Source organism: Microbacterium neimengense (assembly GCF_054782995.1).
In genome coordinates, this window is the sequence record NZ_BAAGRK010000003.1 from 109327 (window position 1) to 166997 (window position 57671).

Annotated in this window: 51 protein-coding genes, 2 tRNA genes and 1 other RNA gene (2 of these 54 only partly in view); 23 read left to right on the top strand and 31 right to left on the bottom strand. The window is 69.9% G+C overall.

The features are described from left to right. The 10 genes from ACYVJS_RS03150 to ACYVJS_RS03195 all read left to right on the top strand — a co-directional run. Positions 1–69: the end of a zinc ribbon domain-containing protein gene (locus ACYVJS_RS03150; RefSeq protein ID WP_460737697.1), read on the top strand. Its footprint begins 573 nt before the window's first position; 69 of the gene's 642 nt are visible here — the last part of the coding sequence; its start codon lies beyond the left edge, outside the window; it ends in the stop codon at positions 67–69. A 125-nt stretch (positions 70–194) separates the two neighbouring features. Beyond that, positions 195–389: a hypothetical protein gene (locus tag ACYVJS_RS03155; RefSeq protein ID WP_460737699.1), complete on the top strand. Its 195-nt coding sequence runs from the start codon at positions 195–197 to the stop codon at positions 387–389. Beyond that, positions 389–613, top strand: coding sequence for a hypothetical protein (locus ACYVJS_RS03160; RefSeq protein ID WP_460737701.1), 225 nt, complete (start codon positions 389–391; stop codon positions 611–613). Before ACYVJS_RS03155 ends, ACYVJS_RS03160 begins: the two co-directional genes overlap by 1 nt. 14 nt (positions 614–627) lie before the next feature. Next, positions 628–1071: a BLUF domain-containing protein gene (locus tag ACYVJS_RS03165; protein ID WP_460737703.1), complete on the top strand. Its 444-nt coding sequence runs from the start codon at positions 628–630 to the stop codon at positions 1069–1071. 118 nt (positions 1072–1189) lie between these two features. Further along, positions 1190–2209, top strand: a complete 1020-nt coding sequence (locus ACYVJS_RS03170; RefSeq protein WP_460739853.1) for an iron-containing redox enzyme family protein — start codon at positions 1190–1192, stop codon at positions 2207–2209. Continuing rightward, positions 2206–2406 (top strand): CDGSH iron-sulfur domain-containing protein, encoded by a 201-nt coding sequence (locus tag ACYVJS_RS03175; RefSeq protein ID WP_243231480.1) that lies wholly within the window; start codon positions 2206–2208, stop codon positions 2404–2406. Before ACYVJS_RS03170 ends, ACYVJS_RS03175 begins: the two co-directional genes overlap by 4 nt. 26 nt (positions 2407–2432) lie before the next feature. Continuing rightward, entirely contained in the window at positions 2433–2714 is a 282-nt protein-coding gene (locus ACYVJS_RS03180) for a hypothetical protein (RefSeq protein WP_460737705.1), read from the top strand. 126 nt (positions 2715–2840) lie between these two features. Beyond that, positions 2841–4685 carry a Na+/H+ antiporter NhaA gene (nhaA, locus tag ACYVJS_RS03185; RefSeq protein WP_460737707.1) on the top strand — a complete coding sequence of 615 codons (1845 nt, stop codon included), beginning with the start codon at positions 2841–2843 and terminating at the stop codon, positions 4683–4685. Between the two features lie 69 nt (positions 4686–4754). Further along, positions 4755–6089, top strand: coding sequence for a HupE/UreJ family protein (locus ACYVJS_RS03190; RefSeq protein WP_460737709.1), 1335 nt, complete (start codon positions 4755–4757; stop codon positions 6087–6089). Then, positions 6086–6430 (top strand): hypothetical protein, encoded by a 345-nt coding sequence (locus ACYVJS_RS03195; RefSeq protein ID WP_460737711.1) that lies wholly within the window; start codon positions 6086–6088, stop codon positions 6428–6430. Before ACYVJS_RS03190 ends, ACYVJS_RS03195 begins: the two co-directional genes overlap by 4 nt. Positions 6431–6512: 82 nt before the next feature. Here ACYVJS_RS03195 and ACYVJS_RS03200 read toward each other — a convergent pair whose 3' ends face one another. Next, positions 6513–7601 carry a WxL protein peptidoglycan domain-containing protein gene (locus tag ACYVJS_RS03200; RefSeq protein ID WP_460737713.1) on the bottom strand — a complete coding sequence of 363 codons (1089 nt, stop codon included), beginning with the start codon at positions 7599–7601 and terminating at the stop codon, positions 6513–6515. An 85-nt stretch (positions 7602–7686) separates the two neighbouring features. Further along, a complete protein-coding gene (locus tag ACYVJS_RS03205) occupies positions 7687–9657 on the bottom strand; it encodes a purple acid phosphatase family protein (protein WP_460737715.1) in 1971 nt (656 codons plus the stop codon). Positions 9658–9866: 209 nt separating this feature from the next. On the opposite strand from ACYVJS_RS03205, the gene ACYVJS_RS03210 reads away from it, so the two are divergent. Further along, positions 9867–10616, top strand: a complete 750-nt coding sequence (locus ACYVJS_RS03210; protein WP_460737717.1) for a hypothetical protein — start codon at positions 9867–9869, stop codon at positions 10614–10616. Positions 10617–10629: 13 nt separating this feature from the next. Here ACYVJS_RS03210 and ACYVJS_RS03215 read toward each other — a convergent pair whose 3' ends face one another. The 13 genes from ACYVJS_RS03215 to ACYVJS_RS03275 form a co-directional block, all read right to left on the bottom strand. Then, positions 10630–11205 (bottom strand): isochorismatase family protein, encoded by a 576-nt coding sequence (locus tag ACYVJS_RS03215; protein ID WP_460737719.1) that lies wholly within the window; start codon positions 11203–11205, stop codon positions 10630–10632. Beyond that, positions 11202–13442, bottom strand: a complete 2241-nt coding sequence (locus tag ACYVJS_RS03220; RefSeq protein WP_460737721.1) for an MMPL family transporter — start codon at positions 13440–13442, stop codon at positions 11202–11204. Before ACYVJS_RS03220 ends, ACYVJS_RS03215 begins: the two co-directional genes overlap by 4 nt. Before the next feature lie 61 nt (positions 13443–13503). Beyond that, positions 13504–13899 (bottom strand): hypothetical protein, encoded by a 396-nt coding sequence (locus ACYVJS_RS03225; protein WP_460737723.1) that lies wholly within the window; start codon positions 13897–13899, stop codon positions 13504–13506. A 204-nt stretch (positions 13900–14103) separates the two neighbouring features. Further along, positions 14104–14176, bottom strand: a tRNA-Thr gene (locus ACYVJS_RS03230). A 74-nt stretch (positions 14177–14250) separates the two neighbouring features. Continuing rightward, on the bottom strand, positions 14251–15795 hold the full coding sequence (locus tag ACYVJS_RS03235) for an alpha/beta hydrolase (RefSeq protein WP_460737725.1): 1545 nt from the start codon (positions 15793–15795) through the stop codon (positions 14251–14253). Further along, the gene (locus ACYVJS_RS03240; protein ID WP_243231491.1) at positions 15792–16946 is read right to left on the bottom strand and encodes a DNA polymerase III subunit delta'; all 1155 of its coding nucleotides are present in this window, start codon (positions 16944–16946) and stop codon (positions 15792–15794) included. The genes ACYVJS_RS03235 and ACYVJS_RS03240 overlap by 4 nt, the downstream gene beginning before the upstream one ends. Before the next feature lie 9 nt (positions 16947–16955). Further along, entirely contained in the window at positions 16956–17627 is a 672-nt protein-coding gene (gene tmk, locus ACYVJS_RS03245; protein ID WP_460737727.1) for a dTMP kinase, read from the bottom strand. Then, positions 17624–20353: a type I DNA topoisomerase gene (topA, locus tag ACYVJS_RS03250; protein ID WP_460737729.1), complete on the bottom strand. Its 2730-nt coding sequence runs from the start codon at positions 20351–20353 to the stop codon at positions 17624–17626. The genes tmk and topA overlap by 4 nt, the downstream gene beginning before the upstream one ends. Before the next feature lie 63 nt (positions 20354–20416). After that, positions 20417–20833 carry a helicase gene (locus ACYVJS_RS03255; RefSeq protein WP_460737731.1) on the bottom strand — a complete coding sequence of 139 codons (417 nt, stop codon included), beginning with the start codon at positions 20831–20833 and terminating at the stop codon, positions 20417–20419. Further along, positions 20752–21084 carry a TadE family type IV pilus minor pilin gene (locus ACYVJS_RS03260; RefSeq protein WP_460737733.1) on the bottom strand — a complete coding sequence of 111 codons (333 nt, stop codon included), beginning with the start codon at positions 21082–21084 and terminating at the stop codon, positions 20752–20754. Before ACYVJS_RS03260 ends, ACYVJS_RS03255 begins: the two co-directional genes overlap by 82 nt. Beyond that, entirely contained in the window at positions 21081–21299 is a 219-nt protein-coding gene (locus ACYVJS_RS03265; RefSeq protein WP_460737735.1) for a DUF4244 domain-containing protein, read from the bottom strand. Before ACYVJS_RS03265 ends, ACYVJS_RS03260 begins: the two co-directional genes overlap by 4 nt. A 42-nt stretch (positions 21300–21341) precedes the next feature. Continuing rightward, entirely contained in the window at positions 21342–22223 is an 882-nt protein-coding gene (locus ACYVJS_RS03270; RefSeq protein WP_460737737.1) for a type II secretion system F family protein, read from the bottom strand. Beyond that, positions 22214–23254, bottom strand: a complete 1041-nt coding sequence (locus tag ACYVJS_RS03275) for a TadA family conjugal transfer-associated ATPase (RefSeq protein ID WP_460737739.1) — start codon at positions 23252–23254, stop codon at positions 22214–22216. Before ACYVJS_RS03275 ends, ACYVJS_RS03270 begins: the two co-directional genes overlap by 10 nt. A 413-nt stretch (positions 23255–23667) precedes the next feature. Here ACYVJS_RS03275 and acs point away from each other — a divergent pair, with 413 nt between their 5' ends. Beyond that, a complete protein-coding gene (gene acs / locus ACYVJS_RS03280; protein ID WP_460737742.1) occupies positions 23668–25641 on the top strand; it encodes an acetate--CoA ligase in 1974 nt (657 codons plus the stop codon). A gap of 61 nt (positions 25642–25702) precedes the next feature. On the opposite strand, the gene ACYVJS_RS03285 is transcribed toward acs, so the two are convergent. The 4 genes from ACYVJS_RS03285 to ACYVJS_RS03300 all read right to left on the bottom strand — a co-directional run bounded on the left by ACYVJS_RS03285 (position 25703) and on the right by ACYVJS_RS03300 (position 28117). Beyond that, positions 25703–26116, bottom strand: a complete 414-nt coding sequence (locus ACYVJS_RS03285; RefSeq protein WP_460737744.1) for a hypothetical protein — start codon at positions 26114–26116, stop codon at positions 25703–25705. After that, positions 26113–27180, bottom strand: coding sequence for a hypothetical protein (locus ACYVJS_RS03290; protein WP_460737746.1), 1068 nt, complete (start codon positions 27178–27180; stop codon positions 26113–26115). Before ACYVJS_RS03290 ends, ACYVJS_RS03285 begins: the two co-directional genes overlap by 4 nt. Before the next feature lie 245 nt (positions 27181–27425). Beyond that, entirely contained in the window at positions 27426–27896 is a 471-nt protein-coding gene (locus ACYVJS_RS03295) for a RidA family protein (protein ID WP_243231519.1), read from the bottom strand. Further along, positions 27893–28117, bottom strand: coding sequence for a DUF4177 domain-containing protein (locus ACYVJS_RS03300; protein WP_460737748.1), 225 nt, complete (start codon positions 28115–28117; stop codon positions 27893–27895). Before ACYVJS_RS03300 ends, ACYVJS_RS03295 begins: the two co-directional genes overlap by 4 nt. A 107-nt stretch (positions 28118–28224) precedes the next feature. On the opposite strand from ACYVJS_RS03300, the gene ACYVJS_RS03305 reads away from it, so the two are divergent. From ACYVJS_RS03305 to ACYVJS_RS03330, 6 genes are all read left to right on the top strand, one after another. Next, complete coding sequence (locus ACYVJS_RS03305) at positions 28225–30747, top strand: transglycosylase domain-containing protein (RefSeq protein WP_460737750.1); 2523 nt, start codon at positions 28225–28227, stop codon at positions 30745–30747. Then, entirely contained in the window at positions 30744–31679 is a 936-nt protein-coding gene (locus ACYVJS_RS03310; protein WP_460737752.1) for a metallophosphoesterase, read from the top strand. Before ACYVJS_RS03305 ends, ACYVJS_RS03310 begins: the two co-directional genes overlap by 4 nt. Before the next feature lie 102 nt (positions 31680–31781). Further along, entirely contained in the window at positions 31782–34250 is a 2469-nt protein-coding gene (locus ACYVJS_RS03315; protein ID WP_460737754.1) for a hypothetical protein, read from the top strand. Positions 34251–34304: 54 nt separating this feature from the next. After that, positions 34305–34378 (top strand) — tRNA-Pro (locus ACYVJS_RS03320). A gap of 300 nt (positions 34379–34678) precedes the next feature. Then, positions 34679–35446: an HAD-IIB family hydrolase gene (locus ACYVJS_RS03325; protein ID WP_460737757.1), complete on the top strand. Its 768-nt coding sequence runs from the start codon at positions 34679–34681 to the stop codon at positions 35444–35446. Positions 35447–35485: 39 nt separating this feature from the next. After that, the gene (locus ACYVJS_RS03330) at positions 35486–36331 is read left to right on the top strand and encodes a DUF1295 domain-containing protein (protein WP_460737759.1); all 846 of its coding nucleotides are present in this window, start codon (positions 35486–35488) and stop codon (positions 36329–36331) included. On the opposite strand, the gene ACYVJS_RS03335 is transcribed toward ACYVJS_RS03330, so the two are convergent. The 3 genes from ACYVJS_RS03335 to ACYVJS_RS03345 all read right to left on the bottom strand — a co-directional run bounded on the left by ACYVJS_RS03335 (position 36324) and on the right by ACYVJS_RS03345 (position 39605). Further along, a complete protein-coding gene (locus ACYVJS_RS03335; protein WP_460737761.1) occupies positions 36324–36938 on the bottom strand; it encodes a thymidine kinase in 615 nt (204 codons plus the stop codon). The two genes, ACYVJS_RS03330 and ACYVJS_RS03335, sit on opposite strands and share 8 nt — an antisense overlap. 49 nt (positions 36939–36987) lie before the next feature. Beyond that, on the bottom strand, positions 36988–38445 hold the full coding sequence (mqo, locus tag ACYVJS_RS03340) for a malate dehydrogenase (quinone) (protein WP_460737762.1): 1458 nt from the start codon (positions 38443–38445) through the stop codon (positions 36988–36990). Positions 38446–38534: 89 nt separating this feature from the next. Further along, the gene (locus ACYVJS_RS03345) at positions 38535–39605 is read right to left on the bottom strand and encodes an aspartate-semialdehyde dehydrogenase (RefSeq protein ID WP_460737764.1); all 1071 of its coding nucleotides are present in this window, start codon (positions 39603–39605) and stop codon (positions 38535–38537) included. Positions 39606–39761: 156 nt separating this feature from the next. Between ACYVJS_RS03345 and ACYVJS_RS03350 the strand changes: the two genes are divergently transcribed. Together ACYVJS_RS03350 and ACYVJS_RS03355 are read left to right on the top strand one after the other, a co-directional pair. Further along, positions 39762–40988: an ATP-binding protein gene (locus tag ACYVJS_RS03350; protein WP_460737766.1), complete on the top strand. Its 1227-nt coding sequence runs from the start codon at positions 39762–39764 to the stop codon at positions 40986–40988. Beyond that, a complete protein-coding gene (locus ACYVJS_RS03355; RefSeq protein WP_460737768.1) occupies positions 40985–42274 on the top strand; it encodes a tetratricopeptide repeat protein in 1290 nt (429 codons plus the stop codon). The genes ACYVJS_RS03350 and ACYVJS_RS03355 overlap by 4 nt, the downstream gene beginning before the upstream one ends. 6 nt (positions 42275–42280) lie before the next feature. Here the strand turns inward: ACYVJS_RS03355 and ACYVJS_RS03360 are convergent, their stop codons facing one another. Next, positions 42281–43567, bottom strand: coding sequence for an aspartate kinase (locus ACYVJS_RS03360; RefSeq protein ID WP_460737770.1), 1287 nt, complete (start codon positions 43565–43567; stop codon positions 42281–42283). A 239-nt stretch (positions 43568–43806) separates the two neighbouring features. Here ACYVJS_RS03360 and ACYVJS_RS03365 point away from each other — a divergent pair, with 239 nt between their 5' ends. Beyond that, on the top strand, positions 43807–45162 hold the full coding sequence (locus tag ACYVJS_RS03365; RefSeq protein WP_460737772.1) for a threonine/serine exporter family protein: 1356 nt from the start codon (positions 43807–43809) through the stop codon (positions 45160–45162). Between the two features lie 10 nt (positions 45163–45172). On the opposite strand, the gene recR is transcribed toward ACYVJS_RS03365, so the two are convergent. The 8 genes from recR to ffs all read right to left on the bottom strand — a co-directional run bounded on the left by recR (position 45173) and on the right by ffs (position 56403). Beyond that, positions 45173–45766: a recombination mediator RecR gene (recR, locus tag ACYVJS_RS03370; protein WP_460737774.1), complete on the bottom strand. Its 594-nt coding sequence runs from the start codon at positions 45764–45766 to the stop codon at positions 45173–45175. Further along, on the bottom strand, positions 45766–47877 hold the full coding sequence (locus tag ACYVJS_RS03375) for a DNA polymerase III subunit gamma and tau (RefSeq protein ID WP_460737776.1): 2112 nt from the start codon (positions 47875–47877) through the stop codon (positions 45766–45768). The genes recR and ACYVJS_RS03375 overlap by 1 nt, the downstream gene beginning before the upstream one ends. Positions 47878–47940: 63 nt before the next feature. Then, positions 47941–50466 (bottom strand): glycoside hydrolase family 65 protein, encoded by a 2526-nt coding sequence (locus ACYVJS_RS03380; protein ID WP_460737778.1) that lies wholly within the window; start codon positions 50464–50466, stop codon positions 47941–47943. A gap of 76 nt (positions 50467–50542) precedes the next feature. Continuing rightward, on the bottom strand, positions 50543–51268 hold the full coding sequence (locus ACYVJS_RS03385) for an HAD family hydrolase (protein ID WP_460737780.1): 726 nt from the start codon (positions 51266–51268) through the stop codon (positions 50543–50545). Between the two features lie 75 nt (positions 51269–51343). Then, a complete protein-coding gene (locus ACYVJS_RS03390; protein ID WP_460737782.1) occupies positions 51344–52564 on the bottom strand; it encodes an acetate kinase in 1221 nt (406 codons plus the stop codon). Between the two features lie 2 nt (positions 52565–52566). After that, the gene (gene pta / locus ACYVJS_RS03395; RefSeq protein WP_460737784.1) at positions 52567–54705 is read right to left on the bottom strand and encodes a phosphate acetyltransferase; all 2139 of its coding nucleotides are present in this window, start codon (positions 54703–54705) and stop codon (positions 52567–52569) included. Between the two features lie 197 nt (positions 54706–54902). Further along, positions 54903–56270 (bottom strand): CoA transferase, encoded by a 1368-nt coding sequence (locus tag ACYVJS_RS03400; RefSeq protein WP_460737786.1) that lies wholly within the window; start codon positions 56268–56270, stop codon positions 54903–54905. A 36-nt stretch (positions 56271–56306) separates the two neighbouring features. Next, positions 56307–56403, bottom strand: an RNA gene (gene ffs / locus ACYVJS_RS03405) — signal recognition particle sRNA small type. A 110-nt stretch (positions 56404–56513) separates the two neighbouring features. On the opposite strand from ffs, the gene ACYVJS_RS03410 reads away from it, so the two are divergent. Both ACYVJS_RS03410 and ACYVJS_RS03415 read left to right on the top strand, forming a co-directional pair. Beyond that, entirely contained in the window at positions 56514–57521 is a 1008-nt protein-coding gene (locus ACYVJS_RS03410; RefSeq protein ID WP_460737788.1) for an AAA family ATPase, read from the top strand. A gap of 4 nt (positions 57522–57525) precedes the next feature. Continuing rightward, a protein-coding gene (locus ACYVJS_RS03415; RefSeq protein WP_460737789.1) for a DUF58 domain-containing protein crosses the window boundary here: on the top strand, positions 57526–57671 show its beginning. Its footprint extends 1087 nt past the window's final position; the window shows 146 of its 1233 coding nt (coding positions 1–146); it begins with the start codon at positions 57526–57528; its stop codon lies off the right edge, out of view.

Here is a 57671-nt window from a genome sequence, read left to right on the forward strand (position 1 = left end):
GGATGCCGGGCGGAGAACCCCGGCACATCCCGCTTCTGCGCAGAATGCGGAACGAGCCTCACCGCCTGACGGCGCAGAGGGCCATCGCGCCCTCCCGCGCAACCCCCGTCGATCGCCCGTCTGCATCACGTACGGTCGTCTCATGACGGCGCGTACCCCGGCGGCCGCCGCCTCGATCCGAGGGCGGCGCGAGCATGCCTGAACGCGTGAACGCGGAGGTGCAGCGGTTGCTCGAGCTCGACAGCGCCATCGTGGTGCACTACACCGATGCCATCACCCCGGATAGCTTCTCGCTCAGCTATCGCTCGATGTACCTGCACAGCTCGCATCGAGACGCCGTCGAGGCGATCTGGGCGGCTCGACGCCAGGGCGGCGCGGCCGCATCATGATGACGGACCCGAACGCGACGGGCGTCGTCTGGGCGCGCGTGGAAGACGGCTTCCATGTCGGCAGCAGGTGGGGCGAGTTCCTGGGCTACATCGAGCGACAGAGCGATGGCGCCTTCGCGGCCTTCGATATGCATTCGCGTCCCGCGGGGCGCTTCACCGTGATCACCCACGCAATGAACGCCCTCACCGCGCAGCCGCCGCGCCCGCATCCTGTCCGGCGTTGAAGGAGTCCACCACCGTGACCGACCCATTGATCTCCGTCGTCTACACCAGTCACGCGCGCGCCCCCTTCACCGATCCCGACCTGGAACAGCTGCTCGCCACCAGCCGGGCGTCGAACGATCGCCGCGGGATCACCGGCATGCTCTTGTACCGGGCGGGACATTTCATCCAGATCCTCGAGGGCCCCGATAAGGCGGTGCGCGACCTGATGCGGGTCATCCAGGCCGACCCTCGGCATGCCGACCTGCGGATCGTGCGGGATGAGGAGATCGGCGAACGGCGGTTCTCGGAGTGGAGCATGGGATACGAGCCCATCTCGCCGCCCTCGCATCCGGCTCCGGACGGCTTCCGCGACACGTTCGACGACCTCGGCGACCGGGACGACCCGGACAATGTGCTGCGTGCGATCGGCGAGCTCACCCTGTGGTTCCGGGTGCGCAGCCGGCATCAGAGGGACTGACCGCGCCGCACGCTCCGATGTGTCAAGCCCCCTTCGCCCCGGCGCGGGAACGGGTGAGATGCAGACGTTCCCCCGAACGATCGGAGCACTCGTGTCACTGACCGCCATCCCCCGGGCGATGCTGCCCGGTCTGCCTTTCGCCGCTCGCGGCCCGCTGAGCGAGGCCGTCGCGCTGCGCCTGTCGGCCGCTGCGGCAGGCGACGATCTGTCCATGCTGGCCGAGCGTGCCCTGGCGATGACGCCGGACATCGTCCGGGACGACGACATACAGCTCACGCTGTTCTGCCTCTACGCGAACGCCTACGGCTCACTCGACGGCCTCGACGCCGCACTGGAGTGGGATGCGGAGCTGCTCACCGTGCGGCAGCTGCTCGAATCCGCATTCGAAGCCGCCCTACGTCGGGAGATCGCCGTGCCCGCCGTCCCGGCTCCCCACGCCGCCGATGTCGCACGGGCGCTCTTCACGCTGACCTCCGATGACAGCGGCCCGAGCTTGTCCCGCTACCTCGCTCGCAAGGCGACCGAGGAGCAGGCGCGGGAGTTCCTCATCCAGCGCACGGTCTACACGCTGCGCGAAGCCGACCCTCACTCGTGGGCGATCCCTCGACTGCGCGGCCGTGCGAAAGCTGCGCTCGTCGAGATCCAATCCGACGAGTACGGTGGGGGCCGGCCCGATCGTGTGCACGCCGAGATCTTCGCGCGCACCGTCCGCGCCGCCGGCCTCGACGATCGCTACGGCGCGTACGTCGACGACGTCCCCGCTGTGACCCTGGCCTCGCACAACACGATGTCGATGTTCGGGTTGAACCGTCGCCTGCTCGGCGCCATCGTGGGCCACCTGGCCGCCTTCGAGATGACGTCCTCCATCCCCAATCGTCTGTACGGCGACGGTCTGCGCCGGCTCGGCTACGGGGATGACGTGACCGACTACTTCGACGAGCACGTCGAGGCCGACGCTGTGCACGAGCAGATCGCCGGCCGGGACCTCGCCGGCGCCCTCGCGGAGGACCGACCCGACCTGCTCGCCGACATCATGTTCGGCGCTGCCGCATGTCTGGCCGTCGACGGCTGGGTCGCGCAGCACATGTACGACGCCTTCACGAGCGGCGTCTCCTCACTGCGTGGCGGTGCCGCATGAGCGACGAGCCCGTGACGATCACCGCCTATCCCGACGGACCGCTGCTCGTGCGCGGCGAAGCGCGGATCGTGGACGCGGCCGGCAACCCGGTCGAGCGCCGCCGGCGCACCGTCGCCCTGTGTCGCTGCGGACTGTCGAGCATCAAACCGTTCTGCGACGGCACGCACAAGGCGGCGGGCTTCCACACGGACGAGTGACCCGCCCGTGCGAAAGGATGGGGAGTATGGACACCGCATCCGACGACGAGGTCGCCGCCGACTACCTGAGCGCCGCGCTCGTGCCGCGCCCCTCCAACTGGGTGCGCGCGGGGGTCGATGCGCTCCTTGGTTCGGGCGTGCTGAACATGTACGACGTCGAGGTCCGCCGACTCGACACCCAGGCGCTCGTGCTCCGCATACCCACCGACGCCAACATGGCGTCGCATCTGTTCGGCAAGATCGAGCTGGAGATGGAGACGCTCACGGTTTCGGCATTCCTGGAGTCCTGGCGCCCGATGCAGCGCTGATCGGGAGCGATCCGGCACGGTGGGTTCACTGGGGCCCCTCTCGCTCGGCCCGGCAGCTCCCGGATGCGGCAGACTTCCTCCTGGGCGTTCGCCCGTGATCCCGCATCCGCGCCCGGGAGGACCCCGATGACCAGCATCGAGCTGCAACGCAGCGGCCCCACCAAGAAGAAGCGTCGTCCGATCGCCCCGGACCGACTGTCGGCCGCCCTGATGCTGATCGCCACGGCGCTCGCCATCATCTGGGCGAACAGCCCGTGGGGCGCCGGCTACGAGCACTTCTGGGAGACGCCGATCACGATCGCCGTGGGCGACGTGCAGATCGATTCGACCCTCCACGCGCTCGTCAACGACGGTCTGATGACGCTGTTCTTCTTCCTCGTCGGGCTCGAGGTCAAACGTGAGCTCACCATCGGCGAGCTCACCGACCGGGCTCGTGCCACCCTGCCGATCGCGGCCGCAGTCGCGGGTCTCGTGGTACCCGCGGCGATCTTCATCCTGTTCACCCTCGGCACCGACGAGACGCACGCGTGGGGCGTCGTGATCTCCACCGACACGGCGTTCCTGCTGGGAGCGCTCGCCATCATCGGCCCGAAGTTCCCCGCCCGCCTGCGGGCGTTCCTCCTGACCCTCGCCGTCGTCGACGACATCGGGGCGCTGCTGGTCATCGGCATCTTCTACTCCGACAGCCTCAACCTCGCGGCCCTCGTGGTGGCCGTCGTGCTCATGGGACTGATCGCCCTGGTGCGCTTCCTGCCCTACGGTCGCGGTTTCTCCTACGCGGCTCTGGGCATCGCCCTCTGGATCGTCGTGCTGCTGTCGGGCGTCCACGCGACCCTCGCCGGCGTCGCGATCGCCCTGCTCATCCCGGTCTTCCCGCCGCGGCGCAGCGATGTCGAACGCACGGCGGAGCTCACCCGCGCCTTCCGTGAGTCCCCCAACACCGTCTACGCGGCCGCGGTGCAGCGCAGCGTCCGCGACTCGCTCTCGATCAACGAACGCGTGGATGCGGGATGGCGCCCCTACATCTCCTTCGGCATCCTGCCCCTGTTCGCCCTGGCCAACGCGGGCGTCCACCTCGACCCGGCGACGCTGAAGGAAGCCTTCACCTCGCCGTTGACCTGGGGCATCATCGTCGCGCTCGTCGCCGGCAAGTTCATCGGCATCACGGGGGCGACCTGGCTGTTGCGCGCCGCTGGCAAGGGCGTGCTCGCCCCCGGTCTCGGGATGACGCGGATCGCCGGCGGCGGGGCCCTCTCGGGCATCGGATTCACGATCGCGCTGTTCCTCGTGCCCATCGCGATCGACGACCCCCACACGCAGGACCTCGCCCGTGTCGGCGTGCTCACCGCATCCGTCCTCGCGTTCCTCGCCGGATGGGCGATCATCTCGATCGGCGACCGCGTGCATCCGCCCGTCGCCGTCGGCAAATACTTGAACCGCCCTGTCGACCCCGCGCGCGATCACATCAAGGGACCGAAGGACGCGCCGCTGACGATCGTCGAGTACGGCGACTTCGAGTGCCCGTTCTGCGGCCGCGCGACCGGCTCGATCGACGAGGTCTTCGCCGCGCTGGGCGATCAGGTGCGCTGGGTGTGGCGGCACCTGCCGCTCGACGCGCCGCATCCGCACGCGCAGCAGGCGGCGCAGGCCTCGGAGGCTGCCGCGGCGCAGGGCCACTTCTACGAGATGACGCGGAAGATGTTCGCGCATCAGGACCAGCTCGAGCTCGCGGACCTGATCCGCTACGCCGACGAGCTGGGTCTGGACACCGACCGTTTCGCCGACGATCTGCGCTCCCCCGCCGTCCTGCGCCACATCCAGGACGACCGTTTGGACGCAGAGCTCATGGATCTGCACTCGACGCCCACGTTCTTCATCGGCGGGATCCGCCACGTCGGCCCGTGGGACTCTGCCTCCCTCATCCGGGCGCTGGAGGCCTCCCGCGGTCGGGTCGTCGACCCGCACCCGTAAGCCCACCCCGGCTCCGAGCGGTTGCCGCGCGTTCGACAGCCGTTTGCCCGCCGCGCATAGGGTGCGGCTGTGTACACCACCGTCGTCCGCCGTGCGCAGGAGAACCGTCTCGCAACCATCGCGCTCGCGGCTCTCCTGCTGGTTCTCGTCCTCGTCCTCCTGCCCACGCAGCGCGCGGCAGCGCACCCCACGGGGTCGACGGGCGTGTTCCTCACGGTCCGACAGGATGCAGTCGATGTGAAGATGCAGATCCAGAAGGCGGGGTTCGTGGCGGCGACGGGCTATGACATCGCCACCGAACAGTCGGAGCTCGACGCGATCTCCGACAACCTCATGTCCTTTCTGCTGAACCGCGTGCACATCTCGGACGAGCAGGGGGCGCTGACCGCCTCCGTGCTCGAGAAGCCGGTCTTCGCGACGGTCAACGACGAGGATGCGATCGAGACCACGCTCCGCTTCGCCGCGGACCGCCCGCTGCAGGGTGCGCTGGAGATCACCGACGACTTCATCATCGACGTCGTCCCCTCGCACCAGGTCTACGTGGCCCTCGTCAGCGACTGGGACGACGGTCAGATCGCCGAGGGCGACCCGCAGGTCATCGGCGTCCTGGGCGGCGGCGTCACGCACCTCACGTGGGAGCGCAGCGACACGAACCCGCTGCACGGCCTGGTCGCGGTGATCCGGCTGGGTATGCTCCACATCGCCGAGGGAACCGACCACCTGCTGTTCCTCACGACGCTGTTGATCGTCGCGCCCTCGCTCGCCACCCGGGCCCGTCGCGGCTGGCGCTGGCAGCAGCCGATCCCCGTGAAGAAGACGGTGGGCAGAGCCGCCCTCACGATCACCGCGTTCACCGTCGGACACCTGATCACCCTCGCTCTCGTCTCGCTCGGGCTCATCTCCTTCCCCGAGAAGCCGGTGGAGATCCTCGTCGCCGTCTCCATCGCCGTCGCCGCCGCGCACGCGCTGAAGCCTCTGCTCCCGCGTGGGGAGCTGCTCATCGCGGGAGTGTTCGGGCTCGTGCACGGCACGGCGTTCGCCACGACGATCCTCGAACTCAACCTCGGATTCGGCGAGACGCTCGTCGCCATCATCGGCTTCAACGTCGGGGTGGAGCTCGCGCAGCTCATCGCCGCCGTGCTCGTGCTCCCCCTGCTCATCTGGCTCTCCCACGCGCGCGCGTTCGCCGGCTTCCGCACCGCCGTCGCGATCGCCGCGATCGTCGCCGCCGTCGCATGGATCGGCGGGATCCTGACCGACCAGGACTCGGTGCTGCAGCCGGTGTTCACCGAGATCGCGAGTTCCCCCGTCGTGTCGTACCTCCTGCTGGTGGCCCTCGTCGCGGCGCTCTGGTACTTCACGCGCACCACCGCATCCTCGCGACGGATCGAGGCAGGACGATGACCTCGCCGCGGCAGTGCCGACGGGCGGCGAGGCTGGGCCGAGGCTTCGTCGCGCTGGCCGTCTCGACGCTTCTCGTGGCAACGGGCGCATGGGCCGCGCACGCCGCCGACGACGACCCGGATGCGGCGGGCGATCACAGCGGGGCGATGGTGATCACCGTCGAGATCCCCGAGCATGCCGGGGCCGCGTCCCCGTCGCCCACCCGTACGCCGCCGCAGCAGCCCATCGGTGCGCTGCCCGCGACCGGCGATGACCTGCAGGAGCTTCTCCCGTGGCTCCTCGGCGGGTTGGCCGTCACCGGCGTGGGCACAGCCCTGGTCGCTCGTCGCCGCCGCGCCTGAGCGCTGCCGCACGACGAAACGCCCCCTGATCACGACGAAACGCCCCCGAATCCGCTCCGGGGGCGTTTCGTCGTCGCGGCGCTCAGTCGGCAGATGCCGCCCCGGCATCGGCCCTGGCGCGCTCTTCGGCGAGAGCGCGGGCGACCGCATCCTCCACGCGCGCATCGGCGCGCTGCTGCGCTGTGGCGCTGCGCTGACGGCGCGAGCGCAGCAGCAGGAACACCGCGGCGGCCACGAGCAGGACGATCACGAGAAGCGTCCACGGGATGGCGGCGCCGATCGTCTGCCCCGTCACCGTCTCGAGCGGAGTCGTCGAACCGGACGCGTCGGTGACGACGGGCACCACGTTCACTCCGGCGATGAGCGCGAATACGGGAGGAACGCCCGGAACGGAGACGGTCTGGGTCCACGACTCGCCCGGGAGGAGCGGAGGCACATCCTGTGCGGCGGCGGCATCCATTCCGAGAAGGTCGAAGATGCCGCTGACACGCGCCGTCGGTTGCGCGGCGATCGCGGCGTTTCCGGTGTTGTGCAGGGTGTAGGTCACGGTGGCGTCACCGCCGACGAAGGGGTTGAGCCCGCCGTTCCAGGCGACGGACATGTTCTCGACCGCCAGGGAGGGCGCCAGCTCGCCGCCCACCCGCAGGTTGACGCGGATCCCCAGTCTGCGATCGACGGTGACGCCGTTCTGCGCATCGGGCGCGCTGAGCGAGGTGACCACGCCGCCGGCGTAGTCACCCGGCGTGGCGTTCTCGGGGACGGAGAGAGTGAACGGGACGGTGACGGTCTCGCCGGCCGCCACGGTCACGATCGCCTGCTGCGGCACGATCCACGCACCGATCGCCTGGGATGACTCCCCCGCGACGAGCAGCGACAGCTGGCCCTCGTCGGACGTCGAGCCGTCGGCGGCGTAGACCTTGAGATCCAGCGCCTCGTCACCGTGGTTCGCGATCGTGACGGCGTCCGAGACGGACCCGCCCGGATCGACCGTGTAGCTGTAGTTCGTGCGCTCCGAGCCCAGATTGTTGGAGGCGGTGCGAACGGTCCAGGTGACCTCGTCCCCATCGGCGGCCTGGGCGGGCACGGCGAAGGTGAGGACGGCGAGCACGGCGAGCATCGCTGAGCTCAGCGCGATGAGGCGAGGACGCGGGCGGATCGAGCGTGGGTTCACGGAGGGCTTTCGGGTCGGAGGGGAAACGGGGATGTCCGTGGGAGAGGGAACGATCCCTCTCCCACGGACGAATGCGCCGCAGATGTCAGCCGGCGAGCGCGGTGAGGGTCAGGGTCGCGCGATAGCTGCCCTTGGCCGTCTCGGTCGGGAGCTTGAGGTCGAGCGCCGCACCGAGCAGCGCCGATCCCTTCGTGTGCCCCTGTGCTGCCGAGCCGAGCACGCGGGTGACCGCGAGGCCGTCGCCGCTGTCGTAGCCCGAGGAGACGGCCGCGCCGGCGGTCGCTCCGGCACCGTCGGTGACCACCTTCGGCGTCCAGCCCAGATAACGACCGGAGAACGTCTTGTCGCCGTCCGTGAAGTCGCCGAGCACCGAGGTGAGCGACCACGGCGCCAGCGAGGAACGCGTGTCGGTGACGCTGATCGGGTTGATCTCGCCCGTCGCCTCGAAGTAGTCGCCCTTCTCCTCGGCGGTGCCGAGGTCGACGAGTCCGTTCTGTCCATCGATCGTCCAGCCGAACTCGCCGGGAGCCTGGTTGGGCACGTCGACCTGGATGTCCTGACCGTTGCCGTGGAACGGGTGGATGGTGACCGAGTCGATCAGCGAGCCGACGCCGTCGACCGCCGTGCTCGAGCCCGGCGTGCCGCACCAGCTGACCTTGCCCTGCTCCACCGCGGCGTTGGGCGCGTCGCAGGTGCCCGAGCGGATGCCCTCGACGACGAGCTGGTCGGCGCGCACCTGCACCTTGACGTAGCTGCGCACGTGCTCCTGGTTCTGCACGGAGTTGTACCAGTAGTCGCTCGGCTTCAGCGGGTCCGGGCCATTGCCCGCTCCGGTGGTGCCGCTGTTGTCGGGCGCGGTGATGTCGTAGTACTTCGAACCCGATGCCGAGTTCGCCGTCATGTAGATGACGCCGCCCTCGCCGACGAACACGTCGTTCTGCCCGGGCTGCTCGGCCGGGTTGGCCTTCTCGCCGTTCTTGATCTCGTAGCTGCGGGTGTAGACGTGGTCGTGGCCCTGGAGGACGAGGTCGACGCCGAGCTTCGAGAAGGTGGTCGGGAAGTCCACGCGGCGCACCTTGTTGTCGGCGTCCTTCGCGTGATCGGCGGCGGAGTAGATCGAGTGGTGGTACACGAGCACGGTGTACTTCGCGTCGGCGCCGTGCTGGTTCACCACATCCGTCACGTACTGCACGTGGGCCGCGTCGCCGCCGCCGTTCGCCGAGTTGTAGCTGTTGCTGTTCAGGTCGATGAACAGCACGTCCTTGTAGATGTACCAGTAGTCGCCGCCGGACGTGGTCGCCTTGTTGGCCGGGTCCTTGTAGTACGCCGAGGAGTAGTCGGTGTTGGGCGTGTAGAAGTGCTGCTCGTACGCCTTTCCACCGACGTCGTGGTTGCCGATCGTCGCGGCCCAGGGGTACTGGCGCAGCTGGTCGGGAGCGAGGAATGCGTCCCACTGCGGCTCGGTGTTGGCCGTCTCGACCTGATCGCCGCCGGAGACCAGCAGTTCCGCGTTCGGGTTGGCGGTCAGCGCGACGTTCATGGTGTCGGCCCAGCCGGCGCCGTCCTTCGCGACGTTGCCGGAGGATCCGATCTGGGGGTCGCCGAAGAACAGGAAGTCGAAGTCGCCCTCGAAGGACTGCGTCTTGAACGAGTAGGTCGGCGACCAGTTGCCGTCGGATCCCACGCGGTACGAGTACTGCGTGTTCTCCTGCAGCCCCGACAGGACGGCGTGGCGGTTGTAGCCCGTGGTCGAGACGTTGGCCGCTCCGGTGGCGGCGAAGGTCGTCACGGAGGCGACGAACTGGCCGTTCACGACGGCGGAGGTGGGCGCCAACTGCACGACCTGCGACGTGTCGGCCGAGGTGTACCAGGACACCGTGCGCTGCGTCTCGTTGGAGGCGACGCCCAGCACGATGCCGGTGTAGCCCGCCGGGTCGTCGGCGTGCGCCGCAGGGGCGACGAGGGCGCCGCTGAGCATCAGCGCGGCGCCGACCGCCGCCGCCGAGGCCCACAGGGCCGCGCGACCCGTGGGTCGCGAGGGTGCTGCAAGGAGCATGAGTCTTCCGTTTCTGGAGAGGAAGTGGATGTGGGTCAACCAGGCAGGCGCGCGGATCCCGGCGCCTGGAAGCAGGCTGGCCCGCCGAGCTTTCCTGAGAGTGAACGATCGATGGCGTACGAATCGGCTGTCGGGCGAACAGATGAGGATCACCGCGTGTCCCGCCGGTGCGCTCAGACGGTGAACGACGGCGGCAGATCTGAGGAACAATGCGCGAACCGGGGCGCGAGGGCGCAGCGACGGCCGCGGCAACCGGCATCCTGGTGTCGTCCCTCCTCCCTCAGCAAGGACTCTCCGTGCCGCATCGCCCCGCATCCCTCGTCCTCGGCGCGACGGGCCTCGCGCTCGCGCTCGTTCTGACCGGATGTGCGAGCGCCGACTGGAATGTGCCGCGCGACGCGATCGGCGTCGTGGGATCGCCCGCCCCGGGTTTCGCTCCCGACGTCGAGCCGACGCCGGAGGCCACGGTCGATCCGCGTAGCGGGTCATGGGACGACGTGCATCCCGCACCGGGCTACCGCGTCGTGCTCCTCACCTCCGGCGATGACGCCACGACCCAGACGCTGCGCGACGCCGTGACGGCGTGGGCGGCCGACGAGGACGTCGACCTGCGAACCGTGGATGCGGGCGGCGACGCGATCACAGGCATCGTCCACGCGATGGATGTGAACCCCGAGCTCATCGTCGCGGCGGGCGAGGGCCTCATCGACGCGATGGCGATGGTGACCCCGAACCACCTCGACGTCCCCTTCCTCGTCCTCGGAGCGGAACTCGCCGAGCCCACCGAGAACGTCACCGCCGTCGACTGGACCGGTGCGGGATTCCGCGGCGAAGGCCTGGGATCGGCCACGCACTTCGACGAGGCGTCCTTCACCCCCGAGCGCTGCGACGACGCCATCCGCGCAGGGGTCGCCGCCGTGCTGACCGGGATGACCGGCGTCGTGCTCTGGATCTCCTGATCTCCGCGCGCGCTCAGCGCGACGCGGTGACCTCTGCGCCGGCGTGGGCGATCTCGGCCAGGGCCTTCTCGCTCGACTCGGCGTGCACGCCTGCGACGAGGTCGGTGAACACGCGCACATGCCGGCCCGCGGCGATGGCATCCAGAGCCGAGGCGCGCACGCAGTAGTCGGTCGCGAGACCGACCACGTCGATGTCGAGGATGCCGTGCTCCTCGAGCAGCTCGGTCGCCGTGCGGCCGTCGTCGGTGCGCCCCTCGAAGAGCGAGTAGGCGGGCTCTCCCTGTCCCTTCTTGAGGTGATGGGTCACTGCGGACGCGTCGAAGACCTCGTCGTATTCGGCACCGAAGGTGCCCGCTACACAGTGCGGCGGCCACGTGTCGATGAAGTCGGGTTCTGCGGCGAAGTGCCCGCCGTTGTCGCCCTCGGCATCGTGCCAGTCCCGAGACGCGACGATGAGGTCGTAGTCACCCGCGTGCTCCGCGAGGTAGGCGGAGATCCGCTCGGCGACCGCGTCGCCCCCCGCGACACCGAGCGCACCGCGCTCGGTGAAGTCGTTCTGGACGTCGACGATGAACAGCGCCTTGGTCATGATCCGAGCGTACGCCGGTACTCGGCACGCGTCATCGGTGCCGCATCCTGCGTTTCCGGTCCGGCGCGCCACAGCTTGGAGGGCCACCACACCGCGCGTCCGATGTCGGAGGCGAGCGCGGGCACCAGCAGCGAGCGGACGACGAAGGTGTCCAGCAGCACGCCGAACGCCACGATGAAGGCCAGCTGAGCGAGGAACAGGATCGGAATGACACCGAGGGCCGCGAAGGTCGCCGCGAGCACGAGGCCGGCCGAGGTGATCACCCCTCCGGTCGACACGAGGCCGCGCACGATTCCCGCGCGGGTGCCGTGGCGCAGCGACTCCTCGCGGACCCGCGACATGAGGAAGATGTTGTAGTCGATGCCGAGCGCGACGAGGAACACGAAGCCGTACAGCGGCACCGCGGGGTCCGCCCCGGGGAAGTCGAACACATGGTTGAACACGAGCGCGCTCACTCCCATCGCCGTCCCGAACGAGATCACCGTGCTGGCGATCAGCAGGACGGGCGCCAGCACGGACCGCAGCAGAAGCATGAGGATCACGAAGACGACGGCGAGGATCACGGGGATGATGACCGTGCGGTCACGGATCGAGGTGGCGTTCGTGTCGACGTCGATGGCGGTCTGCCCGCCGACGAGCGCCGCCCCCTCTCCGAGGTCGCGATCGAGGGCGTCGCGCAGCGCCACGACCGCGTCGTCGGCCGCGGCGGAGTCCGCCGCATCCGCGAGAGTCGCGATCAGTAGGACGTCCCCGCCGACGGTGGTGGCCGCGGGCGCGGGGGTTCCGGGGGGACCGACCGCCGTGAGCTCGAGCGCGCCGGCCGAGACGGCTACCGACGCCTGACCTGTCGGCGAGTCCGCGGCGGCGATCGCCACGCTGTCGATGCCCTGGGCATCCGACGTCGCGGTCACGGCGGCGGCCGCATCCGTTTCGGAGACCACGACGTAGACCGGACTGCCGGAGCCTGCCGGGAAGTGCTCCGCGAGCACATCCTGGCCGTCACGCGCCTGCGAGTACCCGAGCACGAGGTCGCTGGAGGGCACGCCGTCGGCCTTGAGCTGCGTGATGCCTGCGGCGCCCACGAGGAGCACGACGGTGCTGATGATCCACACCGGACGGGCGCGCCGCGTGACGAATCGCGCCACCCGCGGCCAGAGGCCCGACACGGGAGCGTTCGGGTCGTCCGACGGCACCGCGGCCGGACGCTTCGGAATGAAGGGCCAGAAGGCGGCGCGGCCCACGAGCGCGAGCAGCGCGGGCAGGAAGGTGAGCGCGGAGAGCATCGCGAAAGCGATGCCGATGGCCGCGATCGGGCCGAGAGCCCGGTTGCTGGCGAGGTCCGACAGCAGCAGGCAGAGGAGTCCCGCGATGACGGTTCCGCCGGAGGCGAGGATGGGCTCGAACGCGCCGCGCCAGGCCTGTACGGTCGCCGGCCATCTCTTCTGCCCCTCGGCCACCGCCTCGCGATATCTCGCGACGAAGAGGAGCGCGTAGTCGGTGGCGGCGCCGATGACGAGGATGAACAGGATCCCCTGCACCTGGCCGTTCAGCACGAAGATTCCGGCCTTGGCGAGCCACCACACGGTCAGCAGGGCGACGCACAACGCGAACACGCTCGTGAGCAGCACGAGCACCGGCAGCAGCGGCGAGCGGTAGACGATGACGAGGATCACGAACACGGCGATGAGGGCGACGCCCAGCAACAGCCCGTCGATGCCGAGGAAGCCCTCGACGAGGTCCGCGGTGAATCCTGCGGGGCCGGTCACCCATCCTTCGACGCCCGACGGTGCATCGGTGGCGACGACGTCGCGGATCGCTTCGACGGTCTCGGGCACCTCGCCCGACGCGTCGATCGGTACGAAGATCTGCGCGGCGAGGCCATCGTCGGACACGATCGGCGGCGAGATGCCGTCGAGAATCCCCGGCGTCTGCGCGATGTCGTCTGCGACCGTCTGCAGCTCGGCGAGCTGGGCATCGGTGAGCCTCTGGTCTGCAGAGAAGACCACGACGGCAGGGAGGCTGTCGCCGGCGAGGAAGTCGGGAAGCCGCTCGTTGACCTGCGTGGAGGCCGCGCTCTGCGGCAGGAACGTCGACTGATCGTTGGTGGATACCTCATCGACCTTGCCGAAGTACGGACCACCGATCGAACCCACGACGAGCCACACGAGCACGAGCAGTGAAGGGATACCCACCCGGAGCCAGCGCGAGGGTCGGATCGGAGTCGAGGATGCGGCCATGTCGCTAGCTTATCTAGCTATATGCCTTCGGCGCCAGTCCGTCTTCTCGCGCCGCAGCGGCTCACGCCAGGAACATGGTCACCAGCGACAGGGCGAGCGCGAGGGTGCCGACGGCGAGGAAACCCACGGTGAACCACCCGGTCAGCCGTACGAGCGGAGACCGCGCGACGAACCGCATCCGATCGTCCGAGCCGGGGCGGTAGTAGATGTCCGCTTCGTCTGCGCCGGCGAGGTGCGCTTCGTCGGCGTCGCTGAGAACCGCACGCCCAACCCCGCCCTCAGCCGTGAACCAGTGCGCGACACGTCCGCTCTCGCCCGGCTCGATGACGGCGTGCGCGGGCGTCCAGGTGCCGTCGACCAGCAGCAGGATCAGCCAGACGACTCCGACGGCCACCGCGCCGAGGAAGCCGACCCAGGTGAACGTCTCCAGCAGCACATCGACGGTGTGACCCACCATCCGATCATCCCATCCCCCTGCCCCTCGCCCGCGAGACTGCATCTCCCGCACGAGATCACTGTCTTTACCCGTGATCTCGTGCCAGGAATGCAGTCTCGCGGGCCGGAGGGGCCGGATGCCGGGGCGGGGACGGGGCGGGGGCGGATGCGGGGAGCCGGGGTAAACAGAAGAGGGGCCCCTTCCGGGACCCCTCTTCTCGTGCTGAGCCGCCTAAGGGAATCGAACCCTTGACCTATTCATTACGAGTGAATCGCTCTGCCGTCTGAGCTAAGGCGGCGCGCGTCGCTTCCGCGATGCACAAGCAACGATCTTACATGCTCGAACGGGCCGCCGCGAACGCTCGACAGGCGCTCACTCGCAGCGCAGGCCGTCCTGCGGCACCGCGCCGTCGACGAAGTACGCCTCGACCGCGTCGTCGACGCAGGTGTTGCCCTTGTTGTAGCCGGTGTGCCCCTCGCCGACCCGGGTGATCAGCACGCCGGAGGCGAGCTGATCGGCCAGCGCGACCGACCAGTCGTAGGGGGTCGCGGGGTCGTTCGTCGTGCCGATGACCACGATGGGCGCGGCCCCCTGTGCGGTCAGCGCCTTGCGCTCACCGCTCGGCGGGAACGGCCACGAGGCGCACGAGTCGACGTCGCTCGACCAGTACGGCGCCACGGTCGGCGCGCGCTCCGCGAGCAGGGCCTTCGACGCCGCCTCCTGCTCCGGTGTGGCATCGTCCGGGTAGTCCATGCAGTTGTAGGCGATGAACGCCTCGGTGGAGTTGTCGCTGTAGGCGCCACCGCTGCGGTTGTAGTAGAAGTCGGCGAGCTGGAACGCGACCGACGGGTCGCCCTGCAGCGCGTCGGAGAGCGCCGTGGTCAGGTACGACCAGCTGTCCTGAGAGTAGAGCGCAGCGATGATCGCGGTCATCATCGAGTCGGCGCCCATCCGGCGGCCGTCGGCGTTGGGGAGCGGATTGCGATCGGCGCTCGCGAGCAAGGTGCTCAGATCCGCCATGCCGTCGTCGACCGTCCCGGTGAAGGGGCAGTTCGAGCCCTGGAGGCATGAGGCCATGTACGCGCGCAGCGCCGACTCGAACCCGATGCCCTGCGTCGTCGACACATCCAGCTGAGACGTCTGGGGATCGATCGCTCCGTCGAGGACGAGGCGGCCCACACGCTCCGGGAACAGCTGCGCATACGTCGCTCCGAGGAAGGTGCCGTAGGAGTAGCCGAGGTAGTTGAGCTTCTCGTCGCCCAGCACGCCGCGCAGCAGATCCATGTCACGTGCGGACTGCTCCGTGGTGATGAACTGCAGGATGCCGTCGCTGTTCGCCTCGCAGGCCTGGGCGAAGGTTGCGTTACGTGCCTCGAGCTGGCTGTTCCACTCCGCGGACCCGCGGGTGCCCGTCGGGATGTCGAACAGGTACCGGTCCATGTCGGGGGCGTCGAAGCAGCGCACCGCACTCGACTCGCCGACACCGCGCGGGTCGAAGCCGATGACGTCGTAGGCGCTCTGGAGGGCGTCGCCCACGGCGAACGAGAGCGAGTCGCGGATGAGCGCGACACCGCTGGCGCCGGGGCCGCCGGGGTTGGTCAGCAGCGAGCCGAGGGGCTCTCCGTCGGTAGCGAGGTGACGCACGACAGCGAGGTCGATCTCGCCGGCCGACGGGTCGTTCCAGTCCAGCGGCGCCGTGACCGTGGTGCAGTCGAGTCCGGTGCCGCAGGAGTTCCACGAGAGTTCCTGCCCGTAGAACGGCAGCAGTTCCTCGGAGATACCGGTCGTGTCGGGCTCTGCGCTGCGGGTCGGCGAGGGAGCGACGTCGACCTTGAATGCGCAGCCGGCGAGGGCGGCGAGGGTGACGACGACACCTGTCACGGCGATCAGGCGACGGATGCGGGGGGCGGCGCTCACGATGAGCTCCTTCCGGTGGCGACGGCGACGAGCAGACTCTCGAGCGCCAGCGCGGGGGCCGCGTTGCGCTCGAGGTTCCGGCGGGTCAGGGCGATCTCGTCGAGGACGAGGAGAGTGCGGTCCGGCTCCCACGCCGCCGCGAGGGCGTGCAGGTCGTCGGACAGCTCGGTGTTGATGAGGCCGTCGGTGCGGCCGAACTGCACCATCACCACGTCGCGGAACAACGACTGCAGATCGGTGAGGACGCGGTCGATGCCGTCGCGGAGGCTGCGCGTCGCGCGCCGCTTCTGCTCGTCGGCCAGCGCGTTGAGCTGCGATCGGACGGCGGGCGGCACCGCGGCGCCCTCGGCGAGCCCGACGGTGCGCAGCAGCGATGCCCGTTCCGCCTCGTCGCGCTCGACCGTGAGGGCCTTCGCGTCGTCTGTGGCGACCTGCACGATGCGGGCGGCCGCATCCACCGCGTCGCCGACCCCGCGCACGGCCAGGGCGCTGCGCAGCGTCTCGTCACGTCGACGGCGCGCGTCGGCGTCCGTCGCCAGACGCTGCGCCATGCCGATGTGGCGCTGCGCGTGCCGGGCGGCCTGCTCAGCGACCGCCTCGTCGACCCCGGTGCGCTGGGCGATCAGACGGGCGACGTCGGACACGTCGGGTTCGCGCAACCGCACGGTGCGCACCCGCGAACGGATGGTGGGCAGCAGATCGGCGTCGCTCGGCGCGCACAGCACCCAGATCGTGCGCTCGGGCGGCTCTTCGAGCGCCTTGAGCAGCACGTTGGAGGTGCGCTCGGCCATGCGGTCGGCGTCTTCGACCACGATCACGCGATACCTGCCCAGCGAGGGCGAGTAGTACGCGCGCTCGACGAGCTGACGCGCCTCCTCGATGCGGATGACGACCTGCTCCGTGCGAAGCGCCGTGAGGTCGGGATGGCTGCGCGCGAGCACCTGGCGCACGGCCGCGTCGTCGCCGGGCTCGGCGATGAGCGCCGCCGCGAACCCGTACGCCAGCGTCGAACGGCCGGATCCGGGAGGGCCCGTGATCAACCACGCGTGCGTGAGCTGCGCGGGATCGGATGCGGCCGCCTGCAACAGTTGCACCGCGTCGTCCTGCCCCCACACGTCTTCCCAGGGCAGAGAGGACGCGGCGGTGTGCATGCGCCCAGCCTATCCGCGGCCGTCGACGCTCCCGTCAGCGTCCACAGGAGGCAGCAGGTTCACGACGCGCTCGCGGATGACGGCGGCGATCTCGTCGACGCCCGCGGCCGCATCGATCACGAGGAAACGCTGCGGCTCCCCCGCGGCCAGGTCGAGGAAGGCGGCGCGCACACGCGCGTGGAACTCGTCCTTCTCCGACTCCAGGCGATCGAAAGGCTTGTCGGCCGCATCGAGGCGGGAGCGTGCGGATGCGGGGTCGAGATCCAGCAGCACGGTCACATCCGGGAGAGCGCCTCCGGTGGCCCACAGCGAGAGCTGGCGGATCTCCCCCGCATCCAGCACGCGCCCGGCGCCCTGGTAGGCGACCGACGAGTCGAGGTAGCGGTCCTGCACGACGATCTCACCCCGGGCCAGTGCGGGCCGCACGAGCGTCTCGACGTGTTGCGCGCGATCCGCCGCGTAGAGCAGCGCCTCGGCCCGCGCCGCGACCTCGCCTCGGTGATGCAGCACGATGTCACGCACCAGGACACCGACCTCGGTGCCGCCGGGCTCGCGCGTGCGCACGACCGTGCGACCGGACTCACGCAGCCACTGCTCGAGCAGGCTCGCCTGCGTGGTCTTTCCCGAGCCGTCGCCACCCTCGAAGGTGATCCACAGACCCGACGGCGTCGTGGCGGTCACTTCTTCGCGGGCGTCTTGCGGGTGGTGGTCTTGCGCGCCGACGTGCGTTTGGGGGCGGGGCCCTTGGCGCGCTTGTCGGCGAGCAGCTGCTTGGCCCGCTCGAAGTCGACGTCGTCGACCGTCTCCCCGCGCGGAATGGTCGCGTTGGTCTCGCCGTCGGTGACGTACGCGCCGAAGCGACCGTCCTTGATCTTGATCGGCTTGCCGCTGACCGGGTCCGCGTCGAACTCCTTGAGAGCGCTGGATGCGCGACGGGCGCCGTACTTGGGCTGCGCGTATCGCTCCAGTGCCTCCTCGAGCGTGATGTCGAAGATCTGCTGCTCGGAGTCGAGCGAGCGGGAGTCGGTGCCCTTCTTCAGATACGGGCCGTAGCGGCCGTTCTGGGCGGTGATCTCCTCTTCGGTCGCCGGGTCGACACCCACGACACGGGGCAGCTCGAGAAGTTTGAGAGCCGTGTCGAGATCGACGGTGTCGACCGACATGCTCTTGAAGAGCGAGGCGGTGCGGGGCTTGGGCGCGGCTTCCTTCTTGGCGCCGCGCTTCTTGGGCGCTTCGGCGACCTCGCCCGTCGCCTCGTCCACCGCATCCGGGTCGACGGGGTCGACCTCCTGCACGTAGGGACCGAAGCGACCGTCCTTGACGACGATGAGCTTGCCGTTGTCGGGATTCTCGCCCAGCACACGGTCGCCGGCGATCGGGGCGTCGACGAGTTCCTGCGCCTTCTCGGCGGTCAGCTCGTCGGGCGCCAGATCCTCGGGGATGTTGATGATCCGGGGCTTGGCCTCGGGGTCTGCCGGGTCGACCACCTCGAGGTACGGACCGTACTTGCCGAAGCGGAGCGTCGCGGTGTCGGTGATCCTGGTCGCGTTGAGCTCACGTGCATCGATGTCGCCGAGGTTGTCGACGATGTGGCGGAGTCCGACGTGATTCTCGGAACCGAAGTAGAACTCCCGTAGCCACTGCTCGCGCCGCTGCTCTCCGCGGGCGATCGCGTCGAGGTCGTCCTCGAGCGCCGCCGTGAAGTCATAGTCGACGAGGTCGGAGAAGTGCTGTTCGAGCAGGCGTACGACGCTGAAGGCCAGCCAGCTCGGCACGAGCGCCTGACCGCGCTTGGAGACGTATCCGCGGTCGAGGATCACGTCGATGATGCTGGCGAAGGTGGAGGGACGGCCGATGCCCTTCTCCTCCAGCGCCTTCACGAGGCTCGCCTCGGTGTAGCGCGGCTTCGGCGAGGTCGCGTGACCCTTGGGCTCCACCTCGCGCGTGGCCAGTTCGTCGCCGACGCTCATCGCCGGCAGCGACTGGTCGTCGGCCTTGTCGGCGTCGGCGCGCTTCTCGTCGCGGCCCTCCTCGTAGGCCTCCAGGAAGCCCTTGAAGGTGTAGACGGTGCCGGATGCGGTGAACTCGAGCGCCTTCTGATCCGCCGTCAGCGACAGGGTCACCGTGGTGGTCTCGTACTTGGCATCGGCCATCTGGCTCGCGACGGTGCGCTTCCAGATCAGGTCGTACACGCGCTGCTCGTCGCGGTCGAGGTGGGAGGCGACGGATGCGGGCGTGCGGAAGTGCTCACCCGAGGGACGGATGGCCTCGTGCGCCTCCTGCGCGTTCTTGCTCTTGCTCGCGTAGACGCGCGGGTTGGCGGGCACGGCGCGGTCGCCGTAGAGGCTCACGGCCTGCTCGCGCGCCGCTTCGACCGCCTGCTTCGAGAGCGAGGTCGAGTCGGTGCGCATATAGGTGATGTACCCCTTCTCGTAGAGGCGCTGGGCGACACTCATCGTGTGCTTCGCGCTCATCGAGAGCTTGCGGCCGGCCTCCTGCTGCAGGGTCGAGGTCGTGAAGGGCGCGCGGGGGCTGCGGGTTCCCGGCTTCGACTCGAGCGCGGAGACGTGCGCCGTGCCGACGCTCTCGATGGCCGCGGCCAGTGCGCGCACGTCGTCCTCGGTGAGGACGACGACGGCCTTCTTCAGCTGGCCCTTGTCGTCGAAGTCGGTGCCGCGCGCCAGCGGTGCGCCGTCGATGCGGGCAAGGCGCGCGGTGAACGACTGGTCGCCCTTGACGGCGAGCGTCTCGATGTCCCAGTAGCTGGCAGAGACGAACGACATGCGCTCGCGCTCCCGGTCGACGACGAGACGAGTGGCCGCGGACTGCACGCGACCGGCGCTCAGGGCGGCGCCCTCGCGGCCGCTGCCGACCTTGCGCCAGAGTACGGGCGAGACGTCCCAACCGTAGAGGCGGTCGAGGACGCGGCGGGTCTCCTGCGCATCGACGAGCGCGAGGTCGAGCTCGCGCGTGTTCTCGGCGGCGGCGCGGATGGCGTCCTTGGTGATCTCGTGGAACACCATGCGCTTGACCGGGACCTTGGGCTTGAGCACCTCGAGCAGGTGCCACGCGATGGCCTCGCCTTCGCGGTCTTCGTCGGTGGCGAGCAGGACCTCGCTCGCATCCTTCACCGCCCGCTTGAGCTCGGCGACGGTCTTGGTCTTGCGGTCGTTGACCACATAGAAGGGGTCGAAGCCGTTGTCGACGTCGATCGAGTACTTGCCGTACGCGGCCTTCTTCTCGGCCGGGATGTCCTTCTTGCTCGCGAGGTCGCGGATGTGACCCACGGAGCTGAGCACCTCGTAGTCATCACCCAGGTAGCCCTGGATCGAGGTCATCTTGGTCGGCGACTCGACGATCACGAGCGTCTTCCCGCTCTTCGTCGTGGTCTGAGAACCCTTTGCCAACGGTGGTCCTTTCGTCGCTGTCACCATACACACCTCGGGACGGTGGTCGGCTGGAGGACCGGTTCACCCGTCGTCGCTCGCCTCGGGCGCGGGACCCGCGCGGGCTGCGGCGTGAGCGGGGAACGGACCGAAAGCGCTGCTGAGACGCACGGTCGCGATGAGACCCTCCACCTCGCAGGATACGACCTCCGCGGATGCGGTGGCTGCCAGCTGGGCGGCACGCTCGCACGGGACGCCCGTCACGGCGCCGGATGCGGCGTCCGCCGCGGCGAGCGCCGCCGCATCCGTGGCCGCCGACAGTCGCTGCGCATGCACGCTCGCCGCACCGACCACGCCGAGACCCGCGACGAGAGCTGCGAGCGCGCCGATCGTCCCCACCGTCGCCGCCGTGCCGGGCATCAGCGTCCACCCGACAGGGCGCACGAGCGGGCGCTGAGCGAGATGGCGGGCAGCAGTGCGGGAGCCGATGCGGTCACGCACACGAGGTCGCCTTCCTCGCCGATCGTGCCGCTCGCGCCCGGGGCGGCGTGGGAGAGGACGGCGAGCGCCCGCGCGGCGTCCTCTCCTCGCGCCGCGAGCCGCGCCGCATCCGCCGCAGCATCCTGCAGGCGCACCTGAGCGGATGCGGTGGCGAGCCCGCCGACGCCGAGGGCCAGCACGAGCAGCACCGCCGGCACGGCGACCGCGAACTCCGCCGCGGCCGAGCCGCGGTCGCCGAGCCGGGATCTCATTCGACCGTGAGAGCGCGGCGCACGAGATCCTCCAGGATCCCCCGCACCTCATCGGATCGCATGATGACGACGAGAAGTCCGGCGAAGGCGACGGCGGCCATCGTCGCGATCGCGTACTCGGCCGTCGCCGCTCCGGAATCGTCGCCGAACAGCTCAGCCGCACGGCGGCGGGTGAGCGTCGGGAGGCGCCGTCGGGCTCTGGTGGTGGCGGTCATGTGTTGCTCCTCTCTTATAGGCACCGGCGGGTGGGCACGCGGTCACAGCGGGAGTGCGGATGCGCCGAGGACGCTCATGAGCATCGGCGCGACCCCCAGCAACAGGAAGGCGGGGAGGATGCAGACCCCCAGCGGCAGCAGGAGGGCGGCGCCGAGTCCGGCCGCCCGCATCCGGCCGTCCGTGCGAGCGCGGTGTCGGGCGAGGGACGCTCCGGCGCGCAGGAGCTCGACGGCGGGCACCCCGGCGGAGCGCGAGAGCTGCAGCAGCGCGTCGAGCCCCTCATCCGGCGCGTCGACCTCCGGATCGGCCAGCGTCCGGGCGCGCTCGATCGACACGCCGCCGGAGAGCGCGATCGCGACGAGCTCCGCGTGCAACCCCGGCATCGCGGGAGGGGGTGTGGCCCGACGGGTGAGCGCCCCCGTCCACACGCGCGCCACGATCATCAGGGCGATGCCCGCGATGAGGCATCCGATGCCGATCGCGCTGCCCGTGAGGACGCCGATCGTGTCGAACCCGAGCGCGACCCCCAGGCCGATGGAGACGAGCGGCAACCAGGCCATCAGCCGCGCGGTGGCGGCGGGCTCCGCAAGGGCGACGCGCACCTCGTCGCGGCACTCCTGCGCGTCGTGGACGGCAGCGGCGACCGCCCGGAGGCTCTCCGCGAGCGGAGCGCCGACGGCGGTGGCCACCCGCCAGGTCGCGGCCAGTGGCCGCCACCGGTCACCGCGGGCGGCGATCGCACCCGGGAACGGCTGCCCCTGCGTGTGCGCCGCGTGGATGGCGACCGCATCCGTATCCCCCGTGGCAGCCAGAAACCCCCAGGCCGACGCCGGTGAGATGCCCGTGCGCAGCAGGACCGACAGTCGCTGGGCCGCATCCCCCACGCCGTCCGGAGCGGGTCGACGCCGTGCGATCAGGCCCATGGGATCGACTCCATCCCCAGCCGCCCGTCGACCAGGACCGGACGTGCCATGCCTGCGACGCGCCGGGCGCCGTCGCCGTCACGGGCGACGTGGATCACGACACCGATCGCGCTGACCACCTGGCGGGCGAGCGCGGCGTCGTCGAGGCTGGCGAGCGCGCCCAGCGCCTCCAGCCGTGCGGGCACGTCGTCGATGCCGTTGGCGTGCAGCGTGCCCGCTCCGCCGTCGTGTCCGGTGTTCAACGCCGTCAGCAACTCGCGCACCTCGGCGCCGCGGCACTCGCCGACCACGAGTCGGTCCGGCCGCATCCGTAGCGCCTCGCGCACCAGGCGGGCGAGATCGATGCCGCCCGCCCCTTCCAGATTCGCCTGGCGCGCCTCGAGACGGACGTGATGCGGGTGACGGATGCGGAGCTCCGCCACATCCTCGATCGTCACGATCCGCTCGCGCTCGGGTGCGGACGAGAGCAACGCCGCCAGGAGGGTGGTCTTGCCGCTGCCGGCCGCTCCCGTCACCAGCAAGTTCTCCCGGGCGATGACGAGCTGCTGCAGCGCGCGCTCGCTCCGGGCATCGAGCATGCCCGCCTCGCGCAGTGCCGCCAAGGATCCCAGATGACGCCGCGGGACACGGATCGAGATCGTCGTGCCGTCCACGCTGACGGGCGGGAGGACGGCGTGCACCCGGACGCCGCCGTCGAGGCGCACATCGACGCACGGCGTCGCGTCGTCGATGTGTCGACCGCCCTGCGCGATGAGGTCCGTCGCGATCTCGCGAACCTCGCTCTCGGTCGCGCGCCAGTGCGGCACCTGCTCGGCGCCGCGGCCGCGGTCCACGAAGAGGCCATGCTCGCCGTTGATGAAGATGTCGGTGACCTCCGGGTCGCCGAGATGCACCCGCACCGGATCCCACGCCGCGACCGACAGCCCGCCCAGCATGGGGCGCGACGCATCGAGCTCGCGGTCGACCGCCTGCGCCTCAGCCCCGCCGGATGCGGGCGCACCCCGTGGCGCGACGACGAAGGGCTGCGGCATGGAGACGACGCTAGGCGCGTGCCCGCCGCTGAACGGGCGTGCTGGAGCGCCCGGTTGAGGAACCGCGGCGGCGCGGCGGCTGGGGAGATCCGAGCGCATCGAGCACCCAGGAGAGGTGCCCACCGCGTCCGGGCAAAAGGAAAGGCGGCATCCCATTGGGGGGTTGGGATGCCGCCGAGCACAGCCCCGCAAATTGGGGGTGATGAGGGCCGTGCTCCCCGCCGCGAGGGGCGGGCGCACACGAGCATACGCAACCTCACACCGGCGGCCAAACGGCATGCCGGATCCACCGCATTGATATATCGGTGTCCGCCGCCCACCTTCTAATGGAGGTATCCACCTCCGACCGGAGCGGGTGATGATGTGCGAGACGTCCCGCACGTCATCCCGAACAGCGCGCAAAGGAGCGAGCCATGAGCAGCCAGATCGACCACCTGCTGAACGAGACCCGTCGTTTCGCCCCCAGCGCTGAGTTCGCAGCGAGTGCGGTCGCCACCGCCGAGCTCTACGAGCGGGCGGCCTCCGACCGAGAAGGCTTCTGGGCCGAGCAGGCACGCGAACTCCTCCACTGGCACACCCCCTTCTCCGAGGTGCTCGACTGGTCGAACCCTCCCTTCGCCCGGTGGTTCGGCGACGGTGAGCTCAATGTCGCCTACAACTGCCTCGACCGCCACGTGCTCGCCGGCAACGGCGACCGTGTCGCGCTGCTGTGGGAAGGCGAGCCCGGCGACGAGCGCCGCGTCACGTACGCGGAACTGACAGAGGAGGTCAAGCGCACGGCCAATGTGCTGACGGAGCTGGGAATCGGCGAGGGCGACCGCGTTGCGCTCTACCTGCCGATGATCCCGGAGGCGGTGGCGGCGATGCTCGCGGTGGCGCGGGTCGGTGCCATCCACTCCGTCGTCTTCGGCGGATTCTCCGCGGACAGCCTGCGCGCACGCATCGACGACGCCGGCGCGAAACTCGTGATCACGGCGGACGGCGGCTACCGCAAGGGAAAGGTCTCGCCCCTGAAGCCGGCCGTCGACCAGGCCCTCGCCGACCGGGGGTCGGGCGTGCAGGAGACGGTTGAGCACGTGCTGGTCGTGCGCCGCGGCGGCAACGACGTGGACTGGACGCCGGGCCGCGACATCTGGTGGCACGACGCGGTGGCGGCCGCATCCGCCGAGCACGAGGCGAAGCCGTTCGGCGCCGAGAATCCGCTGTTCATCCTGTACACCTCCGGCACGACCGGAAAGCCCAAGGGCATCCTGCACACCTCCGGCGGCTACCTCACGCAAGCCGCCTACACGCACCGCAACGTGTTCGATCTGCACCCCGAGCGCGACGTCTACTGGTGCACGGCCGACATCGGCTGGATCACCGGCCACAGCTACGTCACCTACGGCCCGCTCGCGAACGGCGCCACTCAGGTGATCTACGAAGGCACGCCGGATGCGCCGCATCCCGGCCGCTGGTGGGAGATCGTCGAGAAGTTCGGCGTCACGATCCTCTACACGGCTCCCACCGCGATCCGCTCGTTCATGAAGATCGGACGCCAGGTGCCGCAGGAGTTCGACCTCTCGTCGCTGAGGCTGCTCGGCTCCGTCGGCGAACCCATCAACCCCGAGGCGTGGATGTGGTACCGCACCGTGATCGGCGCCGAGCGCACGCCGATCGTGGACACCTGGTGGCAGACCGAAACGGGCGCCATCATGATCTCGGCCCTCCCCGGCGTCACCGAGACCAAGCCCGGGTCGGCGCAGGTGCCGCTCCCCGGCATCTCGGTGGATGTCGTGGACGAGTCGGGCGAGGAGGTCGGAAACGACGCGGGCGGACTGCTCGTGATCACCGAACCGTGGCCCAGCATGCTGCGCGGCATCTGGGGCGACCCGGACCGCTTCGTCGAGACGTACTGGGAGAAGTTCGCCGACCAGGGCTACTACTTCGCCGGCGACGGCGCCCGCCGCGATGAAGACGGCGACATCTGGCTGCTGGGCCGTGTGGACGACGTCATGAACGTCTCCGGGCATCGCCTGTCAACCGCGGAGATCGAATCGGCGCTCGTGGGCAACGAAGCGGTCGCCGAGGCGGCTGTCGTCGGCGCCAGCGACGAGACCACCGGCCAGGCCGTCGTGTCGTTCGTGATCATCAAGGAGAGCTACCTGCGCCAGCACTCCCCCGAGGGTCTCGCCCAGACCCTGCGCGCCTGGGTCGGTGAGCAGATCGGTCCGATCGCCCGCCCACGCGACGTCTACATCGTCACGGAGCTGCCCAAGACCCGCAGCGGCAAGATCATGCGTCGCCTGCTCCGCGACGTCGCAGAGGGACGCGAAGTCGGCGACACGACGACACTCGCCGACACGATGGTGATGTCCACCATCCAGGCCAAGCTCTCCACGAAGTAGCAGCGGACGACCGAGCCCCGCATCCTTCGAGGGTGCGGGGCTCGGTCGTTCGCGATGGAGTTCAGGGCACGTAGCCCGGCGGCGTGTAGATGAGTTCGCCGCCCGAGAGCACAAGCACGACGGCCAGGCCGATGAGGGATGCGCCGATCACAGCTCCACCTGCCCAGAGCACTCCCCTGGCTCGATCGAGCCGGCCCGTGGTCGCCACGAGGCACAGGAGCGCGGAGCCCGCGATGTGCGCGACGACCAGCGGCGCGACGCCCAGCAGAAGTGTCGTTCCCGCCATCGTCGTTCCCGCGGCGAGAGCTTTCGGCTGCTCCGTGCCTTCCTCGAGAGAGGCGAGCGCGAGCAGGAACCATGAGCCGGTCATCACGAGCACGCCCACGACGGTGAGGAGCCAGAAAAGCGCGGCGACGATATCGTTGCGCCAGCCGCGGTTCGGAGTCGGCGCCGGGTACGCCGTCGCGTGGCTCACAAGACGGATGCGCGCCGTGCGGTGACGGCGGCGTGCAGGGCCGACGAGGGGCGCACGGCGGCGGACAGAGCCATCGGAGGAAGATCCGGCGACGGCGTCCGATCCCGCGTGATCCAGTGCCGGATGCTGCCAGCCAGCGAGAGGGCCACGAAGCTCGCGATCAGCTTGTCCAGCAGCGACGTGATCAGATTGGCGGTCCCGATGGCGATCGGGAGCACCATGCCCGCATCGAGGAACCGCGCCGTCAACGAGTTTCCGGCGACATGAGCACTGAATCCCCCGTACACGAGATCCGTGATCGGGGCGGCCACGACCGTGCAGGCGACGGCGACGACCACGCTGAGCAGCAGGAATCGCGAGAGCGAGCGCCCCCATCCCCAGCGGTGCACGCCATAGCCCCACAGGAGGGCCCCCGCCACTGCGACGGGTGTGAACGGAAGACCCAGAGTGCTTTGGTTGACCAACGCGCCGCCCAGTTGGGTGACGATCGCCGTCGCGACCGCGTACCAGGGGCCGAGAGCGACGGCCACCACCGCTGTGCCGGCCATGTCCAGGTAGAGCGGCAGATCGAGCCAGAGCACGACGCGGCCGCCCGCCACGTTGAGGAGCACGGCTCCGAGCATGACGCCGATGACGAGGGCGACGCGACGCCCGCCGCGCCGAGGCGTGTCGATGCGGAGAACGGAGGCTGCGGTGACCGGCGGCGCCTCGAGCCCGGATGCTGCGGCGCCGCGCGGCGAGGGCCGCGGTGCGGCGGATTTGGCCGCGACGCACCGCGCGCGCCAGCTCTCCGCCTCCGCCTCGGTGATGCCGAGACTGCGCACGACGTCGACGACGAGGTCGGCGTCGAGTCGGGTGCGACCGGGGCGAAAGGCGTCGTACACCGTCGAGCGCGATACGGCGACCGACGAACGGCCGGAACGATCCGCCCGGAGACTCGTGACCCGCGCCGCGATCTCGGCGTAGCTCACACCACCTGCCTCATGGCGGAGCCGCTGGAGATCCTCCGCGACGGAGATCACGGATCCGCTCCCCTCGACACGACCGATGTCGTCGCCGTTCATCCTGCCCCCCGCTTTTCCCAGACGCTCATTCTGGCGCACCGGCTCACGACGCGACAACAGACGACCAGGACTGTCCGGGATCGTCCGGGATCGTCTGTCGGCCGCGGATGCGCGGCGCTGCCCCCATAGCGTCGTCGCGAAACCGTGGAACGCCGAACCGTGCTGTCGGAGTGCGAGCCACGGGTCGGGTACACGCAGGAGCCCCGCGACCTTGGGGGGCGCGGGGCTCCTGCGCGGGTGGCGCCTCAGGCGAGCGTGAAGACGACCTCGACCTCGACGGGGCTGTCGAGCGGGAGCACGGGCACGCCTACGGCGGAACGGGCATGACGGCCGGACTCACCGAAGATCTCGGCGAGCACGTTGCTGGCGCCGTTGATCACGCCGGGCTGTCCGGTGAACTCCGGCACCGACGACACGAAGCCGGTCACCTTCAGCACACCGGTCAGGCGGTCGACGCCTCCCACGGCGGCCGCTGCCGCTGCCACCGCGTTCAGCGCCGACTGGCGGGCGTAGGTCGCGGCATCCGCCGGCGCAACGAGGCCCTCGCCCTCGCCGACCTTGCCCGTCGCGGGGAGCTGACCCGCCACGAACGGCAGCTGGCCGGCCGTGTGCACGAGGTCGCCGAAGGCTTTGGCGGGGATGTAGGACGCGACGGGCGGCACGACCTCCGGCAGGTCGATCCCCAGCTCCGCGAGTCGTTCGGACACGGTGCTCATGCGTTCTCTCCTTCGAACTGGCGCGCGGCGACCTGCGCCGCACCGAGGCCGGTGTTGGCGGCCGCATCCGTGCCGACCGGGCGTTTGAAGTAGGCGACAAGACCGCCTTCGGGGCCCTGCACGACCTGAACGAGCTCCCAGCCCTGCTTGCCCCAGCTGTTCAAGATGGCGGCGGTGTTGTGGATCAACAGCGGAGTGGTGAGGTACTCCCAGGTGGTCACGGCGTCTCCCGTTCGTGGGTGAGGAGGGGGTCTGAGCCCCGGAAACAGCGGGAACCGGATGCGGCGCCTTCGAGTGTTCGCCCAGCATCCTGGCTTACGATCACCCTATGCCCGATAAGAAACGCACGGCCACCGGTGTGCTCTCTGGCCTCGCCGGACTCGTCGGCCTGAGCGTCGTCGCCGGTGTTCTCATCACCGCCACGGTCACGCCCGCCATCGCCGTCACCGGCGCCGCAACCTCGCAGGCGATCAAGCTGTTCGACAACATGCCGAACTACCTCGAGATCGACGACATCATGGAACCGTCGACGATCTACTGGAAGGACGGCTCGGGCAACTACGCGCCGCAGACCTCCTTCTACGACCAGAACCGCTCGCCGGTCACGTTCGACCAGATCGCAACCGTCATGTACGACGCGATCCTCTCGAGCGAAGACCCGCGCTACTACGACCACGGCGGCGTCGACCTGATCGGCACGACGCGCGCCGTGCTCTCCAACCTCGAGGGTGGCGGCAACACGCAGGGCGGATCGACGATCAGCCAGCAGTACGTCAAGAACATCCTCATCCAGCGCTGCGAGTGGAACGCGCAGAGCGAGGACGAGCGGCAGTCGTGCTTCCTGCAGGCGACCGACTCCTCGGGCTCGAGCGGCATCGAACGCAAGCTCCAGGAGATGCGCTACGCGATCGGACTCGAGCAGAAGTACTCGAAGAACGACATCCTGCTCGGGTATCTGAACATCGCCAACTTCGGCGGAATCACGTACGGCATCGACGCCGCCGCCCGCTACTACTTCGGTGTTCCCGCCGCCAACCTCAGCCTCAGCCAGGCGGCGACCCTCGCGGGCATCGTGCAGAACCCGAACACGTACCGCATCGATCAGCCCGATCGCGAGACGAACGGCGCGGCCGACGGCTACGCGCTGACCAAGAAGCGGCAGACGTACGTGCTCGACCGCATGCTCACCGACGGCAAGATCACGCAGGAGCAGCACGACGCCGCTGTGGCGGAGCCCATCACGCCGCAGATCACGCAACCCACCTCGGGCTGCGCGTCGACCGGCGCACCGTACTTCTGCCAGTACGTCGTCTCCGTCGTGAAGAACGACCCCGCCTTCGGCGCCACTGCCGAGGACCGCGCGATGGCGCTTCGCCGCGGCGGCCTGCAGATCTACACGACGCTCGACCCGTCGCTGCAGAACACCGCGAACGTCAGCATGCGCGACAACGCACCCGCATCGATCTCCGGCATCCAGTTCGCCGCATCCACGGTGAGCATCGAGGCGCAGACCGGCCGCGTGCTCGCGATCGGGCAGAACACGAACTTCTCCGAAGAGGCCAACGCCGGCGAGGGCTACAGCTCACTCGTGTACGCGGGAGACTCGATGTTCGGAAACTCCGAGGGCTTCGAAGCCGGATCGACGTTCAAGCTCTTCACCCTCGTCGACTGGCTCGAGCAGGGGCGGTCCGTGAACGAGGTGCTGGATGGCCGGATGCGGGTGTTCAAGAACTTCACGAACTCCTGCACGGGCAACATCGTCAACAACACGCCGATCAACAACTTCGGCAAGGTGGGCGGCAGCGTGAGCACGCCAATGGCCTTCACCGCGCAGTCGCTGAACACCGGTTACCTCGCGATGGCCGAGCAGCTAGACATGTGCGACATCGCGAAGACCGCCAAGAAGATGGGCGTGACCTTCGGCAACGGATCGGACATCACGATGCAGTACCCCGCCGAGGTCATCGGCGTCGACAAGGTGTCGCCCATGGCGATGGCAGGCGCCTACGCCACCATCTCGAACAACGGCGTCTACTGCCAGCCGCGCGTCATCGATCGCGTCACCGACACCTCGGGCAACGAGTTGAAGGCGCCCGAGCGCACCTGTGAGCAGGTGATCTCCCCCGAGGTCGCCGCGACGGCGGCCTACGCGCTCCGAGGCGTCATGAACGGCGGCACCGGCGGTGGAGCCAACCCGAACGACGGCACGCAGCTGATCGGCAAGACCGGTACGCACGAGGCGCTGCAGACCTGGATGATCGAGGGAAGCACCCGCGTCGTCAACGCCGCACTGGTCGGCACGGTGTCCGGCGAGAACGACATGTTCGGTCGCGGCCTGCAGAACATCCGCTACACGCTCGCCAAGAACCTGCAGCGCGCCGCGGACCAGCTCTACCCGGCCGACGGCTTCCCGGCGCCGGATCCCAACCTGACCAAGCGCGTGCTGAAGGATCTGCCCAACGTGGTGGGCCAGACCGTCGAACAGGCCCAGGCGACGCTGGAGGCGGCCGGCTTCCAGGTGACCGTGGGCGACCCGGTCGACTCCGACCAGCCGACGAACATCGTCGCTGCGCAGAGCCCGGGCGCCGGACAGGTCGCGGGTGGCACGACCGTCACGATCAACCCCAGCAACGGTCAGGGTGCCACCGTCCCCGCCGTCAGCGGCAAGGTGCAGGACGCGCAGAAGACGCTCCAAGATGCGGGATTCACCTCCATCGCGCTGGGAACCTGCACCCCGGACGACAGGTTGCCCGACAACGAGAGTCGCGCGACGGGCACCAATCCCGCCGCCGGCACCGCCGTCAACCGCGGCTCGCAGATTCTGATCAACTACGCCAAGAAGAGCTGTTGACCGGCAGTCCGAGCCGTACCGCCCTCACCGCTGTCACAGCGGTGGGGGCGGTCGGCGTGGGCGCTGCGGTGTGGGGCATTGGCGTCGAACGGTATCTGTTCGCGCTGCGCGAGCACACCCTGCCGATCCTGCCCGCGGGCGCACGAGAGCTGCGCGTGCTGCACCTGTCCGACGCCCACATGGCGCCGTGGCAGCAGCGCAAGCAGGAGTGGATCGCGCGTCTGGCGGAGCTCGCACCCGACCTCGTCGTGAACACGGGTGACAACCTCGGTCACGCGGAGGGTCTCGCCGGCATCCGCCACGCGTTCGCCGGCCTGCGGGGTGTGCCCGGCGTGTACGTGCATGGCTCCAACGATCTGTACGCGCCCTCTCCGCGCAACCCGCTGCGCTACTTCACGGGACCGTCGAAGGCGCATCGTTCGGCCGAGTCGCTCGACACTGGCGCCCTTGACCGCTTCCTCACCGACGAGCTCGGATGGCACGCGCTCGACAACACCGCGGCGACCCTCGAAGTCGCGGGTCTGCGCATCGATGCCTTCGGCGTGAACGACGCCCATCGGCACTGGGACGACACCGCCGCCCTCATCCCGAAGCGCGCCGAACAGCGCGCCGCGGGCGAGGCCGACCTCGTGCTGGGCGTGACACACGCGCCGTACCGGCGGGTGCTCGATTCCTTCGTCGAACTCGACGCCGATCTGCTGCTGGCCGGGCACACCCACGGCGGCCAGGTCCGCATCCCCTTCTCACCCACCGCCCTCGTCGCCAATTGCGACATCCCGCTCGATCAGGCACGAGGCCTGAGCACCTGGGCCCACGGCGGACGTCGCGTCCCCCTCAATGTGAGCGCCGGCATCGGCCACTCGATCTTCGCGCCGGTGCGCTTCGGCTGCCGCCCCGAGGCGTCGCTGCTGACGCTGGTTCCCGCGTCCTGACGGAGCGCATCCGGTTCTCCACATCCGGATGCGGCGGGCGCGCCGTCCCCGTTCGCCGCCTTCCGGCGGTGCCGCCAGCCGGCGCCGTCCGAGCATCGGGACATGAAACGCGTGCTCGCCGCCCTCCTCGTCCTCGCCGCCGCCGTCGTCGCCGCTGTCGTGTCGATCATGCCCGCGTCCGCCGCATCCCCCGGAACCGGGTTCGGAGAGTGGGCAAGTTCCACCCGCTACGGGTGGCACGGGTCGATGGCGATCAACGGCGTGCACACCTATTGCATCTTCCCGGGGCGTCCGCTGCCCACCGGCGACAGCGTCGACAACGGGCTGAGCCCGAATGCCGCGGGCCTCGATCCGCACCGGCTCACGGCCATCAACATGCTCGTCTCGACCTACGGGCAGACCGGCGACCCGGTGCAGGCCGCGGCGGTCGCCTGGGCGGTCAAGGCGATCGCCAACTGGAACGAATCGCTGCACCACTTCGGCTACCCCGGCGACACTCTGCAGGGCGCGATCGACTGGGTGTTCCGCCATGTCGCGCCCGAGCACAACGGCGCGGTGCAGAACCTCGCGGCGGCGTACTACGCCGAGGCGATGGCGCTGCCCGCCGGACAGATGACGGCCACGGGGTCGCTGCAGTTCGCGACGGATGCGGCCTCTCCCCTGCGCGGCACGGTGACCGCCGTCGCGGATGCGGCCGGCGCGCGGGGGCGGATCACGCTGCAGAACGCCGTGTTCGCCGACACCGGCGCGGCCACACGCGATGATGCCGCAATCGGTGTGGCGTACGACATCGTCGCGGCTGCTCCCGCCGGAGGAACCCGCTTCCGCGTTTCCGGCGAGGGACAGTTCGTCGGCGGGTTTCTGCCCGTCGTGCGACACTTCACCACGCCGGGCGGCCAGGACACGGCAGGACCGGGTGGCCGTCTCGAGTTCCCACTCGCAGGCGCCGACGAGCACGAGCGCGACACGACGTTCGACCCGGTCGTCACGACACAGGTGGTGTCGCGGTACGTCCCAGGCGGCTCCTACGTCGACGACGTGACGTTCGCCAGCGCCCGCGGAGCGTGGGGACGTACAGAGGACGGCGGCTACCTTCCGGTCACGGCGACCGCGACGCTGTACCGGACCGAGGCGGAGCCGCAGCTCACCGACACTCCCCCCACAGACGCGGAGGAGGTCGCCGCGCTCGAGGTGACGACCAACCCCGCCATCGGACCGACGGCCCCGTACCGGGTCGAGTCCGCCGAGCCGCTGCCCGGTCCCGGCTTCTACACCGCCGTCTGGCGCATCGAACGGTCCAGGCAGAGCGACGAGACCGCTGCGGCGCTCACCGCGGACTACGCCTGGCAGGAGCGGTTCGGGGTGCAGAGCCAGATCACGATGGTTCCGCAGGTGTCCTCCAAAGCCGACCCTGTTGTGGCCGTCGGCGAGCGGATGTCCGACGAGGTGATCGTCGCGGCGCCCCTGCCCTCGTCGGGAGTTCTCGTGACCGCATCCGTGTTCCGCGTTCCCGACGGCATTGCGGCGACGGACGCCTGCACGTCGGAGAATCTCATCTGGCAGGGACCGGAGGAGCCGGTGCGCGTGGCGGAGCCTGGGTCGGTGCGCGTCGCCGGGCCCGTCGCCCCCGACTTCGGCACTTATGTGTGGCGTGAACGCGCCACCGATATCGAGGGTCGCCTCATACATGAGGGCGCGTGCGGGGTCGAGAGCGAGACGACCCGTGCTCCCCTGCCGACGGTGTCGACGCGGGCGGTCAGCACCGTGGGACTCGGTGGCGCCGCGGTCGACACTGCGGTGGTCGAGGGCCTCGTGCCCACCGCGGGCACCACGTGGCTGAGCTTCGAGGTCTTCCAGGCTCCCGAGGGCGTCGATCCGGCGGATGCGTGCACGACCGAGACGCGTGTCGCGGACACCTCCGCTTCTCCCGTCGCCGTGACCGCCGCGGGCGAGCACGCTTCACCCGCGGTGCGCCTCCACGGCGCCGGCGTTCACTACTGGATCGAGTCACTTTGGCACACGCCCGAGGGCGGCGAGGCCCGCCTGCTCGCTCGCGGATCCTGCGGACTGGCCGAGGAGACCACGTTCGTCGAGCAGCCCGAGGTCACCACCCGCGCGGTCGAACACGTGGGCGTCGGCGATCCCTACGTCGACCGGGCCACCGTCACGGGGCTGGGCGAGGGCGTGGACGCGCAGCTGGTGTTCTCGGTGTTCCACAACGAGCCTGGCACCGAGCCGCGCTGCGACGCGGAGACGCTCGAGCATCGGACGGCTCCAGTGGCGGTCTCCGGATCCGGTGAGTACGTCTCTCCCGAAGTGGCCTCGGATGAGGCGGGGACGAAGCTCTGGCTCGCCGAGCTCGCCTACCGGCCCGCGCCGGGCGCGGAACTCGTCGTGCTGCACACAGGCACCTGCGGGGAGGACGGCGAGACGACCTTCGTCGACATGCTGGCGCTGAGCGGCGGACCCTCTGCACGCACGGTCGCGGGACTCGGCGTGGGCGCGCTCGCACTCGGGTGCGCGGCCGCATCCATCCTCGCGTGGCGACGCCACCGCGAGCAGCGTCTGTGACGGGCCTGCGATTCGGGGAATCGGTCGGGCTGGGGTAGACTCGAACGGTTGCCACGGGGTGTGGCGCAGCTTGGTAGCGCGCTTCGTTCGGGACGAAGAGGCCGCAGGTTCAAATCCTGTCACCCCGACCGCACAGCAGAAGAGGTCGACCTTCGGGTCGACCTCTTCTTGCTTTCCGGGCCTGCCGCATCCTCGCCGCGAGACTGCGTTTCCCGCACGAGATCACGGGTAACTACCGTGATCTCGTGCCCAAAATGCAGTCTCGCGGTGAGGGGTGAGGGGTGAGGGGTGAGGGGTGAGGGGATAAGGGCAGGCGGGCGCGGACGGCGGATGCGGCGCGCCCCGATAGGATGGAAGAAGCCGCGCCGCCGCGCTCAGATCCTTCCGCCGCGCCGCCGGCAGAACCCGACACCCGCTGGAGAGCCGTCATGACTCAGCCGCCGAAGCTCGTTGCGTTCGATCTGGACGACACGCTCGCCCCGTCCAAGAGCGCGGTCGATCCGCGGATCGCGGACCTGCTGCTCGCTCTCGCCTCCCGGGTGGAGGTCGCGATCATCTCCGGCGGCCAGCTCGCGCAGTTCCGCGCGCAGGTCGTCGAGCAGCTGCCCGACACCACCGACGACATCCTCGACCACATGCACCTGCTGCCCACCTGCGGCACCCAGTACTACCGCCTCACCCCCGCCGGCATCACCACCGTCTACGCCCACAGCCTCACCGACGACGAGAAGACCCGCGCCCTGACCGCCGTCGAAGAAGAAGCCAAACGCCTCGGGCTCTGGGCAGAGCAGACCTGGGGCCCCATCCTCGAAGACCGCGGCTCGCAGATCACCTTCTCCGCCCTCGGCCAATCCGCACCCCTCGACGCGAAGACCGCGTGGGACCCCACCGGTGAGAAGAAGAACACCCTCCGCGAAGCCGTCGCCGCCCGCATCCCCGACCTCGAAGTCCGCTCCGGCGGATCCACCAGCGTCGACATCACCCACCGCGGCATCGACAAGGCCTACGGCATGCAGCGCCTCGCCGAACACACCGGCATCAGCCTCGACGACATGCTCTTCATCGGCGACCGCCTCGACCCCGACGGCAACGACTACCCCGTCCTCGCCCTCGGCGTCACCTGCCACGCGGTCGACGGCTGGCAGGACACCGCCGACTACCTCGACACCCTCATCCCCACCCTCCCCACCCGCTGACCCTTCCCCGCGCCGACGTGCGAGCGCTACGGTGACGTCATGGGCGCTCTGGGGATGGTTGTTGTGCTCGCCGGCGCGGTGTGCGCACTGTGCTGGGTCCTTTCGCTGATCACGAAGGACACTTCGTGGGTCGATCGGATCTGGTCGATCGCGCCGGTCGCGTACGTCTGGATCTTCGCGGGCGTCGCCATCGCCGGCGGTCTCGACGCCGCACGGCTCGTCCTGATGGCCGTTCTCGTGACGCTCTGGGGAGCCCGACTCACCTTCAACTTCGCCCGCAAGGGCGGCTACAGCGGCATGGAGGACTACCGCTGGGCGATCCTGCGCGCCCGGATGCGGCCCTGGCAGTTCCAGGTCTTCAACCTCTTCTTCATCGTGCTGTACCAGAACGCGCTGCTCGTGCTGATCACCCTGCCCGCGGCAGCAGCGCTGCTGAATGCGACACCGCTGACCGGCTGGGATGCGGTGTGGGCGCTGCTGTTCCTCGCGTTCCTCGCCGGTGAGTGGCTCGCCGACCAGCAGCAGTGGAACTTCCATCGGGCGAAGGCCGCAGCCAGCGGCGAGCTCGCGCCCGGCTTCGTGACGACGGGACTCTTCCGCTACAGCCGCCACCCCAACTTCTTCTTCGAGCAGGCGCAGTGGTGGGTGCTGTATCTGATCGGCGCCAACGCGGCGCTGAGCGCCGGCGCCGGCATCCTGGGCGGAGCGATCAACGTCACGATCGCGGGACCGATCCTGTTGACGCTGCTGTTCATCGGCTCCACCGTGTTCACGGAATCGATCTCAGCGGGCAAGTACCCCGCCTACGCCGAGTACCGACGCACGACCTCGATGCTGGTTCCCTGGCCGCCGCGCAGCCGCCAGAGCGCCGAGGCCGTCAGCTGAGGCGCCCGCCGGATGCGGTCAGGTAGCACTGGGCGCACATCGACTCGTACGTCACCTTCTCGTGGCTGAGCTCATCGATCGCGACCTGGTCGCCCTCGAAGACGAAGCGGCCTCCGACCAGCCGCGCATTGAAAAGGGCCTTGCGGCCGCAGCGGCAGATCGTCTTGAGCTCCTCCAGGCTGTGAGCGAGCTCCATGAGTCGGCGCGAGCCGGGGAACGCCTGCGTCTGGAAGTCGGTGCGGATGCCGTAGGCGAGGATCGGCACTCCGTCCAGCACCACGATGCGTAGGAGATCGTCGACCTGGGCGGGCGTCAGGAATTGTGCCTCGTCGATCAGCAGACACGCCACATCCACGCCGTCCCGCTCACGTACCCGCGCGCGGTGCGTCGCGAACAGTTCACGCAGATCGTCATCGGGTCGGATGAGGAAGTCGACTCCGCGTGAGACGCCGAGCCGGCTCGAGATGCGGTCTGCGCCCTTCGTGTCGATCTCGGGCTTGGCCAGCAGGACGTGCTGTCCGCGTTCCTCGTAGTTGTACGCGGCCTGCAGCAGGGCGGTCGACTTGCCGGAGTTCATCGCCCCGTAGCGGAAGTAGAGCTTGGCCACCTAGAGAGTCTAGGCGCCCCACGTCATCCGCCTCGGGCCAGCGCGCAGCTCAGACCGTGAGGTGCAGCTCCTCAGCCGTCGCCGCGAGGGAGGCCTCGGCCGCGGCGGGATCGGGGTTCAGTGTCTTGCCGTAGCTGGGGATGAGCTCCCGCAGCTGCGGCTCCCACTCGTCGATGCGGTCCGCGAAGCAGGACTTCAGCAGGCCCAGCATGATCGACACGGCCGTGGACGCACCCGGGGAGGCCCCCAGCAGACCCGCGATCGAGCCGTCGGCCGAGGCGACGACCTCTGTGCCGAACTGCAGCTTGCCGCCCTTCATGACCTGAGCGCGCTGACCGGCGTTCAGCAGTTCCCAGTCCTCTCCGTCGGCTGACGGCATGAACTCGCGGAGACTGTCGACCTTCTTCTTGTGCGTCTTCAACAGCTCACTGACGAGGTACTTCACGAGGTTGAGGTTCGTGGCACCGGCCGTGAGCATGCTGCCGAGGTTCGAGGGGCGCACCTGCGTGACGATGTCCCAGGGCGAGCCGTTCTTCAGGAACTTCGGGCTGAAGGTCGCGAAAGGACCGAACAGCAGCGAGGTCTCGCCGTCGACGACGCGGGTGTCCAGGTGCGGCACCGACATGGGCGGCGCGCCGACGGACGCCTGCGAGTAGACCTTCGCCTTGTGCTGCGCCACGAGGGCGGGGTTGCTGGTCTTGAGCCACTGCCCGCCGATGGGAAAGACGCCGTACCCCTTCGCCTCGGGGATGCGCGAGCGCTGCAGCAGCTTGATCGCCCAACCGCCCGCACCGATGAACACGAAGCGCGCGTTGATGCGGCCCGGCGTCCGACCGACCGTGTGACGGTAGCCCACCTGCCACGAGCCGTCCTTCTGCCGCTTGAGCGAACGCACCTCTCGACCCGTAAGGACCTCTGCGCCGCCTCGCTGCATCGAATCCAGCAGCTGGCGCGTGAGCGACCCGAAGTCGACGTCGGTGCCGCTGGGCACCCGCGTCGCGGCGAACGGCTCGCCCTTGCGACGCTGCTGCATGAGCAGCGGCGCCCACTGGTTGATGACCCGGGAGTCCTCGCTGTACTCGATGCCCTCGAACAGCGGCTGCTGCTTCAGCGACTCGTAGCGGCGCTTGAGGTAGGCCACGTCCTTCTCGCCGCGCACGAACGTCATGTGAGGCGTGCGGTTGATGAAGGTCTCGGGGGCGGCGAGCACACCGCGCTCGACGAGCGTCGACCAGAACTGCCGGCTCTGCTGGAACTGCTCGTTGATCGCCACGGCCTTGGTGGGATCGACCGAGCCGTCGGGCGCCGCGGGCATGTAGTTCAGCTCGCACAGCGCGGCATGCCCCGTTCCGGCGTTGTTCCACGCGTTGGAGCTCTCCTGGGCGACCTCGCCCAGGCGCTCGAACACCGCGATCTTCCAGTCCGGTTGGAGCTGCTGCAAAAAGGTCCCGAGTGTGGCGCTCATGATGCCGCCACCGATCAGGAGGACGTCGACGTTTCCTGTCACCCGACAAGTCTAAAGCGGCGCGCGCGGCCCCTCCGCCAGTGGGAGGGGCCGCGCGCGGGAACTTTCGCGGTTCTTGCCGCAGGCGCGACTCAGGCGGAGACGCCCAGGCGGGCGGCGACGATCTCGGCGATCTGCACCGCGTTGAGAGCTGCGCCCTTGCGGAGGTTGTCGTTGCTGATGAACAGTACGAGGCCTTTACCCTCGGGGGCCGACTGGTCACGGCGGATGCGACCGACGTAGCTGGGGTCGCTGCCCGCAGCCTGCAGGGGCGTGGGGACCTCCTCGAGCGCGACGCCGGGCGCCGCCGCCAGCAGCTCGCGGGCGCGCTCGGGGGTGATGTCACGCGCGAACTCGACGTTGATCGACAGCGAGTGTCCCGTGAAGACGGGGACGCGCACGCAGGTGCCTGCCACACGCAGCTCCGGCAGTTCGAGGATCTTGCGGCTCTCGTTGCGGAGCTTCTTCTCCTCATCGGTCTCGTTGTCGCCGTCGTCGACGAGGTTGCCGGCGAAGGGGATCACATCGAACGCGATGGGAGCGATGTACTTCTCCGGCTGCGGGAAGTCGACGGCCGACCCGTCGTGCACGAGGCGCAGGGTGTCGCCCTGGGCGAGGACGCCCTCGACCTGCCCGAGAAGCTCCTGCGCACCGGCCAGGCCCGACCCGGACACGGCCTGGTAAGTGCTCACGATGAGCCGCTCGAGGCCCGCCTCGGCGTCGAGGACCTTCAGCACCGGCATGGCGGCCATCGTCGTGCAGTTGGGGTTGGCGATGATGCCCTTGGGGCGCTCATCGATGGCGTGCGGGTTGACCTCGCTGACGACCAGCGGGACCTCGGGGTCGTTGCGCCAGGCGCTCGAGTTGTCGATGACGACCGCGCCGGCCTCGGCGAAGCGGGGCGCGTGCGCGCGGCTGCCGGTCGCGCCGGCGGAGAAGAGGGCGATGTCGATGCCGGCGGGATCGGCCGTGGCGACGTCTTCGACGATGACCGTCTGGCCTCCGAATTCGACGGCGGTGCCGGCCGAGCGTGCCGTGGAGAACAGGCGCAGCTCGCCGATCGGGAAGGAGCGCTCCGCGAGAATCTCGCGCATGACGGTGCCGACCTGACCGGTGGCGCCGACGACGGCGACGGAGAGTCCGGATTCGGAGATGCGGGTCATGTCTGTTCCTCGGGATGTCGCAGGGCGCGCCGCATCCAGACCGGACGGGCGCGGGGTTGCCCGATTCTACCGTGCGGCGGCGGTGATGAATCCCTGGGGAAAGCGCTCTGTGACGCCGCGCCGTGGCGGACAATGGCGGGGACGGAAGGGGATGCCGTGGAGGATCCGGTCATCGACGCTCTCGCACGTGCGGTCGCGGCAGCGCCGGCCGATGCGGAACTGCGGCTGCACCTCGCGACCGTCCTGCTGGATCGGGGCCACACCCAGCGTGCGCTGGCGGAGGCCAGCACCGTTCTCGCCGCGGACCCCGGCAACTCCCGTGCACGCGAGATGCTCGCCCGCATCCTGCAAGCCCCCGCAGCTCCCGAGGCGCCGGCGCCCGTCTTTCCCGCATCCGACGCGCAGGCTCCGCGCGACACCGGGTTCGACTGGTCGGCGGCAGAGGCCGAGGTGGGCCACATCGCGCAGCCCGCGTTCATCGGCGACGACGCCCCCGCGTTCGACGAGCACGACATCCAGCGCTCGACCGTGACACTGGCCGATGTCGGCGGGATGCGGGAGGTCAAGGAGCGTCTCGAGTCCGCCTTCCTCGCACCGCTGCGCAACCCCCAACTGCGGGCGCTGTACGGCAAGAGCCTGCGTGGCGGTCTCCTGATGTACGGTCCACCGGGATGCGGCAAGACGTTCCTGGCCCGCGCCGTGGCGGGCGAGCTCGGCGCCTCGTTCGTGAGCGTCGGGCTCAGCGACATCCTCGGCCAGTTCATGGGCGACAGCGAGCGCAACGTGCGTGAGCTCTTCCAACTCGCCCGCAGGCAGGCCCCCACCGTCCTCTTCATCGACGAGATCGACGCGATCGGTCAGCGCCGATCTCTCGCCCGGCAGAACGGGATGCGCGGGGTCGTCGTCTCGCTCCTGGAGGAGCTCGACGGTCTGGGCAGCGACAACGAGGGTGTGTTCGTGCTCGCCGCGACCAACCAGCCCTGGGACGTGGATCCGGCGCTTCGCCGGCCGGGGCGCCTCGACCGCACGCTGCTCGTCCTGCCGCCGGACGCGGAGGCACGCCAGGCGATCCTGCGTCACCACCTCGCGGGGCGCCCCGTCGAAGGCGTCGACCTCGCCGCCCTCGCCGCCGCTACCGAGGGCTTCAGCGGCGCCGATCTGGCCTACGTCTGCGAGTTGGCGAGCGAGAACGCGCTGCTCGAAAGCAGTCGGAGCGGCGTTGCGCGCCTCATCGGGATGGCGGATCTCCGGCAGAGCGTCGCGCAGATCACGCCGTCCACGGCACCCTGGCTCGAGTCGGCACGCAACGTGGTCCGCTTCGGGGAGGACGACGGGACGTTCGCACAACTGCGCGAGTATCTGCGTCAGGGCGGGCGGCGATGAGGGAGGCGTCCGACGCGACTCTGAGGCACGCGCAGACGCTCCTCCAGCTCGGCCGCCATGAGGAGGCGCTCCGCGAGGCAGGCCGCCAACTCGCCCAGCATCCCGAGTCGGCGCCGGCGCTGCGGATCAGCGCGGAATGCCTGCGACTGCTCAAGAGGCCCGACGAAGCGGACGACCTTGCCCGTCGGGCAGTGGCGCTCTACCCGCACGACGCCTGGGCCTGGCGCCTCTCGGCGCTCACGGCGCTGGATCTGCACCGGTGGGATGAGGCCGCCGACGGTGCGAACGCCGTACGGCGCCTGGCGGGCGAAACCCCCTGGGCGCTCTCCGTGTACGCCGAAGTCATGCTCGGCTGCAGCCGGGTGGGCGATGCGATCGAAGCGCTCGACGAGGCACTGCGCCAGCAACCCGACGATCCCGACCTGCACGTGCAGCTGGCTGATGTGCTTGTACGCGCGGGTCGACGCAAGGAGGCCGAGCAGCACCTGAGCGCGGCGCTGGCGATCGACCCGACGCATCCGTGGGCCCGGCGCCTGTGGCCCGTCATCAGCAGCCGGGAGGACGACGCGGATGCGGCGATCCAGCTCGCCCGGATGCTGGGTGAGTCACCGCAGGACAGCGACACCGAGACGGCGTTCGAGATGGCGAGCACGCGCCTGCTGGTTCCGCCGCTGTTGATCGTCACCATCGCGAGCGCCGTGCTGCTCGTGCTCTGCGCATGTGGAGCCGGTCTGTTCGGCCGGCGTATCGCGACGGATGCCCCGGCCGTCGTCGGCGTCTTCGAGCAGGTCTGCGTGTGGGCGGCGTCACTGGGGCTCCTCGCACTGTGGGTGAGCCGTCTTCGACGACGGCTGGGCCCACTGTTCGAGCCGATCGTCCGCTCACGTCTGACGCAGGGACCGGTCGTCATCTTCTCCACGATCTACCTGGCGGGAGCACTCGTGCTGACCGGGATCGGCATCCTGACGAGCGCGCTCGCGGGCGACCCGATGGGCACGATCGTCATCCTGGGCGGCGTCGTGAGCGCGTACACCGCAGCTGTTCTCTTCGTCGCTCTCGCTCTGGTGGCGAGGTTGACCTACCGCCGCGGCCGTGCGCTCGCACCGCTCCTCTACGTCGCGCTGGCGCCCGGCGCCGTGGTCGGCGTCGTGCTGCTGGCGCTCTTCCTGGTCGGAGCGGTGCTCTACGTCATCGTCTGGGCACTGTCGGGCGAGCGACTGCCGGAGCCGTTCTGGAACCGGCTGCCGGACCGGCGCCGCTCGGCGCCCGCCTCTCCGCAGGCCTGAGCCCGGTCAGCGCCCGCTACCGGCGTAGACGATCGCGTCGCCCTCGCCGTCGAGGCCGTAGGCGGTGTGGACGACCCGCGCGGCTTCCGCGATGTCGTCGGCGCGCAACACGACCGAGATGCGGATCTCCGAGGTGGAGATCATCTCGATATTGATGCCCGCCGTGCTCAGCGCCTCGAACAGCGTCGCACTGACGCCCGAGTTCGTCCGCATCCCCGCGCCCACGACCGACAGCTTGCCGATCTGGTCGTCGTGCACGAGCGCCTCGAACCCGACATCCGACTGGTCGGCGGCCAGGGCCTTCAGCGCGGCCGTCGCGTCGGACTTCGGCAGAGTGAAGGAGATGTCGGTGCGCGCGGTCGCCGCGGCCGACACGTTCTGCACGATCATGTCGACGTTGGCGCCGGACTTGGCGACGATCTTGAAGATCTCTGCGGCCTTGCCCGGCACATCGGGAACACCGATGACGGTGATCTTGGCCTGGCTGAGGTCAGTGGCGACGCCGGCGACGATCGGCTCTTCCATGGCTTCTCCCTCGGGGATGTAGGCGGAACGCTGCTGCGCGTCGAGCACGTAGGTGCCCTCGCTCGAGCTGAAGGTGGACCGCGCGTGGATCACGACACCGTGACGGCGCGCGTACTCGACCGCGCGGATGTAGAGCACCTTCGCGCCGTTGGCGGCGAGCTCCAACATCTCCTCGGTCGAGACGACGGGGAGCTTCCTGGCACGCGGGACGACACGGGGGTCGGCGGTGAAGATGCCGTCGACGTCGCTGTAGATCTCGCACACGTCGGCGCCCAGGGCCGCCGCCAGAGCGACGGCGGTGGTGTCGGAGCCGCCGCGGCCGAGGGTCGTGATGTCGCGGGTGTCGCGGTTGAATCCCTGGAAACCGGCGACGATGACGATGGCACCCTCGTCCAGCGCCTCGCGCAGACGCACCGGGGTCACATCGACGATGCGGGCCGCGCCATGCTTCGCGTCGGTGATCATGCCGGCCTGGCTGCCGGTGAAGGAGCGCGCCTCGAACCCCATCGAATGGATCGCCATGGCCAACAGCGCCATCGAGATGCGCTCACCCGAGGACAGCAGCATGTCGAGCTCGCGGGGAGCGGGGATCGGCGCCACCTCGTTGGCGAGGTCGAGAAGCTCGTCGGTCGTGTCGCCCATCGCGCTGACCGCCACGACGACGTCGTGGCCGGCGCGACGGGTGTCGACGATACGCTTCGCGACCCGCTTGATGCTCTCGGCGTCGGCGACCGACGACCCGCCGTACTTCTGGACGATCAACGCCACTGTGCTGCTCCCGGGGATGCGCCGTGTCCGGCGCGACGACGATGGAACGCTCGGATGCGGCGTCCAACGCTCCATCTTAGGCAGCCCGACATTCCGTCCCCGCCATGTGACGGCGGGCTCGGACCGCGGCGGTTACGCTCGAGAGGACACCGCCGACACGGAGGCCGACGCGCTCGATGTCCCCCCGCCCCGCCCTGCCGAGGTTTCTCAGACCCGCGCGCCGACGCATGGAACCGCCCATGGACACGACGGACCTCATCCCCGTCGTCGACGACGCCCTCAGCGTCCGCATCCTGGATCTCGCGGTCCGGATGGGCGAGACGATGCTCGTCGCGGGCGCGCCGGCGAGCGAGGTCACCCTGACGATCGTGCGCGTGTGCGAGGTGTACGGCCTCACCCCGGTGCACGTGGACGTCACCTACAACTCGATCACGGCTGCCTACCACCGCTCGGGCGCCGCCCGCCCCGTCACGCTCCTTCGCGTCGTGCGCGGCAGCACTCCCGATCACGACCGTCTGACGCGGCTGCAGGCGCTCGTCGCGGACATCTCCGCCGGCATGGGGCTCGATGAGGCGCAGTCGGCGGCGCGGCGCATCCGTCGTGCTCCGTTCCGCTATCCGCCCGCCGCGGTCATCACCGCCCAGGGCGCGCTCGCCGTCGGCGTCGCGGTCATGTTCGGCGCCAACTGGCTGCTCATCGCTCTCGCATTCACGGGGGCGGCCTGCGCCGCCCTCACACAGTTCGCCCTCGCGAAGGCGCGCGTGCCGTACTTCTTCAGCCAGGTCGCCGGAGCCTTCGTGCTCACGGTGATCGCGGCCATGAGCCGCTTCCTCGCGGTCCTGGGGGTCCCCGGCGCCGAGGAGATCCGCCCTTCGGTCATCGTCGCCGCCGGCATCGTGCTCATGCTCGCAGGTCTCACCGTGGTCGGGGCCGCCCAGGACGCGATCGACGGCTTCGCCCTGACGGCCACCGGCCGCATCCTGGAGCTCGTCACGCAGACGATCGGCGTCGTGATCGGGATCCTCGCGGGACTCGAGACCGTGCGCGTGATCGGTCTCGCGATGGAGCCGCCCGACACGGCACTACCGCTCGGACCGCCGCTCATGCAGTTCGTCGGCGCGTCGATCATCGCGATCGCGGTCGCCGTCTTCAACGGCGCCGGCGCACGCGTGGTCGCCGTCAGTGCGCTGCTCAGCCTGGTCGCGTGGGGCGGCTACACGATCGCTGCGGCAGCGGGACTGGAGGTCGCCGCGGCGAGTGGGATCGGAGCCTTCGCGGCGAGCTTCGTCGGGATCGTGATCGCCTTCCGCCTCCACGTCCCATCGGTGGCGGTGACGACGGCGGCGATCCTGCCGATGGTGCCGGGCGCCGCCGTGTTCCGCGGGCTTCTCGGCGTCGTCGAGTCCGCGGGCGACACGTCCGTGATGATGACCGGGTTCGCGACGCTCGTGAGCGCGGCCGTCATCGGGATCAGCCTCGCCGTCGGCGCCTCGCTCGGCCTGTATCTCGGGCAGCCCGTACGGGCGTCGCTGTCGGGCGTGACACGCTCGCGTGCGAAGCTGCGGCGCTACGACGGGCCCGGACGCGGCCACTGACGCCGGTCGTTCAGACGGCGCGGCGGCCCTCGAAGGCCCGTCCGAGTGTCACCTCGTCGGCGTACTCCAGGTCGCCGCCGACCGGGAGACCGGAGGCCAGGCGGGTCACGCGGATCGACAGTGTCGTGAGCAGGCGACTCAGGTAGGTCGCCGTCGCCTCGCCCTCGAGGTTCGGGTTGGTGGCGAGGATCACCTCCTGAACCGTTCCGTCGGCGAGACGCTGCATGAGCTGCGTGATGCGCAGGTCGTCGGGACCGACGCCCGCGATCGGACTGATCGCGCCGCCGAGCACGTGGTAGAGACCGCGGAACTCGCGCGTGCGCTCGATCGCCGCCACGTCCTTCGCGTCTTCGACGACGCAGATGAGCGTTTCGTTGCGCCGCGGGTCGCGACAGATCGCGCAGCGATCCTGCTCCGACACGTTGCCGCAGATCTCGCAGAAGCGCACCTTCTCACGCACCTCGACGAGGAGCTTGGCGAGCTGGGACACGTCGAAGTTCGGCGTCTGCAGGATGTGGAACGTGATCCGCTGCGCGGACTTCGGGCCGATCCCCGGCAGGCGCCCGAACTCGTCGATCAGGTTCTGGACGATGCCGTCGTACATCAGGAGAACCTCGTCGGCTGCTGGTAGGGCTCTTCACGCACGAAGCGCGCGTCGAGGACCTGGCGCACCACCGCCTCGCCGTAGCGCTGGATGCCGTCGGCTGGTGCGGAGCGCACAGGCGCCGGCGGCGGGACGACGGGCGGGATGGCCGCCGCATCCGTCGGGTACATCTCTTCGTCGGCGGGATCGACCGGTTCTTCCGGATCGAACGGGGTCGCCACCTCGGCCGCGGGCAGCACGGCGCCGTCGGGGGGCGCGACAGTCAGCGTGCGCGTCGCAGATGCCTGGGCGTCTTCGGGCTCCTCGTCGACGGCCAGCTGGGCGACGGGCGCCGCGGGCGACTCCCCTGCATCCGAGGTCGGGATCGGCGCGACGGCCCACTCCGTGACCGGAGCCGCGGAGGATGCACGAGCAGGACCCGGGCGCTCGGCCGGCGGAGCGGGCGGTTCCGCGCGGGGCGGGGCGGGAGGTGCCGCGGGAGCCGCATCCGCGGGCGGGGCGGGGTCGGTGTCCTGGTCGTGGCGTGCGATGTACTTCACGCGGATACCGAGCACGCTCTGAATCGCCTGGCGCAGGTCTTCGCTGGGCCCGGCGCCCGCCGTGCGCTTCTTGAAGGCGGCGATGTCGCTCTGGCTGCGGAAGCTGAGGGTGAGGATGTCGCCCTCGAGCGCTGCGACGCGGGCCGCCGTCGCGATCAGCCACGAGCTGCGACTGATGCTCTCAAGGCGCCCGAGGACCTCGGGCCATGCGTCACGCAGCCGCTGCACCGTGACGGGGCCCGCCGGGACGTCGCGTGCGGGCGCGGACGGTGCCGCCGGCTCCGCGACGGGTGCGGACGGGGCCGAGGCCACGGGAGCGGATGCGGCGGGTGCGGGTTCTGTGAACGGCACCGGCGCCGGCGGAACCGGTACTGCCGCGGCCTCCGCCGCACGGGGAGCGGCGGTCGGCGCCGCTGAGGCGGGACGCGCCACCGCAGGAGCCGCGGGGACATGGGGAGCCGAACCGACGATGGGAGCGTTCGCGAGCACCCGGGCGACCATGAGCTCGAGCTGGAGGCGGGGAGAGGTGGCCCCCGACATCTCGTCGAGGGCGGCCACGACGATGTCGGCGGTGCGCGAGAGACGCGCGGTGCCGATGATCTCGGCTTGACGCGACATGCGCTCGAGCTCATCGGACGGGATGCCGCGCAGCACTGCGGACGCGCCCGCACCGGTGGCCGCGATGACGATGAGATCGCGCAGGCGCTCGAGCAGGTCTTCGACGAAACGCCGCGGGTCCTGCCCCGTCTGGACCACCCGGTCGACCGCGGCGAACGCGGACGCCGCGTCGAGGTCGCCGAAGGCGGTGACGACCTCGTCGAGCAGTTCGGCGTGCGTGTAGCCCAGCAGGGCGACCGCACGCTCGTAGCCGATGGCCGCGTTCTCGGAGCCGGCGATGAGCTGGTCCAGCAGCGACAGCGTGTCTCGCGGCGACCCGCCGCCCGCCCGGACGACCAACGGCAGCACACCGGGCTCGACGGAAACACCTTCGGTCTCGCACATCTGCTGCACGTACTCGAGCATCGCCGCGGGCGGCACGAGACGGAACGGATAGTGGTGGGTGCGCGAGCGGATGGTGCCGATGACCTTCTCGGGCTCGGTCGTGGCGAAGATGAACTTGACGTGCGCGGGCGGCTCCTCGACGAGCTTGAGCAGCGCGTTGAACCCCTGCGGGGTGACCATGTGCGCCTCGTCGAGGATGAAGATCTTGAACCGGTCGCGGGCAGGGGCGAAGATCGCCCGCTCGCGGAGATCGCGCGCGTCGTCGACACCGTTGTGGCTGGCCGCGTCGATCTCGACGACATCGAGGGAACCGCCGCCGCCGCGGCCGAGCTCGACACAGCTGTCGCACGTGCCGCACGGGGTGTCGGTGGGCCCCTCGGCGCAGTTCAGACACCGCGCGAGGATGCGGGCGCTGGTGGTCTTGCCGCATCCGCGCGGACCGGAGAAGAGGTAGGCGTGGCCGATGCGGTCGCCGCGCAGGGCCGTCATGAGCGGATCGGTCACCTGGGACTGCCCGATCATCTCACCGAACGCCTCGGGACGGTAACGGCGGTAGAGGGCTGTGGTCACCCCAGTAGCCTACGGCGTGCCGCCGACGTCGCGGCGGGTGCGTTCGCCCGCCGCGACGTCGGATCAGGCATCGAAGTGCGGCTCGTTCTCGCCGATGAGCATCGGCCCGGTCACGACCGGCAGCGAAGCGGTGAGGGTGGGCACGGAGGCGGAGAGCAGCGTGCCGTCCTCGCGCCTGACGTCGGCGAACATCTGCAGCGTCGGCCGCCCCGTGCGCACGGGCCCCTGCGTGGCCAGGGGCACGACGAGCTCCTCATCGGGGGAGATCGTGTAGGCGGTGCCGCGCACGGAGAAGGAGACGTCCTCTCCCCCGGCGCGGTTGCGCACGATCATCTCGTCGCGACGCAGCGTGATGTCCAGGTGCGACGCGTGCCACGTGAGCGCGTAGGAGAGCTCGGGCCACGCGGCCGGCAGCCGCGGGTCGAAGGTGAGCTCGCCGTAGTGGTCGCGCATCCCGCCGAAGCCGGAGACCAGCGACGCCCAGACGCCGCCGGCGGAGGCGACGTGCACGCCGTCCGCCGCGTTGTTGTGGAGGTCGGCGAGGTCCACGAAGATCGAGTCCAGGAAGTACTCCAGCGCCAGGTCCTGGTAACCGACCTCTGCCGCCAGAATCGACTGCACGACACCCGACAGGGTCGAGTCGCCGGTGGTCAGCGGGTCGTAGTACTGGAAGTCGGCGAGCTTCTCCGCCTCGGTGAAGTGGTTGCCCTGCAGGAACAGCGCGAGCACCACATCCGCCTGCTTCAGGACCTGGTAGCGGTAGATCACGAGCGGGTGGAAGTGCAGCAGCAGTGGACGCTGCTCGTCCGGGGTGTTCTCCAGGTCCCACACCTCGCGCTCGAGGAACACGGCGTCCTGCGGGTGGATGCCGAGCGCCGGGCTGAAGGGGATGTGCATCGCATCCGCCGCCTTCTCCCAGATCTCCGGCTCCTCCGGATCCAGCCCCAACCGGTCGGCCATGAGACGGTACGCCTCGGGGGCGGCCAGCTCCATCTCCCGCACCGTGCGGGCGGCGAAGCGCAGGTTGAAGCGCGCCATGACGTTCGTGAAGAGGTTGTCGTTGACGACCGTCGTGTACTCGTCGGGACCGGTGACACCGTGGATGTGGAACGAGTCCGCCCCGTCGACCTCGTCGCGCCAGAAGCCGAGCGAGTTCCACAGCCGCGCGGTCTCCACCGCGATGTCGACCGCCTCGCGGTAGAGGAAGTCGACGTCGCCGGTGGCGCGCACGTACTTGGCGAGCGCAAAGCTCACGTCGGCGTTGATGTGGTACTGCGCAGTGCCAGCGGCATAGTAGGCCGAGGCCTCCTCGCCGTTGATCGTGCGCCACGGGAACAGCGCGCCCGCCTCGTTGAGCTGGAAGGCGCGGCGACGCGCGTCGGGGAGCATGTGCACCCGCATCCGCAGGGCGTTGCGCGCCCAGTGCGGGCTCGTGTACGTGAGGAAGGGGAGCACGTACACCTCGGTGTCCCAGAAGTAGTGCCCGCTGTATCCCGAACCCGACACGCCCTTGGCGGGCACGCCCAGCCCGTCGGCACGCGCCGCCGCCTGCGCGAGCTGGAACAGGCACCAGCGGGTGGCCTGCTGCAGGTCGTCGTGACCGGCGATGCGCACGTCCGAGCGGTCCCAGAAGGCGTCGAGCCAGGCGCGCTGCACGGCGTACTGCGTCGCCACGCCCTCCTGGCCGGCACGGTCGAGCGTGCGGCGACACCGGTCGACGAGCTCCGCCGCCGGCACCCCGCGCGACGTGTGGTAGCTCACGAGCTTCGTGACCTTGACGGGGACCCCGGCCTTCGCCTGCACGCGGAACACGTTCTTGGCGATGTCGGGTTGGATGAGGGTGCGCGCCGTGTACTCGTTCGCGGTCTCGACGATGTGGTCGGCGGCGACGGCGAGCGTCATCTCCGAGTGCGTCACCTGGTAGCTGAGCACCGAGCGCGCGCCGTCCTGCCAGAACTCCTGCGGCTGCAGAACCCGCTCCTCGATACGCTCGGCGCGGCGGGGGTCGAAACCGGCCTTGAGCTTGCTCGCCGGCCGACCGCCGTACACGTCCTCGCCGTCCTGGCGGTTCACGAGCTGGCAGCTGATGGTCACGGGGGCGTCGGCGTTGAGCACCGTCACCTCGATGCTCATCAGTGCGAGGTGCTTCTCCTCGAACGACACCATGCGCTCGAAGTCGATGCGCACCTCCTTGCCGGAGGGCGTGCGCCACAGCAGATGACGGCGCAGCACCCCGTCGCGCAGGTCGAGGCTGCGCTCGTACTCGAGGATCTCGGCGACGTCGAATGAGAGCGGCTCGTCGTCGACGTACACGCGCATGACCTTGGCATCGGGGGCGTTGATGATCGTCTGGCCGACCTCCGCGAAACCGTAGGCCTGCTCGGCATGACGGATCGGGAACACCTCGTGGAAGCCGTTGATGAAGGTGCCCTGCTCGTGGCCGAAGCGCCCTTCGGGCTGGTTCCCCCGCAGCCCCAGGTATCCGTTGCCCACGGTGAACAGCGTCTCGGTGACGCCCGCCTCGTCGATGTCGAACGAACGCTCGACGAGTCGCCACGGGTCGACCGGGAAACGGTCTCTATCGATCATGAACATGCCTTCCGCCGATGACACGGCCAGGGATTCGGATGAGGGAGATGCGATCGGGTATCGCGACAGAACCGGCTCAGTCTACGAAGGCGGCGAGGTCGTCGACGACCACATCAGCACCGGCGGCGCGCAGCGCCTCGGCGCCGACGCCGCGATCGACGCCCACCACCAGGGCGAAGCCCGCTGCCTGGGCGGACGCGGCACCGCTCAGCGCATCCTCGACGGCAGCGCTGCGGGCGGGGTCGACACCCAGCATCCGCGCCCCGCCGAGGAACACGTCGGGCGCGGGCTTGGACGCGAGGTTCTCGCGCTCGGCGACGACACCGTCCATCACCACGGCGAATCGATCACGGATGCCGGCGGCGGCGAGCACCTCTTCCGCGTTCTTCGAGCTGGACACCACGGCGACGGGCACGCCCCGCTCGCGGAGCTGATCGACCAAGCGCAGCGAGCCGGAGTACGGCGCGATCCCCTCGCTGCGGAGAACCCGCGCGAAGACCTCGTTCTTCCGGTTGCCGATGCCGCAGACGGTGTCCGCGGACGGATCGTCGTCCGGCTCACCCCAGGGCACCTCGACGTCGCGCGAGCGCAGCAGGCTGGCGACGCCGTCGTAGCGCTTCTTGCCGTCCAGGTGCAGGAAGTAGTCCTGCTCGGTGTAGGGCGGGGTGATGCCCCACGCGGCGAACAGCTCCTCGAACATCGTCTGCCAAGCGTGCATGTGCACCTCGGCGGTCGGGGTGAGCACCCCGTCGAGGTCGAAGAGCACGGCGTCGTAGGACGACAGATCGGGCAGGTCGGTCACGAAGCCTCCAAAGTTGCGCTCGACCGGGCGCACCCAGCGTAGTCGCGGCAGGTTACGCGTCGGTGTCGCGCACGCTCAGGCGACGCGGGCGACGGCCAGCGCCTGCCGTGCGATCTCCAACTCCTCGTTGGTGGGCACCACGAGCACGGCGACGGCGGAGTCGGGCGCGGAGATGAAGCGCGCACCCTTACGGCGAGTGCCGTTCTCCTCGGCGTCCAGGCGCACGCCGAGGAAGCCGAGGGCCTCGGCGACGGCCGCACGTACGAGCGGCGAGTTCTCGCCCACGCCGGCAGTGAAGGAGATCACGTCGACACCGCCCATCTGCACGATGTAGGCGCCCGCGTAGGCGCGAAGGCGATGCACATAGACCTCGAAGGCGAGCGTCGCTTCCGCATCGCCCGCCTCGTAGCGGTCCTCCACGTCGCGCATGTCGGAGAAACCGGTCAGGCCCAGCATCCCGCTCTGCTTGTTCAGCAGCGTGTCGAGCTCGTCGATGCCGAGGCCCGCGCGGCGTGCGAGGTGGAACAGCACGGCGGGATCGATGTCGCCAGAGCGCGAGCCCATCACAAGACCCTCGAGCGGCGTGAGCCCCATCGAGGTCTCGACCGAGCGCCCGCCGACCACTGCGGTGACGGACGCACCATTGCCGAGGTGGAAGACGAGCTGGCGCAGCTCCTCGTTCGGGCGGCCCAGGAACGCGGCAGCCGCTTCGCTCACGAACTTGTGCGACGTGCCGTGCGCGCCGTATCGACGAATGGCGTGCTCCCGCGCCAATTCGCGATCGATGGCGTAGGTGTACGCGGCAGGGGACAGCGTCTGGTGGAACGCCGTGTCGAAGACCGCGACGTGATCGAGGCCCGGGAAAGCCGCCTTGGCGGCCTTGATCCCCTGCACCGCACCGGGGTTGTGAAGGGGTGCGAGCACGGCCAGGTCGGCGATCTCCCGCTCCACCTCATCCGTGATGAGTGTGGGCTCGAAGAAGAGCGATCCTCCATGGACGACGCGGTGACCGACGGCGACCGGGGCGTTCTCGGTCAGCGACGGACCGTGCTCGGCGAAGGCGTCGAGCATCACCTGGAAACCGACGGCGTGGTCGGGAATCGGCAGCTCCTGCGTGTAGGTCGCATCGACCGCCGCCGCCCCCACGCCCGTGAAGAGCACCTTGTGGCTGGCCGCTCCCATGCCCTCGCCGATGCGCTCGACGAGCCCGGACGCCAGCGCCGTCTCGGTCTCGACGTCCAGCAGCTGGTATTTGAACGAGGACGAGCCACTATTGATGACGAGAACGACGCTCACGTTCATGCCTTCCCTTCGGATGCGGGCTCATCGCCCTGAGCCTGGATCGCGGTGATCGCGATGGTGTTGACGATGTCTTCGACCAGCGCGCCGCGCGACAGGTCGTTGATGGGCTTGTTCAGACCCTGCAGGACGGGGCCGATCGCGATCGCCCCGGCCGAGCGCTGCACGGCCTTGTAGGTGTTGTTGCCGGTGTTGAGGTCGGGAAAGACGAAGACAGTCGCGCGACCAGCGACGGGCGAGCCGGGCATCTTCTTCGATGCGACGGCGGCATCCGCGGCCGCGTCGTACTGGATGGGGCCTTCCACCGGCAGCTCCGGCGCCCGCTCGCGTACGATGACGGTCGCCTCGCGCACCTTCTCCACATCCGCTCCCGACCCGGACTCCCCGGTCGAGTAGGACAGCATCGCGACGCGTGGCTCGATGCCGAAGCGGTCGGCGGTCTCGGCGGAGGAGACGGCGATGTCGGCCAGCTGCGGCGCGGTGGGGTCGGGGATGACCGCGCAGTCGCCGTAGACCAGCACGCGGTCGGCGAGCGCCATGAGGAACACGCTGGAGACGACGCCGACGCCCGGTCGCGTCTTGATGATCTCGAAGGCAGGGCGGATCGTGTGGGCCGTCGTGTGCGCGGCACCCGAGACCATGCCGTCGGCGAGGCCGAGGTGCACCATGAGCGTGCCGAAGTAGGAGACGTCGGTGACGGTGTCGGCGGCGCGGGCCATGGTCATGCCCTTGTGCTCGCGAAGACGCGTGTACTCCTCGGCGAACTTCTGCACGAGCACCGGGTCGAAGGGGCTGATGACCTGCGCCGCGGCGATGTCGATGCCGAGTTCGAGCGCGCGTGAGCGGACCTCGACCTCCTCGCCCAGGATGATGAGGTCGGCGATGCCGCGGGCGAGGACGGTAGCGGCGGCGCGCAGCACGCGGTCGTCGTCGCCCTCCGGCAGCACGATGCGGCGGCGGTTCGAGCGCGCCCGCTCGACGAGCCCGTACTCGAACATGAGGGGCGTGACGACGGTGGGCTTGGCGAGTCCCAGCAAACGCGTCAGCTCGGCGCCGTCGACGTGCCGTTCGAACAGCGACAGCGCGGTGTCGTAGGAGCGCTGCGAGTCGGCGGCCAGCCGGCCGCGCGTGTTCATGATGCGCACCGAGGTGTCGTAGGTGTCGCGGTCGGTCGCGATGATCGGCAGCCGCGATCCCAGGCCGTCGATGAGGCGGTCGATGTCGGCCGGCAGCGGGAAGGGTCCGTTGAGCACGATGGCCGACAGCGACGGGAACGTGCCCGAGGCGTGCGCGAGCAGAGTCGCGAGCAGCACCTCGGTGCGGTCGGCCGGGATCACCACGACCGCGCCGTCGCTCAGCCGAGGGAGCACGTTGGCGGGACTCATGGCGGCGACGATCACGCCGAGCACCTCGCGCGTGAGCAGCTCCTCGTCGCCCTTGACGAGCGTTCCGTCAACGGAGCGCATGACGCCGCGCACCGTCGGGGCCACCAGGAAGCGGTCCTCGGGAAGCGCCCAGACCGGCACCTCGATGCCGGCGGGGACGATGTCGCGGATGGCTTCGATGGTCTCGTCCAGCATCGTGGGGTCGACGCGCGTGGCGACCACGGCGAAGAGCTCCGCGCGGGCCTGGCGCAGCTCGCCGACCGAGAGCTTCGCGATCTGGGCGATGTCGGCGGGCGTGCGCGGGTCGCTCGCACCGAGCTGCTCGGCCTGACCCTGCTGGGCGCGGCCTCCCACGACCAGCAGCACGGGGGCGCCGAGGTTCGCGGCGATGCGGGCGTTGTATCCGAGTTCGGCGGGGCTGCCCACATCCGTGTAGTCGCTGCCGAGGATGACGACCGCGTCACACTGCGCCTCGACCGTCTTGTACCGCTCCACGATGCGCGCGAGGGCCGCATCCGGGTCGGCGTGCATGTCGTCGTAGTCGACGCCGATGCAGTCGTCGTAGGCGAGGTCGACGCCGTCGTGGTCGAGCAGCATCTCGAGCACGTAGTCGCGCTCCGTCGTCGAACGGGCGATGGGGCGGAAGACGCCTACGCGCGCGGTCGCATGGCTGAGTGCTTCGAGCACTCCCAATGCGATCGTGGACTTTCCCGAATGACCTTCCGCGGACGTGATGAGGATGCTCTGAGCCACCCGATCAGCCTAGGCGCGCCTTATGTGAGGAGCCAGATGAGGCGTCCGTGAATAAAATCCGCTCCCCCGGCAGCCCCGCTCCCCTCCTGCATCCGCCTCCCTCATCCGTCTCCCTCATCCGCCCCGCTCGCCCGTCATGTCCCGCGGGGGAAGTGGGCGGAGGCAGCGGGTCGGGGCCGGCGGGCATGCGGCGCGAGTCAAAGCCAAGCGGGCGGGTCGCCGCCGAGCCGGGTGGTGACGCGGTCGAAGCGCAGGGTCGCCTCGCCCACCCGGAAAGGGGGCGGCGCGAGCAGGAGCGCACCCTCGGGCGTCTCGATCCGCTGTCCCGTACCGAACCCGGAATCGGCGCCGCCGCCGGATGCGGATGCCTCGGGCGCGAGGGAGGTGAGTGCGTGCGCGGTGCGGGCGAGCGACAGTCGCCACGTGCTGCCGCGGCCGGTGACGTGGCGCTGGGTGACACCGGCCACGGCTGCGGCCGCCGCGAGGTATCCCGTCGTCCAGTCGAGAGCCTGCACGGGCAGCGACACCGGCGCCGACACGTCCGCGTGCCGCATGCCGATATCGGCGATGCCGGTCGAGAACTGCACCAGCGAATCGAATCCCCGTCGGCCTGCCCAGGGTCCGCTCCAGCCGTACGCGCGGACGCCGACCTCCACGAGTCCGGGGCGCAGGCGCTGCCGTTCGCTCTCACCCAGCCCCAGTCGATCGACCGCGCCAGCGCGGTAGCCGTGCACAAGCACGTCGGCCGCAGCGAGCAGGTCGACGAGCATACGGCGCCCGGCGGGTGCGGTCGCATCCAGGCGGGCGGAGCGTTTGCCGGCCATCACATACGGGAGCACAGCGGGTTCGTCCCAGGTGTCGGGGTCGATGCGCAGAACGTCGGCACCGAGGCCTGCCAGCACCTGCGTGGCGGCAGGCCCCGCGATGACGCGCGTCAGATCGAGCACGCGAAGCCCCGCGAGGGGCCTCGCCGACTCCGGATGCCAGGTCGAGCCCGCGCGCGCCGATGCGGTCTCGGTGCGGGCGATGAGGGGTTCCGCGGCCACGGCGGAGCCGGGCGCGGACCGCATCCACTCGCCCCGGGTGCGCAGCGCCGCCGCCGCACCGCCCGCCGCGACGATGGCCGACTCGAGCTCGTGGGCGCCGCGGTCGAGGATCGCGGCGGACAGCTCCTCGACGGTCCGCGCGTCGGGCAGCGCCAGTGCGGCCAGCAGGGCCGCTCGATGGTGCGGCGCGTTGGCGTGCGTGCGGATCCACGCGCCGTCGGCCGTGGGGAAGGCGCCGGAGAAGGGATCCCACGGCGAGGGGAACGACCCCTGCGCGGGTCGGACGTGGCGGCCGAGCCACGTGTCGACGAGCGCGCGATCCACCCGCGCCTCGGCGCTGGACACCAGAGACGTGCTCTGCATCAGCGCGTCGACGGCCGAGGCCAGCGCACCCATCGCCACGGTGGCGAGTGTCGAGACGGGCAGGGCGTCGTCGAGACCCGGGGCCCCGCTCACCCGGACGTCGCCTCCGACGTCGAGGATGCGGCGGAGCTCGTCCCGCACGGTGTCCCGGTGCACGGCGCCACCCTACGCTCGTCGCACCGCCGGCGGGAAAAGAAAGACTCTCCGCGAACCCGGCAGAGCCTGGTTACCCTTGCTACGTTTCCGTCCTGGGGGAGTTGGCCTGGATGCCGCCTCGCGGAGAGCTGACACAAGTCTAACCCAGCCCGCGCAGCGCCGCTCACGGCGAATACCCCGCCCCCTGCTCCGCGGTGCAGGTTACGATCGGGAAACGATCGCGCCGACGGGAAGGCATCCGGCATGACCGATACCGCACGAGTCCTCACCGACGAGGTCGATTCCGCGATGGACGCCGAACGCTTCATGCGCCTGACGCGCGCCATCGGCAAGAGCGTCGCCACCGTCATCGACGGCAAGCCGGATGCGGTGCGCAGCGCCCTCGTGGCACTCCTCGCCGAGGGACACCTGCTCATCGAGGACGTTCCAGGCGTCGGCAAGACGATGCTCGCCCGCGCGCTGGCGGCATCCGTGGACGCCACCGTGCGCCGCATCCAGTTCACCCCGGATCTGCTTCCGGGCGATGTGACGGGCGTGTCGGTGTTCGATCCCGTGGCCCGCGAGTTCGAGTTCAAGCGCGGCGCCGTGTTCGCGCACATCGTCATCGCCGACGAGATCAACCGCTCCTCCCCCAAGACGCAGTCCGCACTGCTGGAGGCGATGGAGGAGCGTCAGGTGACCGTCGACGGCGAGGCGCATCACCTCCCCGATCCGTTCCTCGTGGTCGCGACCCAGAACCCTCTCGATATGGAGGGGACGTACGCACTGCCCGAGGCGCAGCGCGACCGCTTCATGATGCGCATCTCGATGGGGTATCCGGATGCGGCGGCCGAGGCCCTCATGCTCCGACAGCGGGAGACCGAGAACCCGCTGTCCCACATCCGACCCGTCGTGCACGCGAGCGAGGTGCTGGAGCTCATCGCCTGGGCCCGGCGCATCCACGTCGCGCCCGCCATCGAGGAGTACGCGGTGGCGCTGGCCCACGCGACGCGCACGCACCCGGAGGTGCGCCTGGGCGCGAGCCCCCGGGCCACCCTCCAACTGGTGCGAGCCGCGAAGGTGTGGGCGGCGCTCGACGGGCGGGCGTTCGTCATCCCCGACGACGTCGCGGCGCTCGTCGTGCCCGTTTTCGCGCACCGGCTGATCGCAACGCGCTCCTCCAGCACCCGGGGCTCGGATTCGCACTCGGTGCCCAAGATCCTGGAGCGCATCGTCGACAGCGTCCGCGTTCCCCTCGCCGCGCGCACCTGAGCGCATGAGACGCAGCTGGCCGCTCACGGCGCGGGGAACCGGTGCCGTCGTCCTCGCTGTCGCCTGCTTCGCCGCCGCGAACCAACTGGGGCTCGTCGAGCTGGTCTTCGTGGGGCTGCTCCTCCTCTCGCTGGTGGTCGCGGCTGTGGT

Bases quoted from the DNA above. Each gene is read 5' to 3' on its own strand.
- ACYVJS_RS03225 (WP_460737723.1), bottom strand. From the start codon at position 13,899: ATGGTGGGTCACACCGTCGATGTGCTGCTGGAGACGTTCACCTGGGTC.
- ACYVJS_RS03270 (WP_460737737.1), bottom strand. From the start codon at position 22,223: ATGGGCCTGATCGCACGGCGTCGACCCGCTCCGGACGGCGTGGGGGAT.
- ACYVJS_RS03330 (WP_460737759.1), top strand. From the start codon at position 35,486: ATGGGCGCTCTGGGGATGGTTGTTGTGCTCGCCGGCGCGGTGTGCGCA.
- nhaA (WP_460737707.1), top strand. From the start codon at position 2,841: ATGACCAGCATCGAGCTGCAACGCAGCGGCCCCACCAAGAAGAAGCGT.
- ACYVJS_RS03295 (WP_243231519.1), bottom strand. From the start codon at position 27,896: ATGAGCACCGTGTCCGAACGACTCGCGGAGCTGGGGATCGACCTGCCG.
- ACYVJS_RS03275 (WP_460737739.1), bottom strand. From the start codon at position 23,254: ATGCCGCAGCCCTTCGTCGTCGCGCCACGGGGTGCGCCCGCATCCGGC.
- ACYVJS_RS03205 (WP_460737715.1), bottom strand. From the start codon at position 9,657: ATGCTCCTTGCAGCACCCTCGCGACCCACGGGTCGCGCGGCCCTGTGG.
- ACYVJS_RS03410 (WP_460737788.1), top strand. From the start codon at position 56,514: ATGACCGATACCGCACGAGTCCTCACCGACGAGGTCGATTCCGCGATG.
- ACYVJS_RS03160 (WP_460737701.1), top strand. From the start codon at position 389: ATGACGGACCCGAACGCGACGGGCGTCGTCTGGGCGCGCGTGGAAGAC.
- ACYVJS_RS03215 (WP_460737719.1), bottom strand. From the start codon at position 11,205: ATGACCAAGGCGCTGTTCATCGTCGACGTCCAGAACGACTTCACCGAG.
- ACYVJS_RS03315 (WP_460737754.1), top strand. From the start codon at position 31,782: ATGAAACGCGTGCTCGCCGCCCTCCTCGTCCTCGCCGCCGCCGTCGTC.
- ACYVJS_RS03180 (WP_460737705.1), top strand. From the start codon at position 2,433: ATGGACACCGCATCCGACGACGAGGTCGCCGCCGACTACCTGAGCGCC.
- ACYVJS_RS03355 (WP_460737768.1), top strand. From the start codon at position 40,985: ATGAGGGAGGCGTCCGACGCGACTCTGAGGCACGCGCAGACGCTCCTC.
- ACYVJS_RS03170 (WP_460739853.1), top strand. From the start codon at position 1,190: ATGCTGCCCGGTCTGCCTTTCGCCGCTCGCGGCCCGCTGAGCGAGGCC.
- acs (WP_460737742.1), top strand. From the start codon at position 23,668: ATGAGCAGCCAGATCGACCACCTGCTGAACGAGACCCGTCGTTTCGCC.
- ACYVJS_RS03155 (WP_460737699.1), top strand. From the start codon at position 195: ATGCCTGAACGCGTGAACGCGGAGGTGCAGCGGTTGCTCGAGCTCGAC.
- ACYVJS_RS03345 (WP_460737764.1), bottom strand. From the start codon at position 39,605: ATGACCCGCATCTCCGAATCCGGACTCTCCGTCGCCGTCGTCGGCGCC.
- ACYVJS_RS03305 (WP_460737750.1), top strand. From the start codon at position 28,225: ATGCCCGATAAGAAACGCACGGCCACCGGTGTGCTCTCTGGCCTCGCC.
- ACYVJS_RS03220 (WP_460737721.1), bottom strand. From the start codon at position 13,442: ATGGCCGCATCCTCGACTCCGATCCGACCCTCGCGCTGGCTCCGGGTG.
- ACYVJS_RS03365 (WP_460737772.1), top strand. From the start codon at position 43,807: ATGGACACGACGGACCTCATCCCCGTCGTCGACGACGCCCTCAGCGTC.
- ACYVJS_RS03380 (WP_460737778.1), bottom strand. From the start codon at position 50,466: ATGATCGATAGAGACCGTTTCCCGGTCGACCCGTGGCGACTCGTCGAG.
- ACYVJS_RS03175 (WP_243231480.1), top strand. From the start codon at position 2,206: ATGAGCGACGAGCCCGTGACGATCACCGCCTATCCCGACGGACCGCTG.
- ACYVJS_RS03240 (WP_243231491.1), bottom strand. From the start codon at position 16,946: ATGCACACCGCCGCGTCCTCTCTGCCCTGGGAAGACGTGTGGGGGCAG.
- ACYVJS_RS03195 (WP_460737711.1), top strand. From the start codon at position 6,086: ATGACCTCGCCGCGGCAGTGCCGACGGGCGGCGAGGCTGGGCCGAGGC.
- ACYVJS_RS03260 (WP_460737733.1), bottom strand. From the start codon at position 21,084: ATGAGATCCCGGCTCGGCGACCGCGGCTCGGCCGCGGCGGAGTTCGCG.
- recR (WP_460737774.1), bottom strand. From the start codon at position 45,766: ATGTACGACGGCATCGTCCAGAACCTGATCGACGAGTTCGGGCGCCTG.
- ACYVJS_RS03290 (WP_460737746.1), bottom strand. From the start codon at position 27,180: ATGAACGGCGACGACATCGGTCGTGTCGAGGGGAGCGGATCCGTGATC.
- ACYVJS_RS03265 (WP_460737735.1), bottom strand. From the start codon at position 21,299: ATGACCGCCACCACCAGAGCCCGACGGCGCCTCCCGACGCTCACCCGC.
- ACYVJS_RS03210 (WP_460737717.1), top strand. From the start codon at position 9,867: ATGCGCGAACCGGGGCGCGAGGGCGCAGCGACGGCCGCGGCAACCGGC.
- ACYVJS_RS03325 (WP_460737757.1), top strand. From the start codon at position 34,679: ATGACTCAGCCGCCGAAGCTCGTTGCGTTCGATCTGGACGACACGCTC.